At 65.3% G+C, this 55,275-nt stretch carries 59 protein-coding genes and 2 tRNA genes (2 of these 61 only partly in view); 47 read left to right on the plus strand and 14 right to left on the minus strand.

Annotation, left to right across the window (positions count from 1 at the left end; all coding sequences use genetic code 11):
* The 12 genes from EPO41_RS10140 to EPO41_RS10195 all read left to right on the plus strand — a co-directional run.
* On the plus strand, positions 1-65 hold the 3' portion of the coding sequence (locus EPO41_RS10140) for a hypothetical protein (RefSeq protein WP_296324131.1). Its footprint begins 883 nt before the window's first position; 65 of the gene's 948 nt are visible here — the last part of the coding sequence; the start codon falls outside the window, past its left edge; the stop codon is at positions 63-65.
* A 167-nt stretch (positions 66-232) separates the two neighbouring features.
* Positions 233-2,365: a ParB/RepB/Spo0J family partition protein gene (locus EPO41_RS10145; protein ID WP_296324134.1), complete on the plus strand. Its 2,133-nt coding sequence runs from the start codon at positions 233-235 to the stop codon at positions 2,363-2,365.
* Between the two features lie 100 nt (positions 2,366-2,465).
* Positions 2,466-2,945 carry a DUF6878 family protein gene (locus tag EPO41_RS10150; protein ID WP_296324136.1) on the plus strand — a complete coding sequence of 160 codons (480 nt, stop codon included), beginning with the start codon at positions 2,466-2,468 and terminating at the stop codon, positions 2,943-2,945.
* A gap of 9 nt (positions 2,946-2,954) precedes the next feature.
* Positions 2,955-3,374, plus strand: coding sequence for a hypothetical protein (locus EPO41_RS10155; RefSeq protein WP_296324139.1), 420 nt, complete (start codon positions 2,955-2,957; stop codon positions 3,372-3,374).
* An 85-nt stretch (positions 3,375-3,459) separates the two neighbouring features.
* Complete coding sequence (locus EPO41_RS10160) at positions 3,460-3,876, plus strand: hypothetical protein (protein ID WP_296324142.1); 417 nt, start codon at positions 3,460-3,462, stop codon at positions 3,874-3,876.
* Positions 3,873-4,145 carry a hypothetical protein gene (locus EPO41_RS10165; RefSeq protein WP_296324145.1) on the plus strand — a complete coding sequence of 91 codons (273 nt, stop codon included), beginning with the start codon at positions 3,873-3,875 and terminating at the stop codon, positions 4,143-4,145. Before EPO41_RS10160 ends, EPO41_RS10165 begins: the two co-directional genes overlap by 4 nt.
* A 71-nt stretch (positions 4,146-4,216) precedes the next feature.
* Complete coding sequence (locus tag EPO41_RS10170) at positions 4,217-4,627, plus strand: hypothetical protein (protein ID WP_296324148.1); 411 nt, start codon at positions 4,217-4,219, stop codon at positions 4,625-4,627.
* Positions 4,620-5,264, plus strand: coding sequence for an antitoxin of toxin-antitoxin stability system (locus EPO41_RS10175; RefSeq protein ID WP_296324151.1), 645 nt, complete (start codon positions 4,620-4,622; stop codon positions 5,262-5,264). The genes EPO41_RS10170 and EPO41_RS10175 overlap by 8 nt, the downstream gene beginning before the upstream one ends.
* Before the next feature lie 177 nt (positions 5,265-5,441).
* Positions 5,442-5,750, plus strand: coding sequence for a DUF4326 domain-containing protein (locus EPO41_RS10180; protein ID WP_296324154.1), 309 nt, complete (start codon positions 5,442-5,444; stop codon positions 5,748-5,750).
* Between the two features lie 97 nt (positions 5,751-5,847).
* Positions 5,848-10,179 carry a strawberry notch family protein gene (locus tag EPO41_RS10185; protein WP_296324156.1) on the plus strand — a complete coding sequence of 1,444 codons (4,332 nt, stop codon included), beginning with the start codon at positions 5,848-5,850 and terminating at the stop codon, positions 10,177-10,179.
* Positions 10,179-11,234 carry a toprim domain-containing protein gene (locus EPO41_RS10190; protein ID WP_296324158.1) on the plus strand — a complete coding sequence of 352 codons (1,056 nt, stop codon included), beginning with the start codon at positions 10,179-10,181 and terminating at the stop codon, positions 11,232-11,234. The genes EPO41_RS10185 and EPO41_RS10190 overlap by 1 nt, the downstream gene beginning before the upstream one ends.
* 324 nt (positions 11,235-11,558) lie before the next feature.
* Positions 11,559-12,488: a DUF2493 domain-containing protein gene (locus EPO41_RS10195; RefSeq protein WP_296324162.1), complete on the plus strand. Its 930-nt coding sequence runs from the start codon at positions 11,559-11,561 to the stop codon at positions 12,486-12,488.
* A 74-nt stretch (positions 12,489-12,562) separates the two neighbouring features.
* On the opposite strand, the gene EPO41_RS10200 is transcribed toward EPO41_RS10195, so the two are convergent.
* On the minus strand, positions 12,563-12,772 hold the full coding sequence (locus EPO41_RS10200) for a hypothetical protein (RefSeq protein ID WP_296324165.1): 210 nt from the start codon (positions 12,770-12,772) through the stop codon (positions 12,563-12,565).
* Between the two features lie 643 nt (positions 12,773-13,415).
* Here EPO41_RS10200 and EPO41_RS10205 point away from each other — a divergent pair.
* Together EPO41_RS10205 and EPO41_RS10210 are read left to right on the plus strand one after the other, a co-directional pair.
* Complete coding sequence (locus EPO41_RS10205; protein WP_296324427.1) at positions 13,416-13,856, plus strand: hypothetical protein; 441 nt, start codon at positions 13,416-13,418, stop codon at positions 13,854-13,856.
* A gap of 593 nt (positions 13,857-14,449) precedes the next feature.
* Positions 14,450-14,776, plus strand: coding sequence for a DUF736 domain-containing protein (locus tag EPO41_RS10210; RefSeq protein ID WP_296324168.1), 327 nt, complete (start codon positions 14,450-14,452; stop codon positions 14,774-14,776).
* Positions 14,777-14,947: 171 nt separating this feature from the next.
* On the opposite strand, the gene EPO41_RS10215 is transcribed toward EPO41_RS10210, so the two are convergent.
* On the minus strand, positions 14,948-15,175 hold the full coding sequence (locus tag EPO41_RS10215; protein ID WP_296324172.1) for a helix-turn-helix transcriptional regulator: 228 nt from the start codon (positions 15,173-15,175) through the stop codon (positions 14,948-14,950).
* 186 nt (positions 15,176-15,361) lie between these two features.
* On the opposite strand from EPO41_RS10215, the gene EPO41_RS10220 reads away from it, so the two are divergent.
* The 24 genes from EPO41_RS10220 to EPO41_RS10335 all read left to right on the plus strand — a co-directional run bounded on the left by EPO41_RS10220 (position 15,362) and on the right by EPO41_RS10335 (position 34,314).
* Positions 15,362-15,625 carry a DUF2285 domain-containing protein gene (locus EPO41_RS10220; protein ID WP_296324176.1) on the plus strand — a complete coding sequence of 88 codons (264 nt, stop codon included), beginning with the start codon at positions 15,362-15,364 and terminating at the stop codon, positions 15,623-15,625.
* A 124-nt stretch (positions 15,626-15,749) separates the two neighbouring features.
* The gene (locus EPO41_RS10225; protein ID WP_296324179.1) at positions 15,750-15,977 is read left to right on the plus strand and encodes a DUF6499 domain-containing protein; all 228 of its coding nucleotides are present in this window, start codon (positions 15,750-15,752) and stop codon (positions 15,975-15,977) included.
* The gene (locus tag EPO41_RS10230) at positions 15,916-16,530 is read left to right on the plus strand and encodes a DUF2285 domain-containing protein (RefSeq protein WP_296324183.1); all 615 of its coding nucleotides are present in this window, start codon (positions 15,916-15,918) and stop codon (positions 16,528-16,530) included. Before EPO41_RS10225 ends, EPO41_RS10230 begins: the two co-directional genes overlap by 62 nt.
* A gap of 152 nt (positions 16,531-16,682) precedes the next feature.
* The gene (locus tag EPO41_RS10235; RefSeq protein ID WP_296324188.1) at positions 16,683-16,973 is read left to right on the plus strand and encodes a helix-turn-helix domain-containing protein; all 291 of its coding nucleotides are present in this window, start codon (positions 16,683-16,685) and stop codon (positions 16,971-16,973) included.
* Complete coding sequence (gene parA / locus EPO41_RS10240; protein WP_296324193.1) at positions 16,970-17,608, plus strand: ParA family partition ATPase; 639 nt, start codon at positions 16,970-16,972, stop codon at positions 17,606-17,608. Before EPO41_RS10235 ends, parA begins: the two co-directional genes overlap by 4 nt.
* Positions 17,605-17,859, plus strand: coding sequence for a hypothetical protein (locus EPO41_RS10245; protein WP_296324196.1), 255 nt, complete (start codon positions 17,605-17,607; stop codon positions 17,857-17,859). The genes parA and EPO41_RS10245 overlap by 4 nt, the downstream gene beginning before the upstream one ends.
* Positions 17,856-18,365, plus strand: coding sequence for a DUF2840 domain-containing protein (locus tag EPO41_RS10250; RefSeq protein WP_296324199.1), 510 nt, complete (start codon positions 17,856-17,858; stop codon positions 18,363-18,365). Before EPO41_RS10245 ends, EPO41_RS10250 begins: the two co-directional genes overlap by 4 nt.
* Positions 18,362-18,907: a S26 family signal peptidase gene (locus EPO41_RS10255; protein ID WP_296324201.1), complete on the plus strand. Its 546-nt coding sequence runs from the start codon at positions 18,362-18,364 to the stop codon at positions 18,905-18,907. The genes EPO41_RS10250 and EPO41_RS10255 overlap by 4 nt, the downstream gene beginning before the upstream one ends.
* A 44-nt stretch (positions 18,908-18,951) precedes the next feature.
* Entirely contained in the window at positions 18,952-19,287 is a 336-nt protein-coding gene (locus tag EPO41_RS10260; RefSeq protein ID WP_296324203.1) for a DUF736 domain-containing protein, read from the plus strand.
* A gap of 4 nt (positions 19,288-19,291) precedes the next feature.
* The gene (locus EPO41_RS10265) at positions 19,292-20,065 is read left to right on the plus strand and encodes a lytic transglycosylase domain-containing protein (protein ID WP_296324205.1); all 774 of its coding nucleotides are present in this window, start codon (positions 19,292-19,294) and stop codon (positions 20,063-20,065) included.
* 244 nt (positions 20,066-20,309) lie between these two features.
* Positions 20,310-22,049, plus strand: a complete 1,740-nt coding sequence (locus tag EPO41_RS10270; RefSeq protein WP_296324207.1) for a VirD2 family relaxase/mobilization nuclease — start codon at positions 20,310-20,312, stop codon at positions 22,047-22,049.
* Between the two features lie 31 nt (positions 22,050-22,080).
* Positions 22,081-24,063, plus strand: a complete 1,983-nt coding sequence (locus EPO41_RS10275; protein WP_296324211.1) for a conjugal transfer protein TraG — start codon at positions 22,081-22,083, stop codon at positions 24,061-24,063.
* 8 nt (positions 24,064-24,071) lie between these two features.
* Positions 24,072-24,506 carry a ribbon-helix-helix protein, CopG family gene (locus tag EPO41_RS10280; RefSeq protein WP_296324430.1) on the plus strand — a complete coding sequence of 145 codons (435 nt, stop codon included), beginning with the start codon at positions 24,072-24,074 and terminating at the stop codon, positions 24,504-24,506.
* 169 nt (positions 24,507-24,675) lie between these two features.
* Complete coding sequence (gene trbB / locus EPO41_RS10285; protein ID WP_296324214.1) at positions 24,676-25,659, plus strand: P-type conjugative transfer ATPase TrbB; 984 nt, start codon at positions 24,676-24,678, stop codon at positions 25,657-25,659.
* Positions 25,656-25,988, plus strand: a complete 333-nt coding sequence (locus EPO41_RS10290; protein ID WP_296324217.1) for a TrbC/VirB2 family protein — start codon at positions 25,656-25,658, stop codon at positions 25,986-25,988. The genes trbB and EPO41_RS10290 overlap by 4 nt, the downstream gene beginning before the upstream one ends.
* Complete coding sequence (locus tag EPO41_RS10295) at positions 25,988-26,269, plus strand: VirB3 family type IV secretion system protein (protein ID WP_150978936.1); 282 nt, start codon at positions 25,988-25,990, stop codon at positions 26,267-26,269. Before EPO41_RS10290 ends, EPO41_RS10295 begins: the two co-directional genes overlap by 1 nt.
* Positions 26,270-26,277: 8 nt before the next feature.
* Positions 26,278-28,716: a conjugal transfer protein TrbE gene (trbE, locus tag EPO41_RS10300; protein WP_296324224.1), complete on the plus strand. Its 2,439-nt coding sequence runs from the start codon at positions 26,278-26,280 to the stop codon at positions 28,714-28,716.
* Positions 28,713-29,474, plus strand: a complete 762-nt coding sequence (gene trbJ, locus EPO41_RS10305) for a P-type conjugative transfer protein TrbJ (protein ID WP_296324227.1) — start codon at positions 28,713-28,715, stop codon at positions 29,472-29,474. The genes trbE and trbJ overlap by 4 nt, the downstream gene beginning before the upstream one ends.
* Before the next feature lie 22 nt (positions 29,475-29,496).
* Entirely contained in the window at positions 29,497-29,787 is a 291-nt protein-coding gene (trbK-alt, locus tag EPO41_RS10310; protein WP_296324231.1) for a putative entry exclusion protein TrbK-alt, read from the plus strand.
* 3 nt (positions 29,788-29,790) lie between these two features.
* The gene (trbL, locus tag EPO41_RS10315) at positions 29,791-31,143 is read left to right on the plus strand and encodes a P-type conjugative transfer protein TrbL (RefSeq protein WP_296324233.1); all 1,353 of its coding nucleotides are present in this window, start codon (positions 29,791-29,793) and stop codon (positions 31,141-31,143) included.
* Positions 31,143-31,826, plus strand: coding sequence for a conjugal transfer protein TrbF (trbF, locus tag EPO41_RS10320; RefSeq protein ID WP_296324236.1), 684 nt, complete (start codon positions 31,143-31,145; stop codon positions 31,824-31,826). The genes trbL and trbF overlap by 1 nt, the downstream gene beginning before the upstream one ends.
* The gene (gene trbG / locus EPO41_RS10325; RefSeq protein ID WP_296324240.1) at positions 31,823-32,848 is read left to right on the plus strand and encodes a P-type conjugative transfer protein TrbG; all 1,026 of its coding nucleotides are present in this window, start codon (positions 31,823-31,825) and stop codon (positions 32,846-32,848) included. The genes trbF and trbG overlap by 4 nt, the downstream gene beginning before the upstream one ends.
* Entirely contained in the window at positions 32,845-34,050 is a 1,206-nt protein-coding gene (locus EPO41_RS10330; RefSeq protein ID WP_296324244.1) for a TrbI/VirB10 family protein, read from the plus strand. Before trbG ends, EPO41_RS10330 begins: the two co-directional genes overlap by 4 nt.
* Positions 34,051-34,053: 3 nt before the next feature.
* A complete protein-coding gene (locus EPO41_RS10335) occupies positions 34,054-34,314 on the plus strand; it encodes a DUF2274 domain-containing protein (protein WP_296324247.1) in 261 nt (86 codons plus the stop codon).
* On the opposite strand, the gene EPO41_RS10340 is transcribed toward EPO41_RS10335, so the two are convergent.
* The 7 genes from EPO41_RS10340 to EPO41_RS10370 all read right to left on the minus strand — a co-directional run bounded on the left by EPO41_RS10340 (position 34,223) and on the right by EPO41_RS10370 (position 43,200).
* The gene (locus tag EPO41_RS10340) at positions 34,223-35,176 is read right to left on the minus strand and encodes a LysR family transcriptional regulator (protein WP_296324433.1); all 954 of its coding nucleotides are present in this window, start codon (positions 35,174-35,176) and stop codon (positions 34,223-34,225) included. The genes EPO41_RS10335 and EPO41_RS10340 overlap by 92 nt on opposite strands.
* A 427-nt stretch (positions 35,177-35,603) precedes the next feature.
* Complete coding sequence (locus EPO41_RS10345) at positions 35,604-36,242, minus strand: cation transporter (protein WP_296324251.1); 639 nt, start codon at positions 36,240-36,242, stop codon at positions 35,604-35,606.
* A 30-nt stretch (positions 36,243-36,272) separates the two neighbouring features.
* On the minus strand, positions 36,273-37,145 hold the full coding sequence (uppP, locus tag EPO41_RS10350; protein WP_296324253.1) for an undecaprenyl-diphosphatase UppP: 873 nt from the start codon (positions 37,143-37,145) through the stop codon (positions 36,273-36,275).
* A 108-nt stretch (positions 37,146-37,253) separates the two neighbouring features.
* Entirely contained in the window at positions 37,254-37,991 is a 738-nt protein-coding gene (locus tag EPO41_RS10355) for a cytochrome c biogenesis protein CcdA (protein WP_296324436.1), read from the minus strand.
* A 2-nt stretch (positions 37,992-37,993) separates the two neighbouring features.
* Positions 37,994-38,518 (minus strand): signal peptidase II, encoded by a 525-nt coding sequence (lspA, locus tag EPO41_RS10360; RefSeq protein WP_296324439.1) that lies wholly within the window; start codon positions 38,516-38,518, stop codon positions 37,994-37,996.
* Positions 38,519-38,593: 75 nt separating this feature from the next.
* Positions 38,594-41,662 carry a heavy metal translocating P-type ATPase gene (locus EPO41_RS10365; RefSeq protein WP_296324256.1) on the minus strand — a complete coding sequence of 1,023 codons (3,069 nt, stop codon included), beginning with the start codon at positions 41,660-41,662 and terminating at the stop codon, positions 38,594-38,596.
* A gap of 164 nt (positions 41,663-41,826) precedes the next feature.
* Positions 41,827-43,200, minus strand: coding sequence for a phenylacetate--CoA ligase family protein (locus tag EPO41_RS10370; protein ID WP_296324259.1), 1,374 nt, complete (start codon positions 43,198-43,200; stop codon positions 41,827-41,829).
* Positions 43,201-43,276: 76 nt separating this feature from the next.
* Here EPO41_RS10370 and EPO41_RS10375 point away from each other — a divergent pair, with 76 nt between their 5' ends.
* Positions 43,277-43,690, plus strand: a complete 414-nt coding sequence (locus EPO41_RS10375) for a helix-turn-helix domain-containing protein (protein WP_296324262.1) — start codon at positions 43,277-43,279, stop codon at positions 43,688-43,690.
* A 37-nt stretch (positions 43,691-43,727) separates the two neighbouring features.
* Here EPO41_RS10375 and EPO41_RS10380 read toward each other — a convergent pair whose 3' ends face one another.
* Positions 43,728-45,668, minus strand: coding sequence for a c-type cytochrome (locus EPO41_RS10380; protein ID WP_296324264.1), 1,941 nt, complete (start codon positions 45,666-45,668; stop codon positions 43,728-43,730).
* Between the two features lie 502 nt (positions 45,669-46,170).
* Complete coding sequence (locus tag EPO41_RS10385) at positions 46,171-46,593, minus strand: helix-turn-helix domain-containing protein (protein WP_296324267.1); 423 nt, start codon at positions 46,591-46,593, stop codon at positions 46,171-46,173.
* Between the two features lie 84 nt (positions 46,594-46,677).
* On the opposite strand from EPO41_RS10385, the gene EPO41_RS10390 reads away from it, so the two are divergent.
* The 3 genes from EPO41_RS10390 (at position 46,678) to merBA (ending at position 49,929) form a co-directional block, all read left to right on the plus strand.
* A complete protein-coding gene (locus EPO41_RS10390) occupies positions 46,678-47,103 on the plus strand; it encodes a mercuric transporter MerT family protein (RefSeq protein ID WP_296324270.1) in 426 nt (141 codons plus the stop codon).
* 21 nt (positions 47,104-47,124) lie between these two features.
* Positions 47,125-47,418 carry a cation transporter gene (locus EPO41_RS10395; protein WP_296324275.1) on the plus strand — a complete coding sequence of 98 codons (294 nt, stop codon included), beginning with the start codon at positions 47,125-47,127 and terminating at the stop codon, positions 47,416-47,418.
* 246 nt (positions 47,419-47,664) lie between these two features.
* Entirely contained in the window at positions 47,665-49,929 is a 2,265-nt protein-coding gene (merBA, locus tag EPO41_RS10400; protein WP_296324277.1) for a bifunctional organomercurial lyase/mercury(II) reductase MerBA, read from the plus strand.
* Between the two features lie 232 nt (positions 49,930-50,161).
* On the opposite strand, the gene EPO41_RS10405 is transcribed toward merBA, so the two are convergent.
* A tRNA-Arg gene (locus EPO41_RS10405) sits at positions 50,162-50,238 on the minus strand.
* A 202-nt stretch (positions 50,239-50,440) separates the two neighbouring features.
* Positions 50,441-50,557 (minus strand) — tRNA-Arg (locus EPO41_RS10410).
* Between the two features lie 161 nt (positions 50,558-50,718).
* On the opposite strand from EPO41_RS10410, the gene EPO41_RS10415 reads away from it, so the two are divergent.
* From EPO41_RS10415 to EPO41_RS10430, 4 genes are read left to right on the plus strand one after another with little or no spacing between them, the layout of a single operon-like run.
* The gene (locus EPO41_RS10415) at positions 50,719-51,144 is read left to right on the plus strand and encodes an SRPBCC domain-containing protein (protein WP_296324280.1); all 426 of its coding nucleotides are present in this window, start codon (positions 50,719-50,721) and stop codon (positions 51,142-51,144) included.
* Positions 51,145-51,169: 25 nt separating this feature from the next.
* Positions 51,170-52,798: a UbiD family decarboxylase gene (locus EPO41_RS10420; RefSeq protein WP_296324283.1), complete on the plus strand. Its 1,629-nt coding sequence runs from the start codon at positions 51,170-51,172 to the stop codon at positions 52,796-52,798.
* A 10-nt stretch (positions 52,799-52,808) separates the two neighbouring features.
* Complete coding sequence (locus EPO41_RS10425; protein ID WP_296324286.1) at positions 52,809-53,432, plus strand: UbiX family flavin prenyltransferase; 624 nt, start codon at positions 52,809-52,811, stop codon at positions 53,430-53,432.
* Positions 53,429-53,812: a copper resistance protein CopC gene (locus EPO41_RS10430; RefSeq protein ID WP_296324289.1), complete on the plus strand. Its 384-nt coding sequence runs from the start codon at positions 53,429-53,431 to the stop codon at positions 53,810-53,812. The genes EPO41_RS10425 and EPO41_RS10430 overlap by 4 nt, the downstream gene beginning before the upstream one ends.
* Positions 53,813-53,834: 22 nt before the next feature.
* On the opposite strand, the gene EPO41_RS10435 is transcribed toward EPO41_RS10430, so the two are convergent.
* Complete coding sequence (locus EPO41_RS10435) at positions 53,835-54,851, minus strand: FUSC family protein (RefSeq protein ID WP_296324292.1); 1,017 nt, start codon at positions 54,849-54,851, stop codon at positions 53,835-53,837.
* 35 nt (positions 54,852-54,886) lie between these two features.
* On the opposite strand from EPO41_RS10435, the gene EPO41_RS10440 reads away from it, so the two are divergent.
* On the plus strand, positions 54,887-55,275 hold the 5' end (the start) of the coding sequence (locus EPO41_RS10440) for a UbiD family decarboxylase (RefSeq protein WP_296324297.1). The gene runs 976 nt beyond the window's last position; only the first 389 of its 1,365 coding nucleotides appear in the window; the start codon lies at positions 54,887-54,889; the stop codon falls past the right edge of the window.

Below are 55,275 nucleotides of genomic sequence, written 5' to 3' on the forward strand. Positions count from 1 at the left end.
ACGCGAACGATCGCGGCCAGCTCGATCTCTGGCCCAACGAATGCGAGGGCATGTGTGGGGTGTGATCTGCCTGAAATCCGGAAAAGCGGGAAGGCGGGCTTCCGCCTCCGGGTCTTTCCGGTTCCTCGGCTTGGCGGCGCGGCTCTCCAAGAGTGAGAGGGCTGCGCCGGTTTTCGTGACGGGTTTCAGTCCGAGAGAGAGGCTCTCGGCGCCCGTTGCGGAGACTACTCCAATGGCTACTGCCGTTCAGAAGATCACCCTGTCGTCCTCGCGCGACATTCCCTTCAACAAGCTGGTGCTGAGCCAGTCCAACGTCCGGCGCGTGAAGGCCGGCGTCTCGATCGAGGAGCTGGCCGAGGACATCGCCCGACGCACGTTGCTCCAGGGCCTCAACGTCCGGCCGGTCCTCGACGCCGAGGGCGGGGAGACCGGCATGTTCGAAATCCCGGCCGGCGGCCGGCGCTACCGGGCGCTCGAGCTGCTGGTGAAGCAGAAGCGCCTGGCCAAGACCGCGCCCGTCCCATGCGTGGTCCGCGATCCCGGCACCGACATCCTCGGCGAGGACGACTCGCTGGCTGAGAACATCCAGCGCGCGCCGCTGCATCCGCTCGACCAGTTCCGCGCTTTCCAGGCTCTGCGTGAGAAGGGGCACTCCGAGGAGGACATCGCCGCCGCCTTCTTCGTCGGCGTGAACGTGGTGAAGCAGCGCCTGCGCCTGGCGTCGGTCTCGCCGACCCTGCTCGACGTCTATGCCGAGGACGGCATGTCGCTCGAGCAGCTCATGGCCTTCACCGTCACCGCCGACCATGCCCGCCAGGAGCAGGTCTGGCAGGCGATCACCGGGTCCTGGTCGAAGGAGCCCTATCAGATCCGCCGCATGCTGACGGAGAAGGCGGTGCGCGCCTCCGACCGGCGGGCAGTGTTCGTCGGGCTTGACGCCTACGAGGCAGCGGGCGGCGTGGTGCTGCGCGACCTGTTCCAGTCCGACGATGGCGGCTGGCTCGAGGACATCGCACTGCTCGACGGCCTGGTCGCCGAGAAGCTGAAGGCCGAGGCCGAAACGATCGCCGCCGAGGGCTGGAGGTGGATCGAGGTCGCCATCGACTTCCCCTATGGCCGCACCCACGGGCTGCGCGCGCTGGAGGGTGTCGCCGCCGATCTCACCACCGAGGAGCAGGCGACGATCGACGCGCTGAACGCCGAATACGCCAAGCTCGAAGCCGAGTATGACGGCGCCGACGAGCTGCCCGACGAGGTGGACGAACGCCTCGGCGAGATCGAAGCGGCGCTCGCCGCCTTCGACCATCGGCCCGTCACCTATGACCTGACCGACATCGCCCGCGCCGGCGTCTTCATCAGCATCGATGCCGAAGGCGCGCTGTCAGTCGACCGCGGCTACGTCCGGCCGGAGGACGAGTCGCCTGTGGGCGAACCGGAGCAGGATGGCGAGGCCGATCCCGCAACGGCCGGGCCGACCCACGCCGATCCCGACACACCCGTGGTTCAGCGCGCCGTCATCACCATCGGCGGCCAGGTCGCCGGGCCGGAGGATGAAGACGACGAGGACCTGAACCCGCTACCGGATCGCTTGGTCACCGAGCTGACGGCCGAGCGGACGCTGGCGCTCCGCGACAAGCTCGCGAACACGCCCGCCGTGGCGTTCCAGGCCGTGCTGCACAAGTTCTGCCTCGACGTCTTCTCCCGCTATTTCTCCCACGGGACTGCGATGGAGGTGTTGGTGCGCAGCGCCAGCTTCCCGGTGCAGGCGCAGGGACTAAAGGACACGCCCGCGGCGAAGGCGATCGACGCGCGCCACAAGAGCTGGGAGGAGCGGCTGCCCAAGGACAAGGCCGATCTCTGGGACTGGCTCACCACCCTCACGGGCGACGAGCAGGCAGTGCTCTTTGCCCATTGCGCCTCCTTCGGGGTCAATGCGCTCTACGAAAAGGGCGACCGGTACGGCGCGGGTGTCTCGTCGCACACCGTCGGGCAGCGCATCGCCGAGGCCGATCGCCTGGCCCAGGCCGTCGATCTCGACATGGTGCAGGCCGGATGGCGTCCGACCGTCGAGAACTATCTCGGCCGGGTGCCCAAGCGCCGCATCCTCGAGGCGGTGCAGGAAGGCGCCGGAGAACGGGCGGCGCAGCTCATCGACCATCTGAAGAAGGGCGACATGGCCAAGGAGGCCGAGCGGCTACTGGCCGACACCGGCTGGCTGCCGGAGCCGCTGCGGATCGCCGCTACGGAGGACACGCCCGTCGAGACCGCTCAAGCCGAAGACGACGGCGAGGCGCTCCCCGAATTCCTCGCCGGCGACGACGAGGAAGCGGAGGCCGAGGCGCTGCAGGTGATCGCGGCCGAGTAGCTCGCGCGCGGGGCGGCTTCGGCCGTCCCGCGTCTCTTTCCCTTCAACCGCCCCGACAGCCCGGCCTTTGCGCCGGGCTTTTTCGTTTCAGGAGACCGTCATGACCGACACATCCGACACCACGCGTCAGCCCGCCGCGCCGCTTTCCGATTGGGAGATGAAGGCGGCTACCCAAGCCAAGCTCGAGGCCGAGCTTTTCACCCTCAACAAGGCCGCGCTGCTTAACGCACTAGCGCTCGCCGGCGTCACCCGCGTCGTCGTCAGCTTCGACGGCTATGGCGATTCCGGCCAGATCGAGAATGTCGAAGCTCAGGCTGGCGACGATCCCGTCATCATGCCGGCCGCAACCATCGAAATCGCCGAGGCCGTCTGGGAGCAAGCCGAACCGAAGCGTTCGTCCGTCAGCATCGCCGAAGCCGTCGAGAGCCTGGCTTATGACGTTCTCGAAAAGACCCATTGCGGCTGGGAAAACAACGACGGCGCTTACGGCGACGTCATCTTCGACGTCGCGGAGGAGACGATCACGCTCGACTACAACGGGCGCTACACCGCCTCCGAAAACCACACTCACACCTTCTGAGAGGCGGCCATGGGACATTGCTATCACCACGCCCTTTCCTCAGTCAGAAAATGGGGCGGCGTCGCGGAAGATTATCTGCCGCTGCACCAATGGTTCGACGAGTCGAAGGCGATCACCGCCGACTTCCGGCATCGGGCGCTGCGGCATCACGCCGAAGGCATCTTCATGCTAGAGCGGTTCTTCGGCCCGACGATCACCATCTTGACGGGCCGCGTCGTGCCTGTGCGCCTGATAGGCGAGCAGCATGTCATCGAGGATCTCGGATTCATTCCGAGCTTCGCCGACTGGGTGCGCTGCATTCGCCCCCAGCCCTGGATGGGTCGCGCGCAGCCGATCCACAAGCTGGTCGATCCCTTCGCCGTGACGTCCGGCGCGAGCACCGACCACGCGTGCGTCGCACTGCCTTCTTTGGATGCCAGCGCCGCCTAGATGCCCCAGCGTCCCTAAGCGGCAACCACCTTCAAACCCCACCCGAGCCCGGCCTTGCCGGGCTTTCGCATGTCTGGAGACCATCATGTCCACGTTCACCATCGAATCCACCTACCGCATTCCGATCTACCGCCAGCGCAGCTACCAAGCCGACACGCTGGCCGAAGCCTGCCGCCTCGCCATCGAAGACGATGACTGGGAGGGGCAGAAGGAGGACTACGAATCCGCCGGTGAGACTTATGTCACAGGTGCCTGGGCGGGCGACGTCCCGCCCTACAGCCTGCCGGCGCTTCCGATCCCTTCGCACTTCACCGAGGAACTACAGCGTAAGGCCGAGCACTTCGAGGTTCTGCTCGGCCTCCTCAAAATCTTTGCGCTCCCTCCCGACGCTGGTCTGGCTGACGAACCGTTCTGGCGTCAGCGGGTCCACGCTGCCATCGCGAAAGCCGAAGCGATCCTCGCCGGAGCGCGAGACCCCGACGGTGATGGAGGCGCGTCATGACCGAATACATCGTCAAGATCGCCTTCTGGCTACGCGCCTTCGATAGCGTCACGCTCGAAGCCGCGACCGACGCCGAAGCTATCGAGAAGGCGAAGGCCGCCGCGCGGACTGCGATGGAATCCATCGCTCACCCCGAGCACATCGACACGGACGAACGGCGCGAGGGCGTCATCGCCTACATCGACCGGCTGATACCAGACGGTCGGGAGGAGGTCATCGAGGACGTCGAATTCGACGACGACCGAATCCGCGATGCGCCCGCCGCCTGACAATCGCTCTCACAATCCACCCCTCGAAGCCCGGCCATCGCGCCGGGCTTTCGCATTTTTAGGAGACTGACATGGCCGACTACTTCACCCATTTCTCGTGCCTTCTCGATGTCGGCACACCCGAGAAAGCAGCTCGCGCTCTCGAACTCTACAACGACGCGCCAGCGGACGATGTCGGGTTCTCCTCGTCCGACGGCTTCCTTCTCTCGTTGGACAACGAGGGCGGATCGCAGCTCTGGATTCGCGACGACGCCACCGGTGATCCCGAACGGGTGATCGAGTTCGTCCTGCTGTGCGCGGAGCAATTCGACCTCAAAGGCTTTTGGGGCTTCGAGTATGCCAACACCTGCTCGAAGCCGCGCCTCGACGCCTTCGGCGGCGGCGCACACGTCATTGATCTCGGCGCCCGCAAAAGCATCGGCTGGGTCAGCACCAACGAATGGCTCGTCGTCGCCCTCGATGGAGGCGACCTCGATGCCTGAGATCGTCGAAATCACCGTCTATCGTCTCGATGAACTCGACGACGCGGCGAAGGATAGGGCACGCGCCTGGTATCGGCACGCCGACTTCGACCATGACTGGTTCGAGTTCGTCTATGACGACTTCGAGCGCGTCTGCGCAATCATCGGCGTCGAGCTTAGAACCAACCCGGTTCGCCTTTACGGCGGCGGCACACGGCAGAAGCCCTGCATTTGGTTTTCCGGCTTCTGGAGTCAGGGCGACGGCGCTTGTTTCGAGGGGCGCTACGGCCATGCGACGGGCGCGCCGAGAGCGATCCGCGATCATGCGCCGAAGGACAATGAGCTTCATCGGATTGCCGATGTCCTGCAGGCGATCCAGCGGCGGAACTTCTACCAGCTCCACGCCACCGTGACGCATCGCGACCGCCATCACCACGAATACAGCATGGCGATCTTGGTCGAACGCGACAGCCCGACCTGGCAGGACATAACCGCCGACGCCGAGGAAACCGTCATCGAGGCGCTGCGCGATCTCGCCCGTTGGCTCTATCGCCAGCTCGAGCGCGAATACGACTACCTGACCTCGGACGAGATCGTCGACGAGGCCATCACCGCCAACGCTTACACCTTCACCGCAGCCGGCCGCCGTTTCGGCTGACGGGTCAGTACCTCGCTCTCCGAACCCTTGTGAGCCGCCCACGATCCTCGGGCGTGTCTTGTCTGGACGCCGCGCGGCGCCGGTCAACGGGCAAGCCGTTTCCGCGCCGGGCGCGTGACCGTCGCCGCTTCACGCCGTCCTTCGCCGAGACCGCCTAACGGATCGGAGGCGGAGCAAATGTGCAAGGTTCTCAACAAGCGGGTGACTGGCGTCCCAGCCGGAGCCATCTATGTCGGCCGCGGCAGCAAATGGGGCAATCCGTTCCGGATCGGCCCCGACGGCGACCGGGCCGCCGTCATCGCAAAGCACGAACGCTGGCTCGCGGATCAGCACCATCTGCTGCGCGCGCTCGACGAGCTGCGCGGTCGCGACCTCGTCTGCTTCTGCGCACCGCTCTCCTGCCACGGCGATCTCCTACGTCGACTGGCTAACGCCAGCCGCGACGAGCGGATTGCGTGGTGGCGCGCCGTGAAGGCGGCGGCGTGATGAGAGGAAGAGGGCGGCCAGGAGGGGTTTGAGCCGGTGCGGTCCGAGAGAGAGCGCCGGCCGGCTCGCCCGTTCCCGCTCTCCCGAGGCTCCCTTCATGAACGACCTTTCTCCGATCGCGGCCGACCAGGCTGCGCCGCTGTCGCCTGTCCCTCATCCTGACGCTGCCGGCGCGATCCTCGCCGCCGCGGAGCGACTCCTTCCGCATCTCGAGCGCGGCCAGCGGGTCGATGCTGCGATCCTTCGCAGCGCCATGGAGGCCGCTTTCGGCGCCTCCGACTCCGCCGGCGCTTGGGACTGGAAGACGGCCTATGACGCCTGCGAGGCTGCGACCGTCCTCTTCCTCCGCAAATATGGAAAGGCGCTGTTCCGCAAAGCCGACTCTCCGGCATTGCGTCTTGCCGCCTTGGCCAAGATCGCGGCCCTTCTTCCCACCCACACGCGCCGCTCGACCGAGAGCGAGGCCTTCCAGCAGTTCTCGACACCGACCCCGCTCGGCCTGGCGGCCTTGTCCGCCGCCGCCATCGCGTCAGCGGACCGCGTCCTGGAGCCTTCGGCGGGAACCGGCCTCCTCGCCATCCTGGCCGAGATCGCCGGCGGCGCGCTTGTCCTGAACGAGTTGGCCGAGGCCCGGGCGACGCTGCTTTCCTCCCTCTTTCCGGCCGTCACCGTCACGCGCTTTGACGCCGCCCAGATCGACGATCACCTCGATACCGCCATCGTCCCGAGCGTCGTCCTGATGAACCCGCCCTTCTCGGCGATGGCCAACGTCGCCGGCCGCGTGGCCGACACCGCCTATCGCCACATCGCCTCGGCCCTGGCCCGCCTCGCCGACGGCGGGCGGCTGGTGGCGATCACCGGCGCGAATTTTTCGCCCGAAGCTCCGGCCTGGCGCGACGCCTTCCTCCGGCTGCAGGAATGCGGCCGCATCGTCTTCACCGCCGCGATCGACGGGGCGGTCTATGCCAAGCACGGCACAACGATCGACACGCGGCTGATCGTCATCGACAAGTCGCCCGCTGAGGATCCGGCGGCGCTGCCGGCATCGCGGGGCATCGCGCCCGACGTGGCGACCTTGCTCGGCTGGATCGCGGAACATGTTCCGGCGCGTCTGGCACTTGCGCCGAGCCTCGCGATCCCCGTGTCGGCCGCCGCACCGCGAACGGTGCGGGGCTATCTCGCCCGCGCCGCTGCGGCGGAGCCGGCCAAGCCGTCCGTCGTCGATCCGGAGGCGGTCGATCTCGCCTATGAGACGATCGAATGGACGCCGCCCGAGGGCGCGCGTCTCAGCGATGCGATCTATGAGGAGTACCGGCTCCAATCAATCCGGATTCCCGGAGCCCGGGCGCACCCGACCAAACTGGTGCAGTCCGCCGCCATGGCCTCGGTCGCGTCGCCGAAGCCGAGCTATCGGCCGCGGTTGCCGGTCGACCTCGTCGCCGACAACCTCCTGTCCGACGCCCAGCTCGAGACGGTCATCTACGCCGGCGAGGCGCATGGCGACTATCTCGCCGGCGCCTGGACGGTGGACGAGACCTTCGATCTCGTCACCGCCGCCCGCGACGATGTGCCGAGCGCCGTCCGCTTTCGCCGCGGCTTCATGCTGGGCGACGGCACCGGCGCGGGCAAAGGCCGCCAGTCTGCCGGCATCATCCTCGACAACTGGCTGAAGGGCCGGCGCAAGGCGGTCTGGATCTCCAAGTCCGACAAGCTACTCGAGGACGCCCAGCGCGACTGGTCTGCCCTCGGCATGGAGCGGCTGCTCATCACGCCGCTCTCGCGCTTCGCGCAGGGCAAACCGATCCGGCTGGCTGAAGGCGTCCTATTCTTAACCTACGCTACGCTGCGGTCCGACGACCGCGGCGAGAAGCTTTCGCGCGTCCGGCAGATCGTCGAATGGTTGGGCTCCGACTTCGACGGAGTGATCATTTTCGACGAGAGCCACGCCATGCAGAACGCCGGTGGCGGCAAGGGCGAACGCGGCGACGTCGCCCCATCGCAGCAGGGCCGCGCTGGCTTGCGCTTGCAGCACGCCCTGCCGGACGCCCGCGTGGTCTATGTCTCGGCCACCGGCGCAACGACCGTCCACAATCTCGCCTACGCGCAGCGGCTCGGCCTCTGGGGCGGCGAGGACTTCCCCTTCGCCACGCGTGCCGAATTCGTCGAGGCGATCGAGGATGGCGGTGTCGCGGCGATGGAGGTTCTGGCCCGCGACCTGCGTTCGCTCGGGCTCTATACCGCTCGGTCGCTCTCCTATGACGGTGTCGAATACGAGTTGATCGAACACCAGCTCACCGCAGAGCAGCGGCGCGTCTACGACGCCTATGCCGGCGCCTTCGCCATCATCCACAACCATCTCGACGCTGCGATGCAGGCGGCGAACATCACCGGCGAGACCGGCACGTTGAACCGGCAGGCGAAGTCGGCGGCCCGCTCAGCGTTCGAAAGCGCCAAGCAGCGTTTCTTCGGCCACCTGCTCACCAGCATGAAGACGCCGACGCTGATCCGCTCGATCGAGCAGAACCTGGCCGACGGCCATGCCGCCGTCATCCAGATCGTCTCGACCGGCGAGGCGCTGATGGAGCGCCGGCTTGCCGAGATCCCGACCGAGGAATGGAACGACGTCCGCGTCGACATCACGCCGCGCGAGTATGTTCTTGACTACCTCGCCCATTCCTTCCCGGTGCAGCTCTACGAGCCGTTCACCGACAGCGAAGGCAACCTCTCGTCCCGGCCTGTCTTTCGCGACGGCCAGCCGGTCGAGAGCCGCGAGGCCGTCGCGCGCCGCAATGAGCTGATCGAGCGCCTCGCTTCGCTCCCGCCGGTGCCCGGCGCGCTCGACCAGATCGTCCAGCGCTTCGGCGCGGACCTTGTGGCCGAAGTGACCGGACGCTCGCGCCGCGTGGTGCGCAAGGGCGACCGCCTGGTCGTGGAGAACCGCGCGGCCTCCGCCAACCTCGCCGAGACCGCCGCCTTCATGGACGACCTGAAGCGCATCCTGGTGTTCTCGGAGGCGGGCGGCACCGGGCGCAGCTATCACGCCGAACTCTCGGCGCGGAACCGCCGGCTGCGCGTCCACTATCTGCTCGAACCCGGCTGGAAGGCCGACGCCGCGATCCAGGGCCTCGGGCGGACGAACCGCACCAACCAGGCGCAGCCGCCGCTCTTCCGGCCTATCGCGACGGACGTGAAGGCCGAGAAGCGCTTCCTTTCGACCATCGCCCGCCGCTTGGACACGCTGGGCGCCATCACCCGCGGCCAGCGTCAGACCGGGGGGCAGGGACTCTTCAGGCCCGAGGACAATCTCGAATCGCACTACGCCCGCGACGCACTGCGCCAGCTCTACACGCTGCTCGTGCGCGGCAAGATCGAAGGCTGCTCGCTCCAGATGTTCGAGGCCTCAACGGGCCTCAAGCTCATGGACGCGAACGGCATCAGGGACGAGCTGCCGCCGATCACGACATTCCTCAACCGCCTCTTGGCGCTCACCATCGAACTTCAGGGGGTGCTGTTCATGGCGTTCGAGCAATTGCTGAACGCCAAGGTAGAGGGTGCCATCGCCAGCGGCGTCTATGACGTCGGCCTGGAGACGCTGCGGGCCGAAAGCTTCGTCGTCACGGACCGCCGGGCGATCTACACCCATCCCGCGACGGGCGCGGAGACCCGGCTGCTCACCATCACCGAGCGCCGGCGCAATCGCCCCGTGACGCTCGATGAGGCGCTGGGTCATCTCGCCGATTCCCGCGCCGCGCTGCTGGTCAACGAGCGCTCGGGCCGTGCCGCCGTGCAGATCCCGGCGCCGAGCCTGATGCTCGACGACGGCGAGATCGAACGCCGCGTTCGACTGATCCGGCCGATGGAGCACCATCACGCCTCGCTGAAGATGATGGACGAGAGCCACTGGCAGGCGGCGGAGCAGGAGGCATTCGCCACTGCGTGGGCTCGCGAAGCGGCCGAGGTGCCGGAGTTCGCCGACAGCACGCTCCATATCGTCGCCGGCTTGCTGCTGCCGATCTGGAAGCGCCTGCCGAACGAGTCAACACGGGTCTATCGGCTCCAGACCGACGCGGGCGAGCGCATCATCGGCCGTAGGGTCCCTCCGGCCTGGGCGGCGAACGCCTCCGTGACCGGAGCTGCCGCCCTGACGCCGGATGCGGCCTTCGCCGCGCTGATGGAGGGCCGGACCGTCCTCGACCTCGCCGAGGGCCTGCAGCTCCATCGGGTGCGCGTCATGGGCGCTCACCGCATCGAGCTGTCGGGGTTCGCCGACACCATGCGCGACCGGCTGCGCGCCTACGGCCTCTTCAGCGAGATCATCTCCTGGAAGCTGCGCATGTTCGTGCCGACCGATGCGAACGGCGCCGGCGTGCTGGCAAAACTGCTCGACCACTATCCCGTCGAGCGTATTGGCGAGCGGGAGGCCGCGTGATGGCCCGCCACGACGCGTCCGAACTGGCCCACCTTCTCGCGCGCGATGCCGAGGCGGTGTGCCGCCACTACCTCTCGGCCGGACGGCGGGAGGGCCGGTACTGGCTGGTGGGCGACGTTCGCAACACGCCGGGCCGCTCCATGTTCGTCAGGCTCAAGGAGTCGGTGAAAGGTCCTGCTGGCAAATGGACCGACGCCGCCACTGGCGAGCATGGCGACCTGCTCGACGTAATCCGGGAAAGCTGCGGACTGGTCGACTTCAAGGACGTCGCCGATGAGGCGCATTCGTTCCTCAGTCTGCCGCATCCCGAGCCGGAGCCGGATCGTCCCCGATCGCGCGCACCAAGCGCCCCTACCGGATCGCCGGAGGCGGCACGGCGACTGTTCGGCATGTCGCAGCCGATTTCTCGCACTCTCGTAGAAACGTATCTCCGCAATCGCGGCGTTACGGCTTTGCACGGCACCGGAAGCCTGCGCTTCCACCCGCGCTGCTACTATCGGCCCGACGACCACAGCCCGACCGAGACCTGGCCGGCGATGATCGCTTCAGTCACCGATCTCGCGGGGCATCCGACCGGGGCGCATCGCACCTGGCTCGATCCCGGCGGCTTCACCGAGGCGACGCTCGGCAAGGCGCCGATCGACACGCCGAGACGGGCGATGGGCGACCTTCTCGGTCATGCCGTTCGATTTGGTGTGGCGGGCGAAGTCATGGCGGCCGGCGAAGGCATTGAGACGATGCTATCGCTCAGATGCGTTCTGCCCACCCTGCCGATGGTCGCGGCGCTCTCGGCAGCGCATCTCTCCGCCATCCTGTTCCCGGGCACGCTGCGGCGACTCTACATCGCCCGCGACGACGATCCCGCCGGTGACGGCGCGATGGTGACGTTGATCGAGCGAGCGCAGGAGGCCGGGATCGAAGCGATCGTGATCTCGCCACGGCTCGGAGACTTCAACGAGGATCTCCGCCTGCTCGGTAGCGACGCGCTTCGGGCGGCGAGCCGCGTGCAGATCGCGGCGCAGGACGTCGCCCGTTTCATGGAACTGGCGGCATAGCCGGAACAGGGATGGGGCGCGGCAGCGTCGTCGTCACTGGGTCGGCGGTCATGCTTTCCATCAGCGTCGGAGAGGACTGCGCCCACGGCCTTCTGAGAGGGCGATCGGGCAGCAAGCGGCCCGGACCGGCAACCTTGTGGGCCGACTATTTTCCGTCGGCGGCGGAGCCGCCTTTACATCGCGAACCAAAATAGTCGGCCCCCTTCGGCCCTCCGCCGAGGCTTCGGCCCTCCGCTGCGCTGCGGGTGCAGGTCCGTTCCGCCCGCTGCCTTCGTCGCCATGAAGGCCGCGATGGGCGCGGCCGATCCGACAAGGAAAGCCGCGATGACCACCGACCATGACGACGATTTCGAGCCGCACCACAGCTCATCCCCGACCGACCAGGTCCTCCACGAACTCCAGCTCTATGGCTACCGTCCCTTCCACGACGAGCCCGATCCCAGGCCGCTTCCCGAAGCGCAGGTCCTTGCCGCCAGCATCTCTGACATCTTCGACGCCCTCGTGGTAGCGCTGGCCGACACTCGCCTCGAACCCGACCTCGAGGACCTGCTCTGGTCGACAGTGAACGTCTTCCACCGGGCCATCGACCGGACCGAGCGCGAACTCGACGACAACGAGCTGGCGCAGCGGCGCTCCCAGCGGGAACAGGACGGCAGCGAGGTCAAATCCGTCGAGCTGGAACGCCTGACAGCGGAAGGCCAGACGCTGATCGAACGCCGCAACGCCTTCGAGCTGATGCGCGACCAGGCCGCCGACCAATTCGAGCACCACACCCATTCAACCTGGCGGCCGCGCAACGGGTCGAAGGTCAACCATCGCAATCTCACCTCCGCGATGATCGACAGCCGCGACTTCCTGGCCGCGAAGAAGCGCGCCGACAACCAGGTGCTCCTGCCCCCGGGTCCGAAGGTCGCACTCACCGGCGGCCTCGACTTCAACGATCACCGTCTGGTCTGGGCGAAGCTCGACCAGGTCCACGCCAAACATCCCGACATGGTGCTGCTGCACGGCGGCTCGCCCAAGGGCGCCGAGCTGATCGCCGCTAAATGGGCCGACAACCGCAAGATCCCGCAGATCGCCTTCAAGCCGGACTGGACGAAATACGCCAAGGCCGCGCCGTTCAAGCGCAACGACGCTATGTTGGACGTGCTGCCGATCGGCGTGATGCACTTCCCCGGCACCGGCATCCAGGACAACCTCGCCGACAAGGCGAAGAAGCTCGGCATCCCGGTCTGGAAGTTCGGCGGCGCGTGAGCGCCGCCTTGCTCTTCATGCGTAGTGACGTGAACCCGCAAAGGCGGATCACCGGCTTTCCGCAAAACCGCCTTTCAGTCCGGTTCACCCGTCACGGCGATCCGGGCCGCACGAGCATAGTGCGCCAATTCCGTATCGTTCTCGATCAGGCTGTCGAGCAGCGCCTTCATGTCGCTTTGATCGGACGCCGATTGAAACGGCCCCGGCTGTCGCTCGATTGCCAGCACCCCAATGGCGAGTGCCTTCTTCACCAGGTGCAGGTCGCGTCCCGTGAATTCCGCCATGCCGCATGCCTCAACCATCAGGTCGACTCGTAAGCACACCTTAGCCGATCGGTCAGCGCACCGTGAGGATAACGAGGTTTCACGCATTGTCGGCGACGGCCTTTGAGTGGCGGCTCCTGCCGGCGGGCGCCACCCCGCGTCTATAGGCGCTGATCCTTGGTCCGCCCGAGAGGCCTGACGCCATCAACCCACAAGGGGTCGGCTTACGCTGAAGCGTGCCGCCGCTCTGTCTTCGCCTACGCGGTGATTGCGGCCCTCGGCCGGACACATCGGGCGCCTGTCGCGCGGGGATGGCCCCCGCCTCTGCACAGGAGCCGGATCAATGTCTCAAGCCCTCGCATTCGCCAACGGCTGGAACCTAGCCACCACCCTCATGGTCTGCGTCGTCGTCTTTCATGCTGACGCTGGCAACTACGGCGTCATGCTGGCCGCCGAATATGACGGCGATCCCGGTGCCGTCATCCACGAATTCGACCCCTTCCAAAACCATGAAGGGGCGAATCGCCAGGCAAGCTGCACCGCAGAAGGCCAGCGGGATTTCCGCTCCCGCTGGCGCCTGTTTGCGGCTATACTTATGGTCGCGCCGTGGTGGTGGTGGTGGAAGGCGCGACCGTCAGACCTTTATCTCACGGAGCGCACCGCCATGATTATCCTTGGACCTCTGCTCGTCATCCTCGGCATCGGCTTCTTCTGCTGGCTGCTGTTCACGCTTGCTGTCTTTGCGCTGCCCTTTTTCGTCGGTCTGACGATTGGCATCTGGGCCTTCCACACGGGGGCCGGCGTGCTCGGTGGGATTGCCGTGGGCCTCGTGGCAGGCGGCGTAACCTTTGGCATTGGTCAGCTCGCGCTTGCCTTTGTGCCATGGACGTGGCTTCGCCTCCTGATCATTCTCCTCTATGTCGCGCCCGCCACCATCGCCGGTTATAGCGCCACGCATGGAATCGCCCAGATGGCGATGCCTTCACCCACTTGGCAGTCGATCTTCGCCGTCATCGGCGCTATCGCCGTCAGCATCACGGCGTTCGTCCGCTTCACCGGAATGGCCGCGCCCGGACCAGCCGGACAGGGCTTGGCGCGGGGCTGACACCGCCGCATCGTTGGGGCGGGACTGGACCAAGCTGCCAGGGCGCCCGCGGCCCTCATCATCGAATCTGGAGTGAACGCGGCCTGGGCATCGAGGCGCAACCCATCATCGCAGAGTGGCCGGAGCCGTCGCGGCCGTTGAGACGGTATGGACCAAATGGCGACGCCGATCTCAACGCGGCCAACGAGTCGTGTGAACGGGCGTGCAGCCGAAGCTTGGTCTCCGAAGCACGAGATCCGTTGGTTGCCGGACAGGACCCGCATCACCGTCGAATTCATTGACCGGACCCTGCAGTGACTCGAAAATCGCCACGTTCCCCTTGATGTCAGCTCTGTCACGCAGAGCGCACCGAACGGCCTCTTCGATGGACTGATCTGGCCGAAGGCCGGCTAAAGCCTCGACCGCCTATGGCGCAACAGCGGCGTCACAACTTTCTTCCCCTGCCGGCTGCGCCGTCATTCCTCGCGAAACAAGAAAGTTCCTCCTTTGCTGTCGAGCCCCTTCGGGGTGCGCCGTCGATCGCCTCCGGCCAACCGATCACCATCGAGGCCGCAATGGTGCGGGCTCGGAAACAGAGATCAAGGAGAACTACCATGGCGACCATCGGCACCTTCAAGAAGACCGGCTCGAACGAATTCACCGGCGAAATCGTCACCCTCTCGGTCCAGGCTAAGAACGTCCGCATCGTCCCCGAGGCAAACCGCTCCGGCGACAACAGCCCCAGCCACCGCGTCTTCGTGGGCCGCGTCGAGATCGGCGCCGCCTGGGCCAAGCGCTCCACCGAGGGCCGCGACTATCTGGGCCTCAAGCTCGACGACCCGAGCTTCACCGCCCCGATCTACGCCAATCTCTTCGACGACGAGGAGGGCGAGGGCTTCAGCCTCATCTGGTCCCGCCCCAGCCGTCGCAACGGCGACTGACAAGCGCGCCAAAGCCCCGCCCGGACGGTCCGGGCGGGGCAAGGCCTTCGAGGCCGGTGATCCGGTTTTCCGTTTTGTCGGTTTTCCGCGTTGACGGCTTTGCACGTTTCCGCCGGTACGGCTGCGCGGATCGCGTGCTCGAGTCGGATCGCAACCCCGACCCGCCGAGACTCATGTCTCAGCTTCCTCCACCGCCTCATCGAGAAGGTCGACGGGTCTCACGCCCAACGCTTCCGCCAAATGCCACATCGTCAGCAATGTCACATTCTGCTGGCCTCGCTCCATGCCGCTCACATAGGCGCGGTCCACACCCATCTTCACGGCGACCGCTTCCTGGCTCAGGCCGGCCGCGACGCGATACCTCCTGACGTTGGCTCCAAATATTCTGCGAATGTCCATCCGCAGGATAGGAGGCAATCGTGCATTATATCGCTACGTGTTATAATACACGGGCGTGAAGCCAATGCGCGATGCCGCCACTGGGCTGGCGCGATGCATGAAAAGCATCGGGAAATTTCACTTGTCGGTCTGGCGTGCGCTGGCGAAGCGGATACGATCAATTAACCAAGAAAGATCGACTCGCCGATGACTATCGTGGCCTTCCAGGATTGTCCGCCCGAGAGCGGCCGTCTCACGGCCTACGATGAAAGCCATCTTGCTCTCTATATTCGGCTCCTTGACGCCGCCGCCGAAGGCGCCGACTGGCGTGAGGCAGTGCAGGTTCTTTTCGGGCTCGATCCCGACCGCGATCCCGACCGCGCCCGCATGGTTCATGACAGCCATCTCGCCCGCGCTCGCTGGATGACCACCACGGGCTATCGCGAGCTCCTCCGTCCCCGCGTGTCGTAAAGTAGAACACTCCTCCCGGTTGTGAGAGGCATCACGCCGCGCAGTTTCGGGGACTTCCGTCGCGCCTCGTCGGCGGCGAGGCTCAGGTGTAGGGGGCCACTCAAGCGCGGACGAGGAGACGCGTATGGCCGAGCCGCCCGATTGGCGATTGCAGAAAACCGAACGCGCGCTGAACCGGCTGGAGCGGCAAGGGTTCGCGTGGGAGTTTCTGCGCCGCAATCCCGACTATCGCAGCGACTATGACCGCCTGCGCAGCATGCCGGCCACCCGGCCAAGCGCCTCATTGCCCCATGGGAGCGCAGCCCAGCAATGGGGCCTGCGCTTTCCTGCTCGATCCCGACCGCTCCGCTAACGAGACCGCGATCTTCTGGCGGCCCGAGCTTGTCGCCAGCGTTCTGATGCTTGAGGCTGCGCCGGCAGTCTTTCGCGCGGCCCGGCGGCTCGAACAGCTCGACCTGACCCACGCCGCACTGCACGCGCAGCCCGGCGGGGAACGTGCGATCAATTTGGCGGATCCCGACGGTGATCATCATTTAGTCGCCGGCGCCATCGACCCGGCTCAGCCGCTCGCCGTCCTGCTGCCGCTCGACGACAACTTCCACATCCGCGCCCAAGCGGCGTTGCGATTCCAACGCCGTCTGCTCGGACGCGCCGCCGGTCCGCTACCGCGCGCGCTCACGCTCACTCCGCGTCACCGCCTGCGGCTGGTGCGTATGGTTCGTGCCCTGGACGGCCGATCCTCCGGCGCCACGTATCGCGAAATCGCCGCGGTGCTCTTCGAAGCGCACCAGCGATCCGCAACCGAATGGAAAACGTCGTCCATCCGCGCCCAGACAATCCGCTTGGTCAAAGACGCCGAGACGATGGTGCGCGGCGGCTATCTCCGCTTGCTGGCCGGCCACTGACTCCCCGCGGTCACAATCGAACAATGGATACAAGGGGGTACGCGCACAGACGGGTCTCACTCCGTCATCCACCCTGACGCCGCCGGTTCGCCATCGTGGTCGCCGCTTCGCCACTGCACGCCGGCGGGGCAGCCGATGCACCGGAGGCCCCAATGTCAGCAGCGCGACCCGACTCCCCGCCACGCTATCTCCGCACACCCGAGGCGGCGCGCTTCCTCGGCCTGTCTGGTCGCACGCTGGAGAAGCACCGCACCTACGGCACGGGACCGGTCTATCGCAAGCTGGGTGGCCGCATTGTCTATGCCCTCGACGATCTTCAGGCTTGGGCCGATCGCGGCACACGGCAGTCGACGTCGGATCCGGGCCACGGTGTTGTCCACCCCGCGAAGCGACAGACGACGCCCGCCGCGGGAATGCGCGTGCCACGCGGCGGCGCATCATGATCGTCGCGCTCCTCAATCAGAAGGGTGGCGTCGGCAAGACGACGCTCGCATTGCACCTCGCCGGTGAATGGGCTCGACGAGGAAAGCGCGTCGTTCTCATCGACGCCGACCCCCAAGGCTCGGCGCTCGACTGGTCGCAGCAGCGAGCGCGCGAAGGCCTGGCACGCCTGTTTGGTGTCGTCGGCCTGGCGCGAGATACGCTTCATAGCGAAGCGCCGGAACTGGCGCGAAGCGCCGACCATGTGGTGATCGACGGGCCACCGCGTGTCGCCAGCCTGATGCGGTCCGCGCTGCTCGCTGCCGACTTGGTGCTGATCCCCGTGCAGCCATCGCCTTTCGATGGCTGGGCCTCCGCGGAGATGCTGTCGCTGCTCGGCGAGGCGCGGATCTACCGCCCCCAGCTCGCCGCCCGCTTCGCGCTGAATCGCTGTGGAGCGCGCACGGTCATTGCCCGCGAGACGGCCGAGACACTCGCCGATCACGATCCGCCGGTGCTCACCAGCACCATCGGCCAGCGCGTTACCTTCGCCGACGCGGCACGCTCCGGCCGTCTGGTTTCCGAGATCAACGAACGCAGCCCCGCCGCTCGCGAGATCACCGCGCTCTGCACCGAGGTCGGGAGGATCGCACCATGACGGAGCGACCCCACAAACGTGCCTTCACTGCACGTCCAGCCGATCCTGAGAGTTGGGTGAAAGCCCCCGATCCGCGCTTCCCGCGCCACGGCGACGCCGCGAATTTCACCGCGCGCCTCACCATCGACGTCACGCCCGACATGCGCGGCCAGATCAAGATCGCCGCGTTTCAGCGCGGCATCACCGTCGCCGACATGCTGCGCGAGTTGCTCGCCCGCGAGTTTCCCCCAACCGAAGGAGACACGCCATGAACGGCGCTCCTCATTTGCGCCGCGTGCCGACGGCGCTCCTCTTCGACGGTCTGACCCGCGTCGAGCTGACGTGGATGGAGAAGAAGATCGAATACTGGATTCGGTTCGGCCAGGACGTCCAGGAACAGATTCTCGACCGACGCCGGCGTGTGGTCAGCTTCCCGCCGCATAGTGTCTTCGCCTTTGTCCGTTGGGCGGCAAACGACTTCGGCACGATCATCTCACGTATCGACATCGTGCGCGCGATCTCGCCAGGCGAACACTACCAGACTCTGCCTTTCGTGCGCCCTGGCGGCGACATCCTGCTGAGGATGGACGGCTGGCCGAAGGTTGAGCGCGTTCTGCAGATCGTCGACGCCATCGAGGCGATCGGCATCAATCCAGCCGAGGTCTCGCCGCATCATTGGCGGCATGTTCACAACCGTCTCGCTGCCGGCCAGGAGCCGCGCAGCTACACGGCCGAGCAGCATCGGGCCATCCTTCTGCGTCGGAGGGTCGAGCCATGACGCGATTCGGCTACGTCATGACGACGTACTTCACCGTGATGCTGATCGGGGGCCTATCCTTCATCCATGTCACGCCCAGGCTGATCTGGAACGCGTCGGCCAGCACGCCGGTCGGCCTCTATTCAATCGATCGGTCGCCACAGATCGAAGTGACCGACTTGGTCGCCGTGAATGCTCCGGAGCCGCTCGCCTCGTTCCTCGCCGAGCGCGGCTACCTCCCGCGCGGCGTCCCGCTCATGAAGCGCGTCGCCGCTCTGCCGGGGCAACAGGTCTGCCGCGCCGGCGTACACGTCAGCGTCGACGGCATCGCGATGGCCGAAGCGCTGACGCGCGACCGTCTCGGCCGCGATCTCCCTATTTGGCAGGGCTGCCGGCGCATCGCCACTGACGAGATATTCCTCATGAACTGGTCTGTCGGGGACAGCCTCGACGGTCGCTACTTCGGTCCAGTTTCCCGCGGCTCGGTCATCGGACGAGCAACCCCTCTCTACACCGACGAGGACGGCAACGGCCGCTTCGAATGGCGCGCCGCGACGCGGTGACGATGCGCTCATTTCCGTTTCACCGCACCACACAGGAGTCTTCCATGCCGCAGATCGGAGAGTTCACGCGCACCAAGACCGGCTATGCCGGCCGCATCCGGACGGTCTCTCTCGACATCGAGATGGTGCTTGTCCCTGCCGAGCATTCCGACACCGAGAACGCGCCGGACTATCGCATTCACCTTCGCGACGACGGCGGTCCGGAGATCGGCGCCGGATGGAAGCGAACCGGCGAAAAGGCCGGCGACTACGTTTCCTTGCAGATCGACGACCCGTCATTCCGCCAACCGATCCGCGCCAACCTGTTCCAGTCAGGCGACGACAGGTCCGCCTGGGGCCTGCACTGGAACCGTCCGCCGAAGCGCAGTGAGCGGGACTGACGGCATGCCGACGCGCCGCCCATCGCGCAGGCATCCGGCGGAGACCGGGCGGACACGCGCCGCCCGGCATCTCTCTGCCCTTCTCCTTTTCGGCCTGCTGATCGTCGGCGGATCACCTTCCACCGCACTGGCGCAGAACGCACCCATCCCGCGTGCGACTGCAGCCGATCCGATCGCCGGCTTCGTCGCCGAGGCCTCGCAACGCTTCGGCATTCCGGAGCGCTGGATTCGCGCCGTCATGCGCGTCGAAAGTGCGGGCGACGTGCGCGCGATCTCGTCCGCGGGCGCGATGGGTCTGATGCAGATCATGCCTGATACATGGACGGAGCTACGCACTCGCCACCGACTTGGAAGCGATCCGTACAATCCGCGCGACAATATCCTCGCGGGCGCCGCCTACCTCCGCGAGATGCATGATCGCTATGGTTCGCCAGGCTTTCTCGCCGCCTATAATGCGGGACCGGGGCGCTATGAGGAGTATCTCGCCGGCCGCCCGCTTCCGGCCGAGACCCGCGCCTATGTCGCCGCGTTGTTTCCTTTATTCGGCGGCGGTGAACTCTCCAGTCCAGTCACCGTCGCCGCAACCGATCCGAAGGCCTGGACCCGCGCATCGCTGTTCGTCGCGCGCATCGAGCGCATCTCGGCTGCCGATCCAGTGCAAACCGAGCGCCATCCAAACGAGGCTCCCGCGGCAGTTCCGGTGCGCGAGACTTCCGCGATCGTGCCGCAATCCACCGGCCTGTTCGTCGCGCGATCCGGCAGTGGAGACCCGCGATGACGTGCCTGCGCCTCTTTCGCAGTATGGAGCGCCCCGTCGCGTCATGGAGTGCGCAGAGGGGGAAGCAGGGCAACACAACCGCACGATGGCAGGATAAAGGGGCGCGATGTGCGCCTCGGTTCGGTTGTGCTTTTTCAAGGACTTACGCAGCGATTTCGCGAGGTGCGCCTGACTGGCGCAGCCTGCGGCTTCGGCGATTTCATAAGCAAATCAGCGCTATCGCGCGATGTGCGGTCCTGCCGCCATGAGCGACGAGAACGATTTCCGCATCCGACCAGGCCACATCCGCTCGACGCGCGTGCAGCGCGCCAGACCCTTCATCGCCCAGGCGCTCGCCGCCGCCCAACGGGCCGGCGGATCGGTTTCCCGCAAGGGGACGATCGGGCCGGGCCACCGCTCCCGTTTCGGCCGGGGTCAGCGAGCGTCGGTGCAGGCCAACCGGCTCATCACCTCCCGCTCACGCGGCGCCGTCGTCAAGGCGCGCGTCGTCCGCCACGCCGGACGCCGCGCGCCGCTCGCCACCCATCTCAGTTATCTGAGCCGCGAGGGCGTCACCCGAGATGGAGAGAAGGCGCGGCTGTTCGGCCCCGCCGCGGACGATGCCGATACGAAGGCGTTCGCGGATCGATGCGAGGAGGACCGGCATCATTTCCGGTTCATCATCTCGCCGGACGACGCCGTGGAGATGTCGGACCTCAAGACCTTCGCCCGCGATTTGGCCGGCCAGATGGAGAGGGACCTCGGCACCAAGCTCGATTGGGTCGCGGTCGATCACTGGAACACCGAACATCCCCACGTCCACCTGATCGTCCGCGGCGTGCGCGAGGATGGTGAGAACCTCGTCATCTCCCGCGACTACATCAAGGAGGGGATGCGGGATCGGGCGCGGGATCTGATCACGCAGGAATTGGGCCCGCGCACGGATCACGAAATCCGTCGCACGTTGGAACGTCAGATCGACGCCGAGCGCTGGACCAGCCTCGACCGGCAGCTCGCGCGCGACGGATACCGCGCCGGCGTCATCGACCTCGCGCCGCATCCGAATCGACAGCCCGACGAATTCCACGCGCTCAAGGTCGGACGCCTCCGCAAGCTCGAATCGCTCGGGCTTGCCGACCAGGTCGGTCCCGGCCAGTGGACTCTGTCCGAGAACGCCGAGACGACGCTGCGCCAGCTCGGCGAACGCGGCGACATCATCAAGCGCATCCATCGCGGCCTGACCGAACACGGCATCGAGCGGGGTGTGTCCAACTATGTGCTGGCCGGGGAAAGTCTGGACGATCCTGTCGTCGGCCGGCTGGTCGCCCGCGGTCTCGACGATGAGCTGAAGGGTACGGCCTATGCCGTGGTCGACGGCACAGACGGCCGCACCCATCACATCAAGCTGCCCGACCTCGACGCCGCCGGCGACAGCGCGCCCGGTTCGATCGTCGAACTGCGCAGGTTCGCCGACGCGAAGGGGCAGCGTCGCGTCGCGATGGCGGTCCGGTCAGACCTCACCATCGAGCAGCAGATCACCGCGAAAGGTGCGACTTGGCTTGACCGGCAGGCGATCGCCCGCGAGCCGATTGCGCTTGGCGGGGGAGGCTTCGGCGCAGAGGTACGCGAAGCCCTGGACCGGCGCGCCGAACACCTGATTGGGCAAGGTCTGGCCGAACGTCAGAACCGCGGCGTCAGCTTCAGCCGGAACCTGATCAAGACGCTGCGCCGGCGCGAGCTGGACGCCGTGGGCGCCAAGCTCGCGGCAGAGAGCGGCCGACCATTCAACAAGGCCGCGGCAGGAGAATACGTCGCTGGCGCCTACCAGCGGCGCATCGCGCTCGCCTCCGGCCGCTTCGCAATGATCGATGACGGCCTTGGCTTCCAGCTCGTGCCCTGGTCGCCATCACTCGAAAAACAGCTCGGGCGTCATGTCTCCGGCCTCGCCCGAAGCGATGGCGGCGTCGACTGGAGCTTCGGCCGCAAGCGGGGGCTCGGCCTGTGAACACTGCCCCTCTTCAAGAAAGGACTCCAACATGTCGGCCACCAAGATTCTCTGGGGGCAGATCCTCGTCGTCTTCGTGATCGTGCTGACCACGACCTGGACCGCGACCCAATGGACGGCATGGCAGCTAGGCTTCCAGCCGCAACTCGGCCGGCCATGGTTCGAGGCATTTGGCTGGCCAGTCTACCATCCGCCGGCCTTCTTCTGGTGGTGGTACTTCTACGACGCCTATGCGCCTTCGGTCTTCGTCGAGGGCGCCTACATCGCCGCATCCGGCGGCTTCATTGCCATCGCGGTCGCCATCGGCATGTCGGTGTGGCGAACCCGCGAGGCCAAAAATGTCGAGACCTATGGTTCGGCGCGCTGGGCGCGAGCCGACGAGGTGCGCGCCGCCGGCCTGCTTGGGCCCGATGGCGTGGTGCTCGGCAGGTTCGATCGCGCCTATCTTCGCCATGACGGGCCAGAGCATGTGCTGTGCTTCGCGCCGACCCGCTCCGGCAAGGGCGTCGGCCTGGTCGTGCCCTCGCTGCTGACCTGGCCGGGCTCCGCCATCGTTCACGACATCAAGGGCGAGAACTGGCAGCTCACTTCCGGCTTCCGCGCCCACCATGGCCGCGTGCTGCTGTTCGATCCCACCAATGCGAAGTCGTCCGCTTACAACCCGCTGCTCGAAGTCCGCCGCGGCGAATGGGAGGTCCGCGACGTCCAGAACATCGCCGACATCCTGGTCGATCCCGAAGGGAGTTTGGAACGCCGCAATCATTGGGAGAAGACGTCCCACGCACTCCTCGTCGGCGCCATCCTGCACGTTCTCTACGCCGAGACCGACAAGACACTCGCCGGCGTCGCCGCCTTCCTTTCCGATCCCAAGCGGCCGATCGAGTCGACGCTCGCCGCCATGATGAAGACCGCGCATCTCGGCGAAGCGGGACCGCACCCCGTCATCGCGTCGGCCGCGCGCGAGTTGCTGAATAAGTCCGACAATGAGCGGTCGGGTGTCTTGTCGACCGCGATGTCGTTTCTCGGACTCTATCGCGATCCCGTGGTGGCGGATGTTACGCGCCGTTGCGACTGGCGCATCACAGACATTGTTGGCGGAGCGCGACCGTCGACGCTCTACCTGGTCGTGCCGCCCTCAGACATCGCGCGGACCAAGCCGCTGATCCGGCTTATCCTCAACCAGATCGGACGCCGATTGACGGAGGATCTCAACGCCAAAGGCAGGCGGCATCGGCTGCTGCTCATGCTCGACGAGTTTCTCGCGCTCGGGCGCCTCGACTTCTTCGAGAGCGCCTTGGCGTTCATGGCGGGCTATGGACTGAAGAGCTTCCTGATCGCGCAGTCGCTCAATCAGATCGAGAAAGCGTATGGGCCGAACAACTCGATCCTCGACAACTGCCATGTCCGCGTCAGTTTCGCCACCAATGATGAGCGGACGGCCAAGCGCGTGTCGGATGCTTTAGGGACGGCGACCGAGATGCGCGCGATGCGCAACTATGCCGGACACCGGCTCAGCCCGTGGCTCGGCCATCTGATGGTGTCGCGATCGGAGACCGCGCGCCCGCTGCTGACGCCGGGCGAGGTGATGCAGCTCCCGGCCGCCGACGAGATCGTCATGGTCGCCGGCACGCCGCCGATCCGCGCGAAGAAGGCGCGCTACTTCGAGGATCGCCGCTTCCAGGAGCGCGTGCTGCCGCCGGCGCTCGTGAAGCCAGCCGCGGGAAAGCCGGACGACTGGAGCGCTCTGCCTCTGCCATCGCGGCCGCAACCCGATGCAGCCGCGCGGCAGGACGGTACAGGCGACGACGACTCGACCGGCTCGGAGCGGCGTCAGCAACCGGAGCTGACCGCGGTGAAGCCTGTCGAGAGGAAGGCGCCGATCGACAACGAGTTCGACCTCGATGGCCCCGATGACGCCGATGACGATGCCGCGCGCGCGGGCCGGCTGAACCAGGTGATGCAAGGCGTCGCGCGGCAGGTCTCGCTCGATCCCAATGACGGGATGGACCTCTGAGCGTGGCGATCATGAAGATTCCGAAGAAGCAGCGCCTCTCGGTCTATCTCGATCCCGACATCATGAAGGCGCTCGCCGTTTATGCCGCGCGCCGCGATCAATCGCGATCGCTGGTCGCGGAAGCGGCGATCGCATCCTTCCTGTCGCCGGACGCGGCCGAGCGCCAGGAAGCCGCGACCACCAAGCGATTGGACCAGCTCGACCGGCGCATGACGCGTATGGAACGCGACCTCGGCATTTCCGTGGAAATGCTGGCCGTTTTCGTCCGCCACTGGCTCACCACGAATCCGCCACTGCCGGAGTCAGCGCAGGCGGCCGCACGCGCAAAGGCAGGCGAACGGTACGACGCCTTCGTCGCCGCACTCGGGCGGCGACTCGCGAAGGGACCGAAAGTGCGTGAGGAGATTTCCGAAGACGTCGCAGGTGTCCCAGGCGCGGAATAATCATCGCTCGGGGCATCGCAAGAGTTTGGCAGTTCCGCCGTCGCCCTGTCTTTGTACGCCAGAGCACTACGACCCCATCCTGCTTGTTGTCATGACCTGATTTCTGCCTCTTCTACTCATCCCCGATCCAGGGCCGCTTGTTTGCGGTCCCGCGCAGAACGGGGACGATATGGCGGTTTCTCACCAGCAATCAGAGGCGACCCTTCGAGGCGCGCGCATGTTGCGCACTGCCCTCGGCCCCGCCATCGCCGGATTCCTGGAAGACCCGTCCGTCGTCGAGGTGATGCTCAATCCCGATGGGCGGCTCTGGATCGACCGGCTGTCCGAGGGACTCTCCGATACCGGAGCGCGCCTCTCGCCCGCGGATGGCGAGCGCATCGTCCGCCTGGTCGCGCACCATGTCGGCGCCGAGGTTCATTCCGGTTCACCGCGGGTTTCGGCCGAGCTTCCCGAGACGGGAGGGCGGTTCGAAGGCCTTCTGCCTCCCGTCGTCGCCGCGCCGGCGTTCGCGATCCGCAAGCCTGCCGTCGCCGTCTTCACGCTGGCTGACTACGTCGCCGCCGAGATCATGTCGGCTGAACAGGCTGAGATCCTCCGCCGCGCCGTCGCGGACCGCCGCAACATTCTCGTCGCCGGCGGCACATCGACCGGCAAGACCACGCTCACCAACGCGCTGCTCGCCGAGGTCTCCAAGTCCTCCGATCGCGTTGTCCTGATCGAGGATACGCGCGAGCTGCAATGCGCCGCGCCCAACCTCGTAGCCATGCGCACCAAGGACGGCGTCGCGTCGCTGTCCGAACTCGTCCGTTCCTCGCTTCGCCTGCGCCCCGATCGCATTCCGATCGGCGAAGTCCGCGGCGCCGAGGCGCTGGATTTGCTCAAGGCGTGGGGGACGGGCCACCCCGGCGGCATCGGCACCATCCATGCCGGCACCGCGCTCGGCGCGCTGCGCCGCCTCGAACAGCTCATCCAGGAAGCCGTCATCACGGTCCCGCGCGCGCTGATCGCCGAGACCATCGATCTCGTCGCGGTGCTGAGCGGTCGCGGCGCAAGCCGCCGCCTCGCCGAGCTCGCCCGTGTCGAGGGCCTTCAGCCAGACGGCGACTACCGCGTCATCCCCGCAACCCAGCCCGCCTCAGGAGATTCCGCATGATCCGCCATGCCTTGCGTGTTCGCCGTTATATCGCGACGGCCGTGTCCGTCACCGTCGTCAGCATGATGCTGGCCCCGGCCGCCTATGCTTCCGGCTCCTCGATGCCGTGGGAAGCGCCGCTACAATCGATACTCGAATCCATCGAGGGGCCGGTCGCCAAGATCGTCGCGGTGATCATCATCATCATCACCGGCCTGACCCTCGCCTTCGGCGACACCAGCGGCGGCTTCCGGCGCCTGATCCAGATCGTCTTCGGGCTGAGCATCGCCTTCGCCGCGTCGAGCTTCTTCCTCTCGTTCTTCTCTTTTGGCGGCGGAGCGCTCGTCTGATGGCGAGCCTGATCGACAGCGCCAGCGAAGTGCCAGGCTACGCCGTCCCAGTCCATCGGGCGCTCACTGAGCACATCCTGCTCGGCGGCGCGCCGCGCTCCATCGCGATCCTCAACGGCACGCTGGCGGCGGCGCTCGGCCTTGGGCTGCGCCTCTGGTTGGTCGGCCTCGGGCTCTGGGCGATCGGGCATTTCGCGGCCGTGTGGGCGGCCAAACGCGATCCGCAATTCGTCGACGTGGTGCGCCGTCACCTGCGCATCCCCGGCCACCTGAGCGCGTGAGGCCCCCAATGATGAACCTTACCGAATATCGCCGGACCTCAACACGCCTCGCGGATTTCCTGCCCTGGGCCGCGCTCGCGGGCGAGGGCATCGTCCTCAACAAGGACGGCAGCTTCCAGCGCACCGCCCGCTTTCGCGGTCCCGACCTGGATTCCGCGGTGCCGGCCGAACTCGTCGCCGTCGCTGGCCGCCTCAACAACGCCTTCCGCCGCCTCGGCTCGGGATGGGCGCTATTCGTCGAGGCGCAACGGCATGGCGCCGGCGCCTATCCGTCGAGCGGCTTTCCCGAGGCCGCATCGGCCCTGGTCGACGCCGAGCGCAAGGCCGATTTCGAAGAAGACGCCTCGCACTTCGAGTCCAGCTACTTCCTGACCTTCGTCTATCTGCCGCCAGCCGAAGACGCCGCCCGCGCCGAGAGCTGGCTCTATGAAGGCAAGGCCGAGAACGGCATCGACCCTCATGAGGCGTTGCGCGGCTTCGCCGATCGCACCGACCGCGTGCTCCAGCTCATCGAGAATTTCATGCCGGAATGCGCATGGCTCGATGACGGCGAGACGCTGACCTATCTCCATTCGACCGTCTCGACCAAACGCCATCGCGTGCGCGTGCCCGAGACGCCGATGTATCTCGACGCGTTGCTGGCCGATCAACCGCTCACTGGCGGACTGGAGCCGCGTCTGGGCAACACGCATCTCCGCATCCTCACCATTGTCGGTTTTCCGACCGCGACCACGCCCGGGCTCCTCGACGACCTCAATCGGCTGGCCTTTCCATATCGCTGGTCAACGCGAGCCATCCTTCTCGACAAGACCGACGCCACCAAGCTGCTCACCAAGATCCGACGGCAATGGTTCGCCAAGCGCAAGAGCATTATGGCGATCCTCAAGGAGGTGATGACCAACGAGGCATCGGTGCTCGTCGACACCGATGCGGCGAACAAGGCGGCTGATGCCGACCTCGCGCTCCAGGAACTCGGTGCGGACTATGCCGGTCAGGCCTATGTCACCGCGACGGTCGCCGTCTGGGACGCCGATCCACGCATCGCAGCCGAGAAGCTGCGCCTGGTGGAGAAGATCGTTCAGGGCCGCGACTTCACGGCGATGACGGAGACGATCAACGCCGCCGACGCCTGGCTTGGCTCGCTGCCAGGCCATGTCTACGCCAACGTCCGGCAACCGCCGATCTCGACGCTCAATCTCGCCCACATGATTCCGCTATCGGCGGTGTGGGCGGGGCCGGAACGGGACGAGCATTTCGGGCAACCCCCCTTGCTTTATGGCAGGACCGAAGGGTCGACCCCGTTCCGGTTTTCCCTTCATGTTGGCGATGTCGGCCACACGCTCGTCGTCGGACCGACCGGCGCCGGCAAGTCCGTGCTGCTGGCGCTGATGGCGCTGCAGTTCCGGCGCTATCCCAACTCACAGGTCTTCGCCTTCGACTTCGGCGGAAGCATCCGAGCCGCGGCGCTCGCGATGGGTGGTGACTGGCACGATCTCGGCGGCGGCCTGACAGAAGGCGCGGCTGACAGCGTCTCGCTGCAACCGCTCGCCGGCATCCACCATGTGCCGGAACGCGCGTGGGCGGCGGATTGGATTGTCGCGATCCTGCAGCGCGAGGGCGTGACGATCGCGCCGGAGGTGAAGGAATACATCTGGACGGCGCTGACCTCGCTGGCCAGCGCGCCTGCAGGCGAACGCACGCTCACCGGACTCGCCGTCCTCCTTCAATCGAACGACCTCAAACAGGCGCTTCGGCCCTATTGCGTCGGCGGCGCCTATGGCCGGCTGCTCGACGCCGAGAGCGAGCATCTTGGCGAAGCCTTTGTGCAGGCGTTTGAGACCGAGGGCCTTATCGGCACGGGCGCCGCGCCGGCGGTGCTCGCCTATCTCTTCCACCGCATCGAGGATCGCCTCGACGGCAGTCCCACACTGCTCATCGTCGACGAAGGCTGGCTGGCGCTCGATGACGAGGATTTCGCTGGCCAGCTCCGCGAGTGGCTGAAGACCCTTCGCAAGAAGAACGCCTCCGTCGTCTTCGCCACCCAGTCGCTGTCCGACATCGACAGCTCGGCGATCGCGCCCGCCATTGTCGAGAGCTGCCAGACCCGGCTGCTATTGCCGAACGAGCGCGCGATCGAGCCGCAGATCACCGCGATCTACCGCCGCTTCGGCCTCAATGACCGCCAGATCGAGATCCTCGCCCGCGCGATGCCGAAGCGCGACTACTACTGCCAATCCCGGCGGGGCAACCGGCTCTTCGAACTCGGTCTGTCCGACGTGGCGCTGGCACTCTGCGCCGCTTCCTCGAAGACCGATCAGGCCGCGATCGAGCGCGTCGTGGCGGAGCACGGCCGCGAGGGATTCCTGTCGGCCTGGCTGCGTCTGCGCGGCGTCGGCTGGGCCGCCGACCTCATCCCCAACCTCAATAACCTGGAGACACAGCCATGATCTTCCGTCGCTCGCGCGCGGTGCTTCTTGCCGCATCCATTCTTTCGATCCCCGTGGCGATGTCGCCCGTGATGGTCCAGCCGGCGTCCGCGCAATGGATCGTCTACGATCCGACGAACTACGTGCAGAATGTGCTCTCAGCGGCTCGCGCGCTGGAGCAGATCAATAATCAGATCACCTCGCTTCAGAACGAAGCGACGATGCTGATCAACCAGGCGCGCAACCTCGCGAGCCTCCCTTACTCCTCGCTTCAGCGCCTGCAGCAGTCCGTGCAGCGGACGCAACAGCTCCTCGGTCAGGCGCAGCGCGTCGCCTACGACGTCCAGCAAATCGACCAGGCCTTCACCTCCACCTACGGCAATGCATCGATGTCGGCGTCCGACCAGCAGCTCGTGGCGCAGGCGCGCGAGCGCTGGCAGAACACAGTCGGCGGTTTGCAGGACGCCATGCGGGTGCAGGCTGGCGTCGTCGGCAATATCGATACCAACCGCGCCGAGATGTCGGCACTCATCGGCCAAAGCCAGGGCGCGACCGGCGCGTTGCAGGCGGCGCAGGCCGGCAATCAGCTCCTCGCGCTCCAGGCCCAGCAGCTCGCCGATCTCACGGCCGTCGTCGCTGCGAACGGACGAGCTCAAGCGCTGACCGAAGCGGAGCGTGCGGCGGCTGCCGAGCAGGGCCGTGAGCAGCGCCGCCGCTTCCTGACGCCCGGCGTCGGCTATCAGCCCGGCAACGCCCGCATGTTCCCGAATGGCAACTAAGGCCCCCCAAGAGGATCGTGTCATGGACGGCAAGCTCCTGGCGCGCCTCGGCGCCGTCGTCTTCGTCGCCGTCGCCATCACCGCGACGGCGATCGAGATGACCCGGAAAGAGGAAGACCCCGCCGGCCAAGCGCTGCAGCCGGTTGAAGTCACGCCGGCTGATCCGCTGCGCGAGGCGCAACGGCGCTGCCAACTGCTCGGCGAGGCCGCCGCGCGGGATGCCGAATGTCTGCGCACCTGGGCCGAAACTCGCGACCGCTTCCTTGGCGCTACGCCCGCGCCAGCATCGCCCCAGCCGCAGGACGGACGGTGAACCATGGGCGGCACCGGCGTCATCGACCAGTTCCTCGGCGTATTCACCAGCTACATCGATAACGGCTTCGGCCTGCTCGGCGGCGAGGTGGCGTTCATCGCCACCACGCTGATCGTCATCGACGTGACATTGGCCGCGCTGTTCTGGAGCTGGGGCGCCGACGACGACATCATGGCGCGCCTGGTCAAGAAGACGCTGTTCGTCGGCGTCTTCGCCTACATCATCGGCAACTGGAACAACCTCGCGCGCATCGTGTTCGAGAGCTTCGCGGGGCTCGGCCTGAAGGCGTCGGGCACGGGATTTACCGTCGACGATCTCATGCGTCCCGGCCGTGTTGCGCAGACCGGCCTCGACGCCGGCCGGCCGCTGCTCGATTCCATCTCCAACCTGATGGGCTGGATCGCCTTCTTCGAGAACTTCATCCAGATCGCCTGTCTGTTGTTCGCCTGGGCGTTGGTGCTGCTCGCCTTCTTCATTCTCGCCGTCCAGCTCTTCGTCACGCTGATCGAGTTCAAGCTGACGACGCTCGCCGGCTTCGTGCTGATCCCGTTCGGCCTGTTCGGCAAATCCGCGTTCATGGCCGAGCGCGTCCTCGGCAACGTCATCTCGAGCGGCATCAAGGTGCTGGTCCTCGCCGTCATCATCGGCATCGGCTCGACGTTGTTCTCTCAATTCACCGCCGGGTTCGCTGGCCAGACGCCCACGATCGACCAGGCCATGGCGATCGTACTCGCCGCGCTGTCGCTGCTGGGTCTCGGCATCTTCGGTCCCGGTATCGCCAACGGCCTCGTCTCGGGTGGTCCGCAGCTCGGCGCCGGCGCCGCGGTCGGCACCGGGCTCGCGGCGGGCGGCATAGTGGCGGCGGGCGCTGCGACTGTTGGGGCCGTGGCATCTGGCGGCGGCGCCCTTGCTGGAGGAGCCGCCGCTGCCGCCCGTGGCGGTGCGGCGATGGCGGGCGGCGCTTCGACCGCTTACAGCCTTGGCGCCGCTGGCCAGTCGGGCGCCGCAGGCGTGGCGTCAGGGTTGGGCGGGGTCGCACGCGCAGCCGGCGGCGCGGCGGCTTCGCCCCTCCGCCGGGCGGCCTCGCGCGCCGCCGATAGCATGAAGTCGAGCTTCTCCGAAGGCGCCAAGTCCGCCTTCGCCGCCACCGGCGGCACGTCGACCATGGGCACGATCGGCGGAAGCGCGGCCGAGGCTGCGCCATCGCAGGCTGCTGACGGGCCGCCGGCCTGGGCCCGCCGCATGAAGCGTTCTCAAGCCCTGAGTCACGGTGTCACCGCGGCCGCCCATGCCGTGCGCAGCGGCGACAGCCATGGCGGCGGCTCTTCCATCAATCTCTCCGAAGGCGATCGCTGATGTTCAAAAGACCCTCCGTTCACTACGGCAAGACGCCCGAACCTGAGACGCCCTACCAGCGCGCCGCTCAGGTCTGGGATGAGCGCATCGGCGCCGCGCGTGTTCAGGCCAAGAACTGGCGCTTCATGGCGTTCGGCTCGCTGATCCTGTCCGCTGGTTTCGCGGCGGCGCTTGTCTGGCAATCGGCGCGCGGAACGATCGTCCCTTGGGTCGTTCAGGTCGACAGGCTCGGCCAGGCGCAGGCAGTCGCGCCCGCCGTCGCCGACTATCGTCCGACTGACCCGCAGATCGCCTTCCATCTCGCGCGCTTCATCGAGCAGGTTCGATCGATTCCGTCCGACGCTATCATCGTCCGGCAGAATTGGCTGCGCGCCTACGATTTCACGACCGACCGCGGTGCGATGGCGCTGAACGACTACGCGCGCTCGAACGACCCCTTCACCAAGGTCGGCCGGCAGCAGATCGCTGTCGATGTCTCCAGCGTCATCCGGGCGTCGCCCGACAGCTTCCGCGTCGCCTGGATCGAGCGCCGCTACGAGAACGGCCAGCTCGCCGAGACGACCCGCTGGACCGCCATCCTCACCATCGTCGTGCAGGTGCCCCGCAATGCCGATCGGCTGCGCGCCAACCCGCTCGGCATCTACGTCAACGCCATCAACTGGTCACGGGAGCTTGGGCAATGAAGCCGTCTTTCCGTAAAGCCGGAAACCCGGCTTCTCGCACTTCCACATTTACGGTTCTTCTGCTGTGCACGTCGGCGCTCGCCGGCTGCGCCACGATGAACAAACCGCCGGAGATCTCCTATGACGACGCTGTGCCGGCGGCGCTGAGCACCGATCCTCCAGCTTCGGTGCGGGTGGTCGAGATTCCGCGCCCGTTGCCGTTGCCAGGCCAATTGCAGCGCGTCGAGCCGTCCCGCAGCACACCCGAACCCACCGATCCGACGGCGCGCGTCAACCAGGCCAATGCCGCCGCCCGTGTGCAGCCGGTCCGCGACGGCTTCATCAACGCCATGCAGGTTTATCCTTATACGGGCGGCGCGCTCTATCAGGTCTACACCGCCGTGGGTCAGATCACCGATATCGCCCTTCAGCCTGGCGAGCAGTTGGTCGGCTCCGGCCCGGTCGCCGCCGGCGATACTGTTCGCTGGATCATCGGCGACACGCTGAGCGGTTCAGGCGCGACCCAGCAAGTCCACATCCTGGTGAAGCCGACACGCGCCGACCTGATGACAAATCTCATCATCAACACGAACCTGCGCACCTACCACATGGAGCTGCGCTCGACCGAGCGCACCTACATGGCTTCGGTTTCCTGGCAGTATCCGCAGGATCAGCTCATCGCCCTGCGACGCCAGAACGCGCAGGCCGAGGCCGCCAGCCCGATCGCCACCGGCGTCGATCTCGCCAACATCAATTTCCGCTACGCCATCGAGGGGGACCGCGCGCCGTGGCGGCCACTGCGGGCCTACGATGACGGTCGCCAGGTCTTCATCGAGTTTCCCCGCGGCATCGGCCAAGGCGAAATGCCGCCGCTGTTCGTCGTCGGTCCTGAGGGCAACACTTCCGAACTCGTGAACTACCGCGTCCGCGGCAACTACATGATCGTCGACCGCCTGTTCGCGGCCGCCGAGCTGCGCTTCGGCGCCGGCGACCGCCAGAAGCGCGTCCGCATCGTCCGCACCGATGGGAGGCCCGCGTCGTGAGCGACCCTGAACCCCGGAAAGAAAATGAGGAGGCGCCGCTAACCGGGTCGACCGCCGACGCGGCCGCCCCGATGCGGCTGCGTGCGGAGACCCCGCGCGTCACGCGTCTCTCGCGCAAGGTGCTTGCCGGCATCGGCCTTGTGGCGAGCGTCGGCATCGGCGGCGCCCTGATCTACGCGCTCCAAACCCGCGATAGAGGGAGACCCACCGAAGAGCTCTACTCGACCGACAATCGGTCGACCGCCGATGGCCTGGCCGGATTGCCCCGCGATTACAGCGGCGTTCCCCAGCTTGGTCCGCCGCTCCCGGGCGACCTCGGACGGCCCATCCTGGGCGCTCAAAATCGTGGCCAGCCGTTGCCGAACCAGCCGAATCCCGGCCTAAGCGCGGAGGAGCAGCGTCGCCTGCAGGAGATCGAGACCGCCCGCGTTAGCAGGCTCTTTAGCGGCACCGAGAACCGGCCCACGGCCTCGACAGGCTCCGGCGCCGCGACGATCGCGCCGCCGCCCGCGCCGGACCTCACCGGCCTCGGCCTCGCGCCGCCACCCGCCACCCCATCGGCCCAGGACCGTCAGCTCGCCTTCCTCAACGCGGCCGCCGATCGGCGCACTGTCACGCCTGACCGCGTCGCCGCACCGGCGTCGCCCTACATCCTTCAGGCAGGCGCTGTGATCGCTGCGGCGCTCATCACCGGCATCCATTCGGATCTCCCGGGCCAAATCACCGCGCAGGTGACGGAGAACATCTACGACAGCCCGACAGGCCGCATCCTGCTCGTGCCTCAAGGCACGCGCGTCATCGGGCAGTACAACAACAGCGTCCAGTTCGGTCAAAGCCGCGTGCTCCTGGTGTGGAACCGGCTGATCTTTCCGAACGGCCGCTCAATCGTCCTCGAACGTCAGCCCGGCGCCGACGCTGAAGGCTATGCAGGCCTTCAGGATGGTGTGGACTATCATTGGTGGGAGCTCGCGAAGGCGGCGGGACTATCCACGCTGCTGAGCATTGGAGCCGAACTCGCCACCAACGACGACGACCGCCTGATCCAGGCGATCCGCAACGGCGGGCAAGACACAATTAACGATGCCGGTCAGCAGATCGTGCGCCGCCAGCTCAACGTCGCTCCAACGCTGACAATCCGGCCAGGCTTTCCGGTGCGCGTGATCGTAACGAGGGACCTGGTGCTCGAACCCTACGGAGGCTAACCGATGGGCAAGCTAAAGCTCGGGCCGCTCGAAGACGACAAGCCGGTGAAAATTTCCGTGGAGCTACCCGCTGCGCTTCACCGCGATCTCCTCGCCTATGCGGAGATTCTTGGTCGCGAAAATGGGCAAGCCGTCGAGCCAGCTAAACTAGTCGCACCGATGGTCGCACGTTTCATGGCGACGGATCGGGGGTTTGCGAAGATGCGCCGCGTAAGCCGTTCCCGTTCGCTACCGGCGGGCAGCGCTCCTCCAAAAGCCGAATGAAATTCCGCAGCGCGGGATTGTCGTTGCAGTCCTTCCAATAGGCACAATAGCCGATCCGGGTGGCGCCATTGCCGTCACGTGCTTCGCGATAGACAACCCCGGCGTAGCTGGCGCCGACGCACGCTTCGCACATCAGGCTGACGCCTTGGCCGGCGCCGACCAGGCTCTTGATGTTTTCGGGACTGACATCATGCCTGACGACATCCGGCAGGTCTCCTGGCGAGGCTAACTTCGAGACAAGAATCTCTTGGATTTCCGGACCGGGATCGCGCTCGCTCAACAGAAACCGTTCACGCTTCAGGTCGGTCCAGTAGATGATCTCATTGGCGGCCAACGGGTGATCCGCGGGCAGCGCGACGATGATCCGTTCGCTCCACAGCACCATCGATCGGCCGCAGTCTGGCACCGGCTCTCCCGTTACGATGGCGACATCGATCGTACCACTCTGAATACCGCCGCAGAGCCGCGAACGGGATCCTTCGACCGCGCTGATCTCCATCTGCGGAAACCGACGGGCATACTCGACAAGGCTGGCGCGCAGATGCCCCGCAGAGAGCGAGGTGTAGAAGCCGATTGTCAATTGCCCAGCGTCGCCTCGCCCGACGGCATTGGCGCTGTCAACGAGGGTCTGCAGTTCTTCGAGGATGCGACGAGCACCGCGAATGAAATCGCCACCGGCCGCCGTTGCACTCACACCACCATTGGTCCGCTCGAACAATCTGACGCCGAGCTGATCTTCGAGCGCTCGGACACGTCGGCTGAGATTGGACTGCTTGACGGCGAGCAAATCCGCCGCCTTGCGAAAGCTGCCACAGCGCTCCGCCGCTTCCGCGTATCGTAGATGTTTAAGATCGATCGACACCGGAGCACTCGTTTCGTCGCGTTGAAACGGCGCAAGCAACGAACGCACCGTGTTCCGCATACGTCAAAAGTGCGCGGGAGATGCCGATCACGCATTTGGTCATCTCTGCAAGTGTCCTCACGCAACTCGTTTCTCGTCCCCGAGGGGCTGGAGTGCCTATCTCGTGAACTACAGGGCCGCTCAGGGCCTCAAAGAGGCTGCAAAGACGGCATATCCCGCCTCCGGTCTTTGAGCCGAGGAGGACCGCGACAGGCTACATGCTGTAGCCGCTACAGGATCAAGCAGAATATGATCAAAATCGGAGGTTGTTCTCTTTCTATGGCGCCAAGCAAGAACTACTGCGGCAGCCTCCATCGCAGTTAGTTTCAGGCTGGTTGCCGAAGCCGCGAGTACCGGTCCAAGGCAAGAGAGGGGACCAGCTCGTTCATCATTCTTCGCGAACCGATATTCCCTCCCGTTGCGCCTCGCGCGCCTCCTTCAGAATATCCAAGCCGCCTTTGAGAACGATTCCTCCAACCACCAGCCCGATGATCAAATCGGGGAGCGGAGATCTGAAAAACATAACTGCAGCGCCGGATATAACGATGCCGGCATTGGCCAGCATGTCGTTAGCCGTAAAGATCCAGGACGCCTTCAGGTGCACGCCATTGTCCCGATGCGACCGCAGCAAGCGCAGGCAAAGCAGATTGGTCGCGGCGTTTGCGATGGCGGTAACAATCATGGCTGAACCGATCGGCTCAGCGCCCACGAAGAAACGTCGAAGGACCTCGACGAGGAGCGCCAGACCCAAAACGATCAGGATGACGCCGGACAAACGCGCGACACGCGCCTTCGCCAGAATCGTCCGCCCAACGGCATAGATGCTGACGGCATAGACAACGGCGTCCCCGAGATTGTCGAGGGCGGCACCTAGGAGACCTGTGGAGTCTGCGATAACCCCTACGAGCCCGGCGACAATCACTTGCAAGAAATTGATACCGAGCACCCACAGCAAGGTCTTGCGTTCGGCGGAGTTACTTGCGTCGAGCTGGATTTCCGATTCTTCTTTGTCGTGTTTTACACTCATACGGATTTCCAATTGCTCGCAATCTCGCAATCAGGTGAGCCAACCCAGCGCAATGGCCGAGATGAGAAAAACGCCGAGTGCGCCTCGATAGATCACGAAGGGCCAAGCCGAAAAGCGCTCAAGCACGCGCATCAGCCCCCAAATCGCGAAGAATGCAGAGATAGAGGCTACTACGAGACCCACGAGAAGAATGGACCAGCCCTCGAGGGAGAGATGGGCTTTGTGAAGCTCCCAAAGTTCCTTAAAGCCGGCCAGGGCGATTGCTGGCAGGCCAAGTAGGAACGAGAAACGCGCTGCTTCTTCGCGTTTCAGACCGAGCGAAAGCGCAGCGGTCAAGGTGGAGCCCGAGCGCGACACTCCTGGGATCAGGGCGCCGATCTGCGCTATTCCGACGATCATTGCATCGGTGAGAGTCACATTTTCAAGTGTCCGTTTGTGGCGGGCGAAAATCTCCGCGAGCGCTAGGAGGACGGCCATGACGACGCAGGCCCACCCGATGACAGTGAGCGTCCGCAATGGGGAACCGCAGGCATTCAGGGGCCCCGACAAGGACAGGCCCGCCACGCCGATCGGGATCGTCGCAAGGATAATCCAAACAGAGAAGCGGAAGTGTCGATCCCGGAAATCCCGATGCGCAACAGCGCGGAGCGAGTTCGCGGCCAACTGGCTCACGTCACTCCAGAAATAGCTGATTACCGCAGCCAATGCGGCGAGCTGCATGGCGGCGGAGAAGGCAGAGCCAGGATCTTGCCAACCGAGCAGCGCAGGCACGATCCGCATATGCGCCGTCGATGAGATCGGTAGTAGCTCAGTGATCCCTTGGACAACCCCAAGCAGGGTGACTTTGGCATAGCCCAACGCCACAAATCCGGTGTCGACGCCATTCGTACAAGCTTCCGTCATGCAGGCCCCTCTATCGCGGCGCGGCGGTTCGAATGCGTGGCGAACCAGATCGCGGCCGGCGCCTTCGCGCCGGCTGATCGCAACACGATCCGGTGGCGGCCGCGCGCCTCAACCGATGCTGCCGAGCATCGGAAATGTCGTCAGCATCCAGATGGCGATCTCCTGCAGACGACCGGTCATCATCAAAATGCCGACGCCGACCATCACCACTCCCGTGCTGACGTTGAGCACCGCGCCAGCGCGCCGCATGCGCTTCAACGCTACGGCCGCACTGCCAAAGAATAGCGCCGCCAAAAGAAACGGGATGCCGAGCCCGAGGCCATAAGCGCCGAGCAGCACCGCACCGTTGCCGGCCGAGGTCGCCGTCACAGCGAGGATCGAAGCGAGCACCGGGCCGATGCAGGGCGTCCACCCGAAGGCAAAGGCAATGCCGAGAAGAAAGGCTCCGAAGGGGCCTCCAGTCTGCGTTGGCCCGCGCCAGCGCCGGTCTGCCATCAGTGCAACGGGCAAGCGGAGCAGCCCCGTCATGGCGAGACCGAACACGACAACCAGCGCACCACCGATCAGGTTCGCCCCGACCTGATAGCGCTGCAGAAATCCGCCGAGGACCATCGCGCTGAGCCCAAGCAGAATAAAGACGGTGGTAAAGCCGAGCACGAAGAAGAGCGCCGGTCCGAGAACATGAAGCTGTCGGGTCCTTCCATCACCAACGGCCCCATTAACGCCGCCCGCGACGTAGGACAGATAGCCCGGAACAAGCGGCAGCACGCAGGGCGAGAGAAAGGAAATGGCTCCAGCCATTACAGCCGTCAATAATCCAAGCAAAGACACATCGATGAGCGCCATCATCAGTGCTCTGGGCGGCTCGGCTGCTTCTGAGCGCGAGCCATCGACCTCGGGCGCCAGAAAGAGCCTGCGATCAGCAAGACGACGCCGATCGTTATCATCGTGTCCGCCATGTTGAAGGCCGGCCAGTGCCAATTGCCGACATGAAAATCGAGGAAATCAGTCACGGCGCCTTGACGCATCCGGTCCAACACATTGCCGACGGCACCGCCGGCGACCAGGCCGAGACTAACCGTCTCCGTTCGCCTTTCTGTTCTCATGGCCCAGACGAGAAGCCCGGCCACAATCACCATCTTGATACCGGCGAGCACCAATGGGCGATCGAGGAAGAATTCACGGAACATCCCGAAGCTGACACCCGTGTTGAAACCGAGCGTCAGATTGAAAAATGGCGCGATCTCGATCGTGCGCGGGGGCGCCATCACAACATTGAGGATCAGCCACTTCGTAACAAAATCGACTGCGAGAGCGGTAGCTACCGCACCACATGCCAATGCAGCTCTTCGAATCAGCCTCGGGTGCGTCACGCTCAATCAGTCCTTATTTTCGGCCATTCGCCGCGGCCAGTGCATTTGTGCTGGGTCGCACCGCGCGGTGTTGAGCTATGCAGGGACCGTCTCGGTGATGGCCGGGGCCCTATGCTGATGCGCCGAAACGCCAAGGCCGCCAGATGGACCGCCCTTTTGAGAAATAGTCTGACCACGGTTGAGCAGGCGCAGGCCGTTGAGGACAACTAGCAGAGACGCACCGACGTCGGCCGCGATAGCACCCCAAAGCGATGCGAGACCAATCACTGTCAGTGCTGTAAACAGCAGCTTCACGGCAATCGAGAAGGCAACATTCTGTCGGATGACGGCAAGCGTTGCGCGCGAATGGCGCACTAGCCAGGAAAGCTTCGACAGGTCGTCCGACATGAGGGCAACATCAGCGGTTTCAATTGCCGCGTCGCTGCCCATGGCGCCCATGGCGATGCCGAGATTGGCCCGCCCCATCGCGGGAGCATCGTTGACTCCATCGCCGACCATCGCCACCGACCCGTAGCGCCGCACCAAATCCTCGACCGCTGCCACCTTGTCACCGGGCAAGAGTTCCGCACGGACCTCATCGATGCCCGTCTGCTGTGCAATCGCCTCCGCTGTCGCCCGGTTGTCCCCAGTGAGCATCACAACGTGTTCGATCCCGGCGCGATGAAGCGCCGTGACGATGTCCTTCGCTTCCGGCCTGACAGCATCGGCAACGGCGACGAGCCCCCAGACGTCTTGACCATCGCCGACCGCGACGATGGTGCGGCCGGCGCTCGAAAGCGCATCTGCCCGCTGCAGAACTTCGGCTGAGTTGATGCCCCGCTCCTCAATGTAGCGGCGCGAGCCGAGCCACATCTCACGTCCGCCCACTCGACCGATGACGCCTCGGCCAGTGATGGCCTGGACAGCCTCGGCAGGCTCAACGGCGATCCTCAGTTCGGCGGCTTTCGCCAGGATGGCGCGGGCGATCGGATGTCCGCTGCGCGCCTCCAAGGCCGTAGCCAAGCCGAGGAGTTCCATTTCGCTGCGGCCTCCAAGCGGCAGGATCTCGACGACCTGCGGCCGCCCTTCGGTGAGCGTGCCCGTCTTGTCCATGGCAATGGCTTTGAGGCGCGCAGGTGTTTCAAGATGTGTGCCGCCCTTCACCAGGACACCCTGTTTCGCCGCGCCGGCGAGTGCCGCGACGATGGTCACCGGCGTCGAAATCACGAGGGCGCACGGGCAAGCGATCACGAGGAGCACCAGAGCCCGGTAGAACCAGACGTCCCAGGCGCCGCCCAAGAGCAAGGGCGGAGCGAGGAAGATCGCAACGGCAAGTACCATCACAACCGGCGTGTAGACACGCGCGAACTTCTCCACCCATTGCTCACTGGGCGCGCGTCGGCTCTGCGCCGAACCGACCATGCGGATGATCTGGGCGAGCGTCGTGTCATTCGCCGCTTTGGTGGTCACGACCTCTATCGCACCCTCGCCGTTGATAGTCCCGGCAAAGACTTCGTCGCCCTCTGCCTTGAATGCGGGAACACTTTCACCGGTGATCGGCGCTTGGTTGACCTCGCTCTCGCCAGCGATAACCCGGCCGTCGAGCGGTACCTTGTCTCCTGGCCGGACGATGATATGCGCGCCGACCCGAACCTCGGCCGCCGGGACGTCGCGCTCGGAGCCGTCTTCGAGTTTGACGCGTGCTGTCGGCGGCGCGAGTTCCATGAGGGCGGCAACCGCCCGGCGCGCACGACCAAGACTCCACGCCTCAAGCGCCAGCGCCAATGCAAAAAAGAAAGAGACAGTAGCCGCCTCAAACCAGGCACCGATACCGATGGCACCCGCGACCGCGACCATCATCAGTAGATTCATGTCCGGGCGAAGTCGCTTGGCTGCGAGCCAAGCCTTGGGCGCGACGTAGCGCGCGGCGCAGAGCACCGCCACTGCATATAGAACCATGCTCGGCACCGGGGTCGAGCCCAAAGCGTGCTCGCCCGCCTCGAAGGCTGCGATGATACCGCCTCCAAGCCAAGCGTGGACCGCAAAGCCGAGCGCCGTGAACACGGCGCTCGCGGTCGTCAGCCACGACTGCACCCGCTTGCGACGCTCTTCGGCCTGCGCGGCCTCGCTGGTGCCGCCTTCAGTCCAGGGCTCAGCGCGCAAACCGGCACGAGCCACCGCCTTCTCGATGCGGGCTTCGAGCGCTGCATCCGGCGTCACGCCGATCGACATGCGACCGTTGAGGAGGTCGAAGCCGAGCTTGTCTTCGCCGACTAGCGGACCGACCTCGCGCTTCAACGCCGCAACTTCGTCGGCGCAGTCCATGCCATGGATGCGAAACACGACTTGGCCAGGCAAGTGTGTCGGGATCGGCGGACTGAGCGCCCCCTCCACCTCCGCGGCACAGCCGCACGCCGCATCTTCCAGCACTTCGGTCGCGTCGGGCGAGACGGCGGGCGCTGACCACGGTTCAGCGCGCATGCCCGTTCGAGCCACGGCTTCCTCGATCGCGTCGAGTGCCGCCCGATTCTGTGGTGCCACGGTCATCATGCTTTGCGCGGTGTCGAAGGCGAGCTTCTCCTCACCGACAAGCGGACCGAGTTCCCGCGTAAGGGCCGCCACCTCGTTCCTGCAGTCGAGACCATGCACTCGGAAGAGCAATGCGTCGGCGGTGCCGTCCGCAACAAGTGAAGCACGCATATCGGTCGCGGCGACGCGGCCGATAATATCGTCGACTGTCGCCTGTTGTTGCGGCGCGACCGTCATGAGTCCCTTCGCGGTGTCGAATGCTAGCCAGGCCTCTCCACCGACCAATGGGCCGATCTGACGCTTGAGCGCCGCCACTTCATTCTTGCAGTCGAGCCCCTCGATCCGGAAAAGCAGCGCTGGCGCTGGCTGCTGCGCCGGATCTCTTAGGAGATGCGCTTTCATGCCGGTCGTCGCGACCGCCCGCTGGACCATGTCCACCGTTGAAACGCCCTCGGACCGCACTTCCATGACACCAGCATCAGTATTGAAGGACAACTTGTCATCGCCGCCGACGACCGGCCCCACCGCGGCACGAAGTGCGCGAACCTCATTTTGACAATCTAAGCCGTCGACTTTGAAGCGCAGCGAGCTTGAATGGCTTATCGTCGCGGCGTCAGCAGTCATCATCGTCTCCATCTGGTCTCATGGAGCTCGGCTCCAAAGCTCCCTTATTTTCATGCTATCCATACATCCTGTAGTCGCTACAGGATCAAGGGAGGAATCTCGTACTTTGCCCCACGAAGTCCGGACCCACTCCAGTGCCGGCGATCATGCTTCTCTCACCCCCGAACGGGGGCAGCTCACGACTGGGCGTCATCCATAAGCGGAACAACTTCCCGAAACTTGCCGCCCTTCGACTGTTCGGGCGGTTCGCCGCCGCGCTCGACAACGACGTGTCCAAGCCCATGCTCGGCAAGCACCTTCCGCAGACCTGCTTCGACCTCGCGCCAGACGGCGTCTGCATTCGCCGCCGGCGCCATTTGCAGACGTAATTCAAGTCTTTCCGGCCCGGACTGCGCGAGCTGAAAGAGCGTGACACCGCGGACAGCCTCGATCGGTTGGCTGAGCGCCAGCGGAGGCATCCTGACATCGCCGCCCGACGTCCGGAACGTGAGAACATCCGCAGAGCGACCCTGAACGCGGATTGCGGGCAAGGGGTTGCCGCACGGGCACGGGTCCGGCCGCTGCAAGACGCTGTCGCCGAGATCGTAGCGCAGGATCGGCTGCACACGATTGGCGAGATTGCTGATCAGCATCGTGTGCGACTGCTCGCCGGGAGCGACCGGCCGATAATCGGCATCGACCGGCTCGAACGCCACCCAGTCGGCGTTGACGTGCAGCCAGCCTTCGCTGCACATGTAGCTGAGGAACATGCATTCCGAGGCGGCGTAGCTGTTGCCGACTTTGGCGCCGAACACGCGCGCTATTCGGCCGTACTCTGGTTGCGGCAGCCCTTCGGCCGAGAGGGCCAGTAGCACGGGATCGATATGGAGCCTCCCGGCTTCCTGTTCGTCGGCCAGCATGGCAGCCATGCTGGCATAGGGTGTAAGCAGCGCCGGCTGGAAGCGATTCAGCCGCTCGACAAGCTCCGCCATCGGCATGTGCGCGGAGAGTATCTCGACGCGTTTTCCGCGCCGCTTCTTCAGGCGCGCCGCAGCAACGGCCGACGCGAAATGGCCGCCCGTCGCCATGACCATCGCCAATCGCCCGCGGCGGGCGATGATCTTGAGGATGTCGCTCGGGCTGAGCCAGTCACCCATCCAGCGGAGCATCATGGCGGTCACGACCGCCATCGTGCGATCGTCGGTCAGGAATATCCCGCGGCGGCCGGTCGTGCCTGAGGTGGTAGCCAGCGTGTATTTTCCGAGGAACCGCTCTCCAATCCGACCTGGATCGTTGACAACTGCCTCTGCGGCTTCGAGTGTCACGTCGCGGTCGGTGCACCATTCGTCGAAGCGCTCCATGAGCATCTTCTTGTCGGTGACGGGAAGCTGCTCGGCGCTTTCAACCCGAGCCGGTATATCACGGTACAGCTCACGATAGTACGGCGACCTGGCCCGCGCGTGGGCGACCATGTCAGCGAGACGGGCGCGCTGGCGCTGCGCGATAGCGCCGGCACCGCCCTTTCGAGCGCGCCACGCGTCCCAGATCAGGCCTATGACATGCTCGCTCACAGTCGTTCTCGGGTTCACACGACTCTAGTCACTTGCTATACGTACATCCTGTAGCCACTACAGAATCAACCCGCAAATGATCACTATCGGAGCCTTGTCCAAACATACGGGCGTCAACATCGAGACGATTCGCTACTACGAGCGGATCAGACTCATACCGCCGCCGCCCCGCACCGACAGTGGACGACGCCTCTATGGAGCGGAGGACGTTCGGCGGCTGACATTTATCCGCCATGCCAGAGATCTCGGTTTCGACATTGCGGCCATCAAAACGATGCTCGCTCTGCAGGAAGTGCCCGAAGCGTCCTGCGAGCAGGTGAGCCGGATCGCTTCCGATCAGCTCGAAGCCGTAGAAAGCCGAATCCGCCGGCTGCTGGGGCTTCGGACCGAACTCACCCGGATGATCAACGAGTGCGACAACGGGAAAGTCGCGACCTGCCGAATCATCGAAGTTCTCGCTGACCCTCCCGGCCAAGCAACCAGTCAGTGACCGCCTAGGCACTTCCCATCGCCAAAATCGATCGAAGTCAGCGCGCCGCCCGATAGAGTGAGATCGATCCGCTGAGCGTGGCGATCACATCCGTTTCCTCGACATTTCGAAAGCCGGCTGCCGCCATGAGATCCGGCAGCACGCCACGAGCATTCGGCTCAGTGTTCGCCCGCCCGTCGAGATTCTGGATAATGCTTCCAAAGAGCGTGCGCATGAGGCGCGTGCGCTGAAGGCCATAGTCGGCAATGTGAAGCTCGCCACCGGTCTCCAAGGAGCGAAAAATAGAGGCGAGCGCGGCCTCCTTCTCTTCCATCGGCACTTGATGAAATACGAGGCTGGAAACGATCTTTGTCGGTCGCTTGTCGCCGACGAGCTCGGCCACCTGCCGCGCGAAACCAACGTGCAGTTCGACAGAGAGACCCGCGACTGCGAACCGCGCCCGCGCGCGTGCCATAACCGCGGGGTCGGGATCAATCCCAATAAGCCTGGCGGAAGGGGTGGCTCTTCCTATGCGCAAGAGAAGCGAACCTGTACCGCAGCCAATGCTCTCTTTTATGTACCGCTGCCAGCTCTCGGCGTTGCTTTTCCCATGCATCCAGATTCCGACCGTGACGAGGATGATCGCAGCAAATAGCGAGCCGAAGCCTTCGGTCAGTTCACGCGAAGCACCGCTTATGCCGATGAAATAGGTGGCTACGAACCAAGTGGCTACGCCCGCGGCAAGCGCGGACGCCCATCCACCATGCACGAAGCCGAGCACTTCCGTGCGCTCGGTCTTGCGGAGGAAAGCGATCATCGCGACCACGATCAGCAGGGCCTCAAGTCCCTCGCGCAGGAGCACGCCAAACGCGCCTAGAAAGCTCGACGCGCTGCTGGCCTTCTCTGGAGCGAGTGCAGCCTCAGCTTCGCTGAAGAGGCCGGCGAGTTGCTGATTGGCGGCTTGGACCTCAGCAAGCGGGCGGGACCTACTGATAGCCGCTCTCAACGCGCCCATGGCCTGTTCAATTCGAGTCATCAGCTCCGGATCGCGGGCAGCCAAGACCGGTTCAACGGGCTCGAAGCCATCCAAATACGCCGATAACGCTAGATCGGCGGCCGCATTACGATCCCCGGCCGCATAGGCCTTGAGGCTCGCATCGAGCCGCTCTCGGGTCAGCCTCAGTGACCCGTCAGGGTGCGAGGCGATCGCATCTGGATGGCGGCGCAAGTAAGCAATTAGAGCGTTTGCGTTTTCGTCACCCATGTCCGCCGCAGCGGCCACCGGTGTCGTGCCGACGAACGCGGCCAAATTCGGATATCGCTGACGAAGCGAAGCATCGTCCCGCCAAAGCCGCTCTCCCTGTGTCGCTTCAGCAGTCGGATAGGCGAAGCCACCCACATAGAACGCGAGCGCCCAGCGATCCTCATCGGACAGCGAATCGAAGCTCGCCATGGCCGTGCCGTCGAGACCTTGAGTGATGACCTGATAAAGACCGAAAAGACTGCGCTGACGGGCACGAGTCTGATCGGTGAATGCGATGGGCGGAGGCTTGAGCCCGATTGAACCGGGACCGTGACCGTCGCCCGTCGCGCCGTGGCACGAGACGCAGTTCTGCGAGTAAAGCGCAGCGCCACGAGCGAGATCGGGAGGCGCCGTCGGGGCGAGTGGCACGGGATACGCTGCGAGCAAGGCCGATGCGAGCGCCCTTGATTGTGCTGCAACTTCATTTGGAGACGCCTTGCGGGCGATTATCGTCCGCAGTGTCCGGCTCCGACCCAGCAATTCAGCTTTCCCGGCATTCTCCGGCAAGGCTGTAAGCCGCGTCTCTACCTGACCCGCGAACTCCGTCATCTCCGCATATTCCGCCTCGCTGCTGACACGCCCATCGGAGACCGCGCCAGCATAGTCGACTGCGATATAGTCAAGCAGGCGCCACACTGTCTGGGCGTCCCTGTCCTGAGCGAGGGCCGGCCCCGACATGATTTGCGAGAGGAGCATCGCGAGGACAGCTATCCAAGCGTACCGAAAGGCCTTCCCTTTGCTGTCGACGGGAGAGCGGCGAAGACCATTGGACCGGTGCACGACGAACCTCTAGTTAAGAATCGTTCGCGACATAGCCCTGTAGTCGCTACAGGATCAAGTGCCAATGCGAACCTTGGAGATCCAGCCGTTGCGAAGGTCGCGATAAATCTGGAATTTCTGGACGCGCCGAAGAATCGTAAAACGAGAAGTCGTCCTAGTCGAAGCCCGCGCTCAATCAGCTCTCGTAGTGGTTTCGGCGGCCCTCGGCCGCTCACGGCGGCATCCACCGGCGAACGGCCGCAATATCATAGCGCTCCGGCAGAAACGTAGTTATCGGTTTCATCCACGCTGGGGCCAAATACCGCCGTTTATTCGCGGCAGCACCACACGGCGCTCCAGACTACGATAGCTAACTACGACAGCATCTTAGCAAGGCGAGGTGTAGCGTAGGCAATTCGCTAACGTGATCCGGACTGGCCTACGCGTGACCAGCGAACAGGGTTTCTATTAGCGGGCATTCTGGCAGCGTGCCGTCGGCGCATTGCGCGACCACGTCCTTCAGCACCCGCTCCATCCGTTTGAGATCGGTGATCTTCGCCCGCACGTCATCGAGGTGGGCAGCGGCGACGGCGCGTGCCTCGGCGCAAGGCTGATCACGTTCGTCGACGAGGCGCAGTAACTCGCGAATCTCATCAAGGGAAAAGCCGAGCTCACGTGCTCGCAGCACGAAGCGAAGGCGACGCTCGTGCGTGGCGTCGTAGCTGCGATAGCCCGTCGACGTGCGCGGCGGCTCGGGCAGAAGGCCGACCTTCTCGTAGTAGCGCACGGTCTCCAGGTTGCTACCGGTCCGCCGGGCGAGTTCAGCCCGCCGCAGGCCCTTCACCACAGCGTGATCGCGCATCGCAAAAACCCCTTGACCCTGTAGTGACTACAGACCGCATCCTACGCCGCAATGAGGATTTCGGCAAGGAAGGAGACGTCGGACATGGATGCATCGCGGTCCGGAACGGCAGATACGGCGCCCGCCACGACTGTTCTTGCATCGTCGGAGCGGACCGAGGCTGGACGCCAGCGCCTGGTCGCTGTGGGCGGCATTCTTGGTGCGATAGCCGCCTCGTCCTGCTGCGTCATTCCGCTCGTCCTGTTCAGCCTCGGCATTGGCGGCGCCTGGATCGGCAACCTGACGGCGCTCGCGCCGTACAAGCCGCTATTCGTCGCCGGAACGGCGGGCCTCCTCGGATACGGCTTCTATCTTGTCTATTGGAAGCCGCAGCGCGTCTGCACCGATGGCGCAGCTTGCGCGCGCCCCATCCCCAGCCGGCTCGTCCAGGTCGCGCTCTGGATTGCGACTGTGCTCGTGATAGCCGCCTTTGCCTTCGACTATGTCGCCCCGCTGCTGCTTCGCGCCTGACACCAAGAGGAGACCTGCCCTATGAAGAAGAGGTTGAGCGTCCTTGCCCTGATCGCCTCGATGATGACGGCATCGACCGCCTTGGCCGCCGAACGCACCGTAACGTTTGCTGTCGACAACATGACCTGCGCCTCGTGCCCGTACATCGTGAAGACCTCGATGGCGGCGGTCTCGGGCGTCGCGAACGTGACCGTCTCTTTCAAGGCGAAAACCGCAACCGTGACCTTCGACGACGCAAGGACGAACGCCGACACCATCGCAGCCGCCAGCATGAACGCGGGCTATCCAGCCCACCTGAGGCAGCAAGGCAGCTAATATGAGTGACCGCACTGCAATCCGCGCAGGTATGGCCGGTGCCGTCCTCGCCGCGATCTGCTGCGCCGCGCCGTTCCTTGCCTTCGGCCTGCCCTTTGCGGGCCTTGGCCGTCGCTAGCCAGTACGGGCCTGGTTAGTGCTTCCGCTGATGATTGCAAGCTTCGGCCTCATCGCTTGGATATTCCATCGTCGCCACGCAAAGGCGGCTCGCTGCGAGACTACGATTCACAATGAAGGCGTGAAGCCATGAGCGATTGCTGTGCCTCCTCTTCGTCCCGAAACGAAGCTGTCATCCCTACGCTCGAGACACTGCCGAGCTATCACGTGCGGCCGGGCGTAACTTTCCCGGACTGGTCAGCAGTCACATCGCGCGCAGTGAGGGACGCCCTGCTGGCCATGGTCGGGTCCGGCCATGTGCTCAATCGCTGGAGCGGCTACGATCCCGCTACAGATCTCGCGCGCGTTGCACTGCTTCAGTTCTACGTCGAACACGGGCGGGCCCCGGCCATAGCCACGCTTGCGAACCGTGCAGGACTCGGTGAGGCGGCCGTTCCGCCGTTGCTCGAAGAGCTCCGCCGGCGCGACCTGGTCGTTCTCGACGGCGAACGGATCGTCGGCGCCTATCCGTTCACCGACCAGGACAGGGGCCATCAGGTCACGCTGGACGGGCGCGCGCTCAACGCCATGTGCGCCGTCGACGCGCTTGGCATCGGCACCATGACCGATCGCGACATCTCGATCGCCTCGCGCTGCCGCCATTGCGGTGCGCCGATCCGGATCACCACACGGGATCGAGGGCGGGCGCTGGCCGATGTTGAGCCGCGGACGGCCGTCATGTGGCAAAGCGTTCGCTATGAAGACGCATGCGCCGCAAGCTCGCTGTGCGCGGCGACCGCCTTTTTCTGCTCGGATGACCATCTCTCTGCCTGGCGCCGCGAGCGTTCCGCCGACGAGCCCGGTTTTCGCCTGTCGATCGAGGACGGGCTGGAGGCCGGTCGCGCTCTGTTCGGGCCGAGCCTCGCCGGGCTCGGTGTGACACCACGATCGTCTGTTGATCCGGAATCGAAGAGCCCGGCAGTCGCCAACCGCTCCGTCCACACAAACGGTCGCAATGGAGGCGCTTACGATCTCGTCGTGATCGGCGCCGGCTCGGCCGGATTCTCGGCCTCGATCACGGCCGCCGATCAGGGCGCGCAGGTGGCGCTCATCGGCAGCGGCACCATCGGCGGCACTTGCGTCAATATCGGCTGCGTGCCGTCAAAGACCCTGATCCGCGCGGCCGAGACACTTCACAACGCTCGCGTGGCGGCACGTTTTGCCGGTATTACTGCTGAAGCCGAACTGACAGACTGGCGGGGAACCGTTCGTCAGAAGGACGCCCTCGTTTCCGAACTGCGCCAGGCCAAGTACGTCGATCTGCTCCCCGCGTACAACGGCATCGCCTATCGCGACGGGCCAGCTCGCCTCCTCGACGGCGGTGTCGAAGTAGACGGCGCGCGTATCGCCGCTGGCAAGATCATCATCGCGACCGGCGCGCGGCCGGCAGTGCCCGCCATTCCTGGCATCGAGACCGTGCCGTATCTCACTAGCACGACGGCGCTCGACCTCGAGGAGCTGCCGCGCTCGCTGCTCGTGATCGGCGGCGGCTACATCGGCGCGGAACTCGCCCAGATGTTCGCTCGTGCCGGCGTCAGGGTGACCCTCGTCTGCCGGTCCCGTCTACTCCCCGAGGCCGAGCCCGAGATCGGTGCGGCGCTCGCGGGATATTTCGGGGACGAAGGCATCACCGTTGTCTCCGGCATCGCTTACCGCGCGATCCGCAAAACCGATGGCGGTGTGTCGCTGACGGTCACGCGCGACGGCGAGGATATTTCGATCGACGCCGATCATGTGCTGATCACCACGGGGCGCACGCCCAACATCGAGGGCCTTGGGCTGGCCGAGCACGGGATCACCGTCTCGGCAAAAGGCGGCATCGTGGTCGACGACCGCATGCGCACGACCAGGGCTGACGTCTATGCCGCCGGCGACGTCACCGGCCGCGACCAGTTCGTCTACATGGCCGCCTATGGCGCCAAGCTCGCCGCGAAGAACGCCCTCAACGGCGACAGCCTGCACTACGACAACCGCGCGATGCCTGCCATTGTGTTCACCGATCCACAGGTGGCGAGCGTCGGGCTCACCGAGGCTGCCGCGCGCACGGCCGGGCATGTGGTTCGCGTTTCGACGATCGGCCTGGACCAGGTGCCGCGAGCGCTTGCCGCTCGCGACACCCGCGGTCTGATCAAGCTCGTGGCGGACGCCGGCAGCGGCTGTCTGCTCGGCGCGCATATCCTCGCGCCGGAAGGCGCCGACAGTATCCAGACCGCGGCGCTTGCAATCCGCCAGGGGCTCACCGTCGATGACCTCGCGGATACCATCTTTCCGTATCTCACGACTGTCGAGGGCCTGAAGCTCGCGGCGCTGTCGTTCGAGAAAGACGTGGCAAAGTTGTCATGTTGCGCCGGATAGTGATCGCAGCTGGGCGTCCGCAGCTCGTTTGCAGCACCTGTCGTAGTGAGATCGCGTGCTGCATCGCATTCGAGGCGGCGTTGGCGTTTTGAGGGATACGCGCTCATAGCGCTCCAGCGAAGATGTAGTTATCAGTTTCGTCCACGCTGGGGCGCCACTTCGTGGGAGCGTGATCGGATGCTCATGCGTACGGCATCGCATCGCAGGATTAGCGGTCGTAACCTGGCGCAAGTGGCGCACCCGACAGGATTCGAACCTGTGGCCTCCACCTTCGGAGGGTGGCGCTCTATCCAGCTGAGCTACGGGTGCTTCGTCACTTCGCCTAACGCCACGGACCTAGAACGGTCAATGGAATCTGATGCGCATCAAACATGAGAGCTTGCCGGACAATAACCATCGGCGAAGTGCCATGCGACGACGCCCCGCCAACGTATCCTTCACTGCGCTGCCTTACGCTCTCAACTGCTTACGCGGTGCTTACGCGACATTTCTGCGAGCTTGAGGCGGTTAGTGCCGATCCGGCAAGTGCTTGATTTTCTATCTAGTTCTTATCTCCTCTTACTTTTAGAAACAGCTTGCCTTTGCCTTCGGAGGGCAGCGCTCTATCCAGCTGAGCTACGGGTCCGGCGCGGCGGACCATACCGGAGGGGCCTTCGCCGCGCAACGCACTCACTCCGAGGTGGTCCGACGGCCGAGGTTGATCGCTTCATGCCGACTGTTAAGGTCGCCGTCGCAAGTCCAGCGGCGTCATATCCGCGCATTTGTTGAGGTTTTTCGGGAGGTCCAGCCGTGTCCGATCACGCTCTTCGTCACGCCGTCAACATCAAGGCGGATGCCGCCAAGGTTCACGCCGCCCTGACGACCCTGGAGGGGCTCCGGGGTTGGACGATGGCGGAAGTGTCCGGCGGCGGCGGCGTGGGGAGCCAGTGGACCTTGAAATATGCCGATGGCCCGACCTTTGTCTGGGAAGTCGCGTCGCAGGGGGCGGACAGCGTCGCCTGGAAGTGCATCCAGGGGCCGGGTGACGCCGCCGGCACCAGCGTCTCGTTCAATCTCGGCCAGACGCCGCACGGGCGGGTCCATCTCACCTTCGCCCATTCCGGCTGGCCGCATCAGAAGGGCAACTTCGAGAAGTGCAATGCCCTGTGGGGGATGATGCTGCATCACCTCAGGGGCTTCGCCGAGCACGGCAGGACCGCACCGGCCTATTCCTGATCTCCCTTTTCATCCGGGTAGGACAATGCAGCAGTCTCTTTCCGAGTTCGTCGACGCGATGGACAAGGCCGGCTTCCTCGTGCGCATCAAGGACGAGGTGCGCGTCGACCAGGTGCCGAAGATCATGGAGGCCAATCCGACCAAGGCCGTCCTGATCGAGAAGATCAAGGACACCGAATTCTCGGTGCTGGCCAATGCCTATTCCAACCAGGAGATGTTCGCCTGGGCCATGGGCTGCGACAAGACGCGGACCGGCCTCGAAATGGTCGCCCGCTCCAAGGGCCGCGTGAAGTGGGAGACGGTGACCACGGCGCCCTGCAAGGAAGTGATCCTGAAGGGCGATGACGTGGACCTCACGCGCCTGCCGCTGTTCCTGCATCATGACCGCGACGGGCACGCCTATACAAACGACAATCTCTTCATCAGCAAGCATCCCGACACCGGCGTCTACGACTGGGGCATCTACCGCTCGATGTTCCGCACCAAGAACGAGAAGTCGGTCGACATGACCTGCACCTCGCACCGCCAGCGCATCCACGCGATGGCTGCGGCGGCCAAGGGGCAGAACCTCGAGGTCGCGATCGTGCTGGGCGGCCCGACCATCGACAAGATCGCGGCGCTGGTCGGCGTCACCGCCGACACCGACGACTTCGAGGTGCTCGGCGCCTTCTATGGCGCGCCCGCGAAGATGATCAAATGCGAGACCATCGACGTGATGGTGCCGGCCAATGCCGAGATCGTGCTCGAATGCGAGCTGATGGCGCTGGAGGGGCTGGTCTACGACGAGGGCCCGTACGGCGAGTTCACCGGCATGTACGGCGGCGGTATCAAGCACAATTATCGCCTCAAGGTGAAGGCGATGACCCACCGCAAGGGCGGCATCTTCCAGCACTGCACGATCGGCGGCCTGCATCCCTGGTACACCGACAACATGCTGCAGCTGCCTGCGATCGAGGCCGACCTGTTCAACGGGCTGAAGCAGGCCGGCATCGACGTGCGCGAGGTGCGCTGTCCGCTGGGGGGTCTGTCCAACATCGCCTACGCGAAGATCCATCCGCTGGGCGCCGGCGATTCCAAGCAGGCGCTGGGCATCATGCTGACCTGCTCGAAGCAGGGCCTTCCGAAGATCGCCATGGTGTTCGACACCGACGTCGACATCTGGGACGATCAGGCCGTGCTGGCCGCCATGGCCTACCGCTACATGCCGGACAGGGACACGGTGCGGCTCGACGGGCTCAACACCATGACCGTCGATCCCAAGAGCACGACGCTCGGCATCGCCTCCAAGATCGGCATGGACTGCACCGTGCCGCTGGGACCGGAATGGAACCCCAACGAATTCGTGCGCAGCACCGTCACCGATCTCGGCGATCCACCGGCCGGGCTGAAGATCATGACCGAAGAAGAGCTGACGAAGGACATGGAGGCGTTCATCCGCGCCGAGCCGCGCGCCTGGCACGACATCCTGAAGCACTATCACGGCCAGCCCTATCCTGTGCTCTATCGTTCCTTCGGCAACCTGCGGCACAGGCTCGGCCGTACCAACGATCCGCCGTGGTATCGCTACACGCTCTCCGACACGCCGTTCTCGTGGGAGGCGAAGCCGGCGCCGCTCAATCATTCCGATCCGCGCCACATCAAGACGGGCGGCTGAGGCGATCCCAATGGCAGCGAATGAACCCGTGCGGCGCATGGTGGTCGGGATCACCGGCGCCTCGGGAACGGTCTACGGGATCCGCGTGCTGGAAGCGTTGCGGGCGCTGAAGATCGAGAGCCATCTCGTGATCTCCAAGGCGGGCGACCAGACGCGCTCGCTCGAGACCGACATGTCGTCGGCGGAGCTGCGGGCGCTGGCCGATCACGCCTATGCGCCGGGCGACATTGCCGCGTCGATTTCGAGCGGTTCGTTCCAGACCATGGGCATGATCGTGGCGCCCTGTTCTGTGCGCACGCTCAGCGAGATCGCGACCGGCGTGACGTCGGGGCTCGTCTCTCGGGCGGCCGACGTCTGCCTGAAGGAGCGGCGGCGGGTCGTGCTGATGTTCCGTGAAACGCCGCTGCACGCCGGCCACATCAAGAGCATGCTGGCCGTCACCGAGATGGGCGCCATCGTCGCGGTGCCGTCGCCGGCATTCTATACGCGGCCCAGGACCGTCGACGAGATCGTGACGCATTCCGTGGCGCGCGTGCTCGACCTGTTCGGCCTCGACACCAAGACCTTCCCGCGATGGACCGGCCCTTCCGGCGTGGAGAAGCCTGCCGTCGGCAAGCGCAGGAGGGGCAAATGATGTTACGACGCCTGACGATCGCGGCCCTGTTGATGACCGGGCTTTCGGCGCCAGCGGCCTATGCCCAGCCGGCGACGGATGATGTGAAGGTCATGGAGTCGACGCCTGCGGCCAACGCCCATATCGGCCGCAAGAGCAGCGCCTTCTCCGTGCGCTTCGACCGGCCGGTCGACCATCGCAAGTCGACCCTTGTCATCAAGCAGGGCGACAAGGTGATCGAACGCCTTCACCCGCGTCTCGAATCGGCCCCGGAAGTCCTGTTCGCCGCCGCGCCGACCCTGCCGCCGGGCAACTACATGCTGCACTGGGCGGTCATCACCCTTCAGGGAACGAAGGCCATTTCGGGCGACATTCCCTTCCAGGTCTCCGACCAGCAATAGGTTCCGCATGCAGCCCGCTCGCTCAAGCGACCTTGAGGATCCTGCGGCCTGCGAAGATCGTGACGAAGGCGACGGCTACGCCCAGCGCGGCCTCGACCACGCGGTCGACCAGGATGGGCGGCCAGGGCGCGCCGCGGCTGAGGTTGCTCATGCCGATGGCGAGCGGACAGAAGAACAGCAGGGCGACGCCGTAGTTGCGCGACACGGCGATCTCCGCGACGGCCTGGCAGACGATGATGATGGCGATCAGCTTGAGATGGTTGGGCTCGAAGGAGAACAGGAAGGTCGCGATGGCCACGCCCCCCAGCGTGCCCAGCATGAGATAGACCGCGCGTCGCCACACGTCCCTCGCGGCAAGCGCCGGCATCAGCGCGGCGACGGTGACCGCGGCCCAGAAGGGATGTCCCAGGCCCAGCGCAAGCGCCAGCATCCAGGCCGCCAGGACGCCGAGCGTGGCGGCCGCCAGCACGACCAGGTGCTGGCCACGGTCGAGTTCGGCGTAGCCCGCGACGAGGCGGCGTTGCCATCCGTCGGGCTCCGGCTCATCCCGCGGCACGCCGATGCCGTTGATCACGGCCAGCAGCACCGAGAAGGCCGCGCCGCCGGCGCCGACGGCAAGGGCGAGCGGCAGTCGATCCCATGTCGTGGGGATGCTGGCGACGATCAGCAGCACCAGCACGAAGAACATTTCCCCACGCGGTATCCAGCGCATCGCGGCGCCGAGCGTGACGGCGGCCATCACGGTGATCGCCAGCAGGAGGCCCAGCGCCGTGACGGAAGCCTGCGAGGCGGACCAGGCCATGGCGACCGCCATGGTGACGACCAGACCCGTGCCGGCGACGACCTGGCTCTCGACGCGCTTCTTCGCGGGTTCGTTGTGGCCGTAGAGCATCGCGAGGCCGCCGAATGCGGCATAGATCGCGAGGTCGAGACGGCCGATGGCCTCGAGTCCCAGCAATGGCAGGCCGACCGCCACGCCGACGCGAATGGCCGCCTCGATGTCGTGGCGATGGATATCGGGCAGCAATTTACGCGTCACGTTTTGTACTCGTGAACCGCAAGGACGGATTGACCATGCCCTACCAAGATCTGCGCGCCTTCCTGACGGCCTTGAAGAATGCAGGCGAGCTCGTGGAAATCGCACGGCCCGTCTCTCCCAAATATGACATCGCCAAGGCCCTCGCCAAGACCAGCGCGATCCAGGGGCCGGCGCTGATGTTCACGCAGACGGGCACGGCGTTCCCGCTGGTGGGGGGCGTCTACGGCAACCGCCGGCTGGCCCTGATGGCTTTCGAGGCGACCGAGCAGACGATCCACGAGAAGGTGCTCAAGGGTATCAACAACCCGATCGCGCCCGTCGACTTCAAGGGCGCACCGCCCTGCCAGGACGTCGTGCTGACAGACGATGCGATCGACGTCACGAAGCTGCCGGTGCCGATCTACAGTCCGAAGGATGGCGGCCC

Source organism: Reyranella sp. (genome assembly GCF_004297265.1).
Classification (GTDB): domain Bacteria; phylum Pseudomonadota; class Alphaproteobacteria; order Reyranellales; family Reyranellaceae; genus Reyranella.

What these genes read in the sequence shown, in the direction of transcription:
- EPO41_RS10145 (WP_296324134.1), top strand. Translation starts at nt 233, where the DNA reads ATGGCTACTGCCGTTCAGAAGATCACCCTGTCGTCCTCGCGCGACATT.
- EPO41_RS10150 (WP_296324136.1), top strand. Translation starts at nt 2,466, where the DNA reads ATGACCGACACATCCGACACCACGCGTCAGCCCGCCGCGCCGCTTTCC.
- EPO41_RS10155 (WP_296324139.1), top strand. Translation starts at nt 2,955, where the DNA reads ATGGGACATTGCTATCACCACGCCCTTTCCTCAGTCAGAAAATGGGGC.
- EPO41_RS10160 (WP_296324142.1), top strand. Translation starts at nt 3,460, where the DNA reads ATGTCCACGTTCACCATCGAATCCACCTACCGCATTCCGATCTACCGC.
- EPO41_RS10165 (WP_296324145.1), top strand. Translation starts at nt 3,873, where the DNA reads ATGACCGAATACATCGTCAAGATCGCCTTCTGGCTACGCGCCTTCGAT.
- EPO41_RS10170 (WP_296324148.1), top strand. Translation starts at nt 4,217, where the DNA reads ATGGCCGACTACTTCACCCATTTCTCGTGCCTTCTCGATGTCGGCACA.
- EPO41_RS10175 (WP_296324151.1), top strand. Translation starts at nt 4,620, where the DNA reads ATGCCTGAGATCGTCGAAATCACCGTCTATCGTCTCGATGAACTCGAC.
- EPO41_RS10180 (WP_296324154.1), top strand. Translation starts at nt 5,442, where the DNA reads ATGTGCAAGGTTCTCAACAAGCGGGTGACTGGCGTCCCAGCCGGAGCC.
- EPO41_RS10185 (WP_296324156.1), top strand. Translation starts at nt 5,848, where the DNA reads ATGAACGACCTTTCTCCGATCGCGGCCGACCAGGCTGCGCCGCTGTCG.
- EPO41_RS10190 (WP_296324158.1), top strand. Translation starts at nt 10,179, where the DNA reads ATGGCCCGCCACGACGCGTCCGAACTGGCCCACCTTCTCGCGCGCGAT.
- EPO41_RS10195 (WP_296324162.1), top strand. Translation starts at nt 11,559, where the DNA reads ATGACCACCGACCATGACGACGATTTCGAGCCGCACCACAGCTCATCC.
- EPO41_RS10200 (WP_296324165.1), bottom strand. Translation starts at nt 12,772, where the DNA reads ATGGCGGAATTCACGGGACGCGACCTGCACCTGGTGAAGAAGGCACTC.
- EPO41_RS10205 (WP_296324427.1), top strand. Translation starts at nt 13,416, where the DNA reads ATGATTATCCTTGGACCTCTGCTCGTCATCCTCGGCATCGGCTTCTTC.
- EPO41_RS10210 (WP_296324168.1), top strand. Translation starts at nt 14,450, where the DNA reads ATGGCGACCATCGGCACCTTCAAGAAGACCGGCTCGAACGAATTCACC.
- EPO41_RS10215 (WP_296324172.1), bottom strand. Translation starts at nt 15,175, where the DNA reads ATGGACATTCGCAGAATATTTGGAGCCAACGTCAGGAGGTATCGCGTC.
- EPO41_RS10220 (WP_296324176.1), top strand. Translation starts at nt 15,362, where the DNA reads ATGACTATCGTGGCCTTCCAGGATTGTCCGCCCGAGAGCGGCCGTCTC.
- EPO41_RS10225 (WP_296324179.1), top strand. Translation starts at nt 15,750, where the DNA reads ATGGCCGAGCCGCCCGATTGGCGATTGCAGAAAACCGAACGCGCGCTG.
- EPO41_RS10230 (WP_296324183.1), top strand. Translation starts at nt 15,916, where the DNA reads ATGGGAGCGCAGCCCAGCAATGGGGCCTGCGCTTTCCTGCTCGATCCC.
- EPO41_RS10235 (WP_296324188.1), top strand. Translation starts at nt 16,683, where the DNA reads ATGTCAGCAGCGCGACCCGACTCCCCGCCACGCTATCTCCGCACACCC.
- parA (WP_296324193.1), top strand. Translation starts at nt 16,970, where the DNA reads ATGATCGTCGCGCTCCTCAATCAGAAGGGTGGCGTCGGCAAGACGACG.
- EPO41_RS10245 (WP_296324196.1), top strand. Translation starts at nt 17,605, where the DNA reads ATGACGGAGCGACCCCACAAACGTGCCTTCACTGCACGTCCAGCCGAT.
- EPO41_RS10250 (WP_296324199.1), top strand. Translation starts at nt 17,856, where the DNA reads ATGAACGGCGCTCCTCATTTGCGCCGCGTGCCGACGGCGCTCCTCTTC.
- EPO41_RS10255 (WP_296324201.1), top strand. Translation starts at nt 18,362, where the DNA reads ATGACGCGATTCGGCTACGTCATGACGACGTACTTCACCGTGATGCTG.
- EPO41_RS10260 (WP_296324203.1), top strand. Translation starts at nt 18,952, where the DNA reads ATGCCGCAGATCGGAGAGTTCACGCGCACCAAGACCGGCTATGCCGGC.
- EPO41_RS10265 (WP_296324205.1), top strand. Translation starts at nt 19,292, where the DNA reads ATGCCGACGCGCCGCCCATCGCGCAGGCATCCGGCGGAGACCGGGCGG.
- EPO41_RS10270 (WP_296324207.1), top strand. Translation starts at nt 20,310, where the DNA reads ATGAGCGACGAGAACGATTTCCGCATCCGACCAGGCCACATCCGCTCG.
- EPO41_RS10275 (WP_296324211.1), top strand. Translation starts at nt 22,081, where the DNA reads ATGTCGGCCACCAAGATTCTCTGGGGGCAGATCCTCGTCGTCTTCGTG.
- trbB (WP_296324214.1), top strand. Translation starts at nt 24,676, where the DNA reads ATGGCGGTTTCTCACCAGCAATCAGAGGCGACCCTTCGAGGCGCGCGC.
- EPO41_RS10290 (WP_296324217.1), top strand. Translation starts at nt 25,656, where the DNA reads ATGATCCGCCATGCCTTGCGTGTTCGCCGTTATATCGCGACGGCCGTG.
- EPO41_RS10295 (WP_150978936.1), top strand. Translation starts at nt 25,988, where the DNA reads ATGGCGAGCCTGATCGACAGCGCCAGCGAAGTGCCAGGCTACGCCGTC.
- trbE (WP_296324224.1), top strand. Translation starts at nt 26,278, where the DNA reads ATGATGAACCTTACCGAATATCGCCGGACCTCAACACGCCTCGCGGAT.
- trbJ (WP_296324227.1), top strand. Translation starts at nt 28,713, where the DNA reads ATGATCTTCCGTCGCTCGCGCGCGGTGCTTCTTGCCGCATCCATTCTT.
- trbK-alt (WP_296324231.1), top strand. Translation starts at nt 29,497, where the DNA reads ATGGACGGCAAGCTCCTGGCGCGCCTCGGCGCCGTCGTCTTCGTCGCC.
- trbL (WP_296324233.1), top strand. Translation starts at nt 29,791, where the DNA reads ATGGGCGGCACCGGCGTCATCGACCAGTTCCTCGGCGTATTCACCAGC.
- trbF (WP_296324236.1), top strand. Translation starts at nt 31,143, where the DNA reads ATGTTCAAAAGACCCTCCGTTCACTACGGCAAGACGCCCGAACCTGAG.
- trbG (WP_296324240.1), top strand. Translation starts at nt 31,823, where the DNA reads ATGAAGCCGTCTTTCCGTAAAGCCGGAAACCCGGCTTCTCGCACTTCC.
- EPO41_RS10335 (WP_296324247.1), top strand. Translation starts at nt 34,054, where the DNA reads ATGGGCAAGCTAAAGCTCGGGCCGCTCGAAGACGACAAGCCGGTGAAA.
- EPO41_RS10345 (WP_296324251.1), bottom strand. Translation starts at nt 36,242, where the DNA reads ATGAGTGTAAAACACGACAAAGAAGAATCGGAAATCCAGCTCGACGCA.
- uppP (WP_296324253.1), bottom strand. Translation starts at nt 37,145, where the DNA reads ATGACGGAAGCTTGTACGAATGGCGTCGACACCGGATTTGTGGCGTTG.
- EPO41_RS10355 (WP_296324436.1), bottom strand. Translation starts at nt 37,991, where the DNA reads ATGGCGCTCATCGATGTGTCTTTGCTTGGATTATTGACGGCTGTAATG.
- EPO41_RS10365 (WP_296324256.1), bottom strand. Translation starts at nt 41,662, where the DNA reads ATGGAGACGATGATGACTGCTGACGCCGCGACGATAAGCCATTCAAGC.
- EPO41_RS10375 (WP_296324262.1), top strand. Translation starts at nt 43,277, where the DNA reads ATGATCACTATCGGAGCCTTGTCCAAACATACGGGCGTCAACATCGAG.
- EPO41_RS10380 (WP_296324264.1), bottom strand. Translation starts at nt 45,668, where the DNA reads ATGCTCCTCTCGCAAATCATGTCGGGGCCGGCCCTCGCTCAGGACAGG.
- EPO41_RS10385 (WP_296324267.1), bottom strand. Translation starts at nt 46,593, where the DNA reads ATGCGCGATCACGCTGTGGTGAAGGGCCTGCGGCGGGCTGAACTCGCC.
- EPO41_RS10390 (WP_296324270.1), top strand. Translation starts at nt 46,678, where the DNA reads ATGGATGCATCGCGGTCCGGAACGGCAGATACGGCGCCCGCCACGACT.
- EPO41_RS10395 (WP_296324275.1), top strand. Translation starts at nt 47,125, where the DNA reads ATGAAGAAGAGGTTGAGCGTCCTTGCCCTGATCGCCTCGATGATGACG.
- merBA (WP_296324277.1), top strand. Translation starts at nt 47,665, where the DNA reads ATGAGCGATTGCTGTGCCTCCTCTTCGTCCCGAAACGAAGCTGTCATC.
- EPO41_RS10420 (WP_296324283.1), top strand. Translation starts at nt 51,170, where the DNA reads ATGCAGCAGTCTCTTTCCGAGTTCGTCGACGCGATGGACAAGGCCGGC.
- EPO41_RS10425 (WP_296324286.1), top strand. Translation starts at nt 52,809, where the DNA reads ATGGCAGCGAATGAACCCGTGCGGCGCATGGTGGTCGGGATCACCGGC.
- EPO41_RS10430 (WP_296324289.1), top strand. Translation starts at nt 53,429, where the DNA reads ATGATGTTACGACGCCTGACGATCGCGGCCCTGTTGATGACCGGGCTT.